Annotated in this window: 54 protein-coding genes, 1 tRNA gene, 2 pseudogenes and 2 CRISPR repeat arrays; of the genes and pseudogenes, 6 read left to right on the forward strand and 51 right to left on the reverse strand. The window is 37.4% G+C overall.

Annotated elements, in window-relative coordinates; genetic code table 11:
• The 10 genes and pseudogenes from HMPREF0819_RS09050 to lepA all read right to left on the reverse strand — a co-directional run.
• Positions 1 to 241 (reverse strand): annotated as a pseudogene (locus HMPREF0819_RS09050) (hypothetical protein); the annotation flags it as partial.
• A gap of 85 nt (positions 242 to 326) precedes the next feature.
• Positions 327 to 755, reverse strand: coding sequence for a hypothetical protein (locus HMPREF0819_RS03630; RefSeq protein ID WP_004232445.1), 429 nt, complete (start codon positions 753 to 755; stop codon positions 327 to 329).
• A 27-nt stretch (positions 756 to 782) separates the two neighbouring features.
• Positions 783 to 929, reverse strand: a complete 147-nt coding sequence (locus HMPREF0819_RS03635) for a hypothetical protein (protein WP_155106385.1) — start codon at positions 927 to 929, stop codon at positions 783 to 785.
• 87 nt (positions 930 to 1,016) lie between these two features.
• Positions 1,017 to 1,253 (reverse strand): hypothetical protein, encoded by a 237-nt coding sequence (locus tag HMPREF0819_RS03640; protein WP_004232449.1) that lies wholly within the window; start codon positions 1,251 to 1,253, stop codon positions 1,017 to 1,019.
• Positions 1,254 to 1,284: 31 nt separating this feature from the next.
• On the reverse strand, positions 1,285 to 2,652 hold the full coding sequence (gene rlmD, locus HMPREF0819_RS03645) for a 23S rRNA (uracil(1939)-C(5))-methyltransferase RlmD (protein WP_004232451.1): 1,368 nt from the start codon (positions 2,650 to 2,652) through the stop codon (positions 1,285 to 1,287).
• A 113-nt stretch (positions 2,653 to 2,765) separates the two neighbouring features.
• Positions 2,766 to 4,175, reverse strand: coding sequence for an LCP family protein (locus HMPREF0819_RS03650; protein ID WP_044023307.1), 1,410 nt, complete (start codon positions 4,173 to 4,175; stop codon positions 2,766 to 2,768).
• A 145-nt stretch (positions 4,176 to 4,320) separates the two neighbouring features.
• Entirely contained in the window at positions 4,321 to 5,145 is an 825-nt protein-coding gene (gene pheA / locus HMPREF0819_RS03655; protein WP_004232455.1) for a prephenate dehydratase, read from the reverse strand.
• Positions 5,142 to 5,618 (reverse strand): shikimate kinase, encoded by a 477-nt coding sequence (locus tag HMPREF0819_RS03660; RefSeq protein ID WP_004232457.1) that lies wholly within the window; start codon positions 5,616 to 5,618, stop codon positions 5,142 to 5,144. Before HMPREF0819_RS03660 ends, pheA begins: the two co-directional genes overlap by 4 nt.
• Positions 5,611 to 6,894, reverse strand: coding sequence for a 3-phosphoshikimate 1-carboxyvinyltransferase (gene aroA / locus HMPREF0819_RS03665; RefSeq protein WP_044023308.1), 1,284 nt, complete (start codon positions 6,892 to 6,894; stop codon positions 5,611 to 5,613). The genes HMPREF0819_RS03660 and aroA overlap by 8 nt, the downstream gene beginning before the upstream one ends.
• Before the next feature lie 133 nt (positions 6,895 to 7,027).
• Positions 7,028 to 8,863 carry a translation elongation factor 4 gene (gene lepA / locus HMPREF0819_RS03670; RefSeq protein ID WP_004232461.1) on the reverse strand — a complete coding sequence of 612 codons (1,836 nt, stop codon included), beginning with the start codon at positions 8,861 to 8,863 and terminating at the stop codon, positions 7,028 to 7,030.
• Positions 8,864 to 9,114: 251 nt separating this feature from the next.
• Here lepA and HMPREF0819_RS03675 point away from each other — a divergent pair, with 251 nt between their 5' ends.
• Positions 9,115 to 9,681, forward strand: coding sequence for an Ltp family lipoprotein (locus HMPREF0819_RS03675; RefSeq protein WP_004232462.1), 567 nt, complete (start codon positions 9,115 to 9,117; stop codon positions 9,679 to 9,681).
• A gap of 96 nt (positions 9,682 to 9,777) precedes the next feature.
• Positions 9,778 to 11,004: direct repeats of the CRISPR family, unit length 36 nt; unit sequence GTTTTGGAACCATTCGAAACAGCACAGCTCTAAAAC.
• A gap of 89 nt (positions 11,005 to 11,093) precedes the next feature.
• Here the strand turns inward: HMPREF0819_RS03675 and ndk are convergent.
• The 7 genes from ndk to cas9 form a co-directional block, all read right to left on the reverse strand.
• Complete coding sequence (gene ndk, locus HMPREF0819_RS03680) at positions 11,094 to 11,510, reverse strand: nucleoside-diphosphate kinase (RefSeq protein ID WP_004232469.1); 417 nt, start codon at positions 11,508 to 11,510, stop codon at positions 11,094 to 11,096.
• A gap of 167 nt (positions 11,511 to 11,677) precedes the next feature.
• A CRISPR array of direct repeats spans positions 11,678 to 12,776; the repeat unit is 36 nt; unit sequence GTTTTGGAACCATTCGAAACAGCACAGCTCTAAAAC.
• A 143-nt stretch (positions 12,777 to 12,919) separates the two neighbouring features.
• Complete coding sequence (locus HMPREF0819_RS03685) at positions 12,920 to 13,300, reverse strand: type II toxin-antitoxin system HicB family antitoxin (protein WP_004232472.1); 381 nt, start codon at positions 13,298 to 13,300, stop codon at positions 12,920 to 12,922.
• Positions 13,301 to 13,313: 13 nt separating this feature from the next.
• Positions 13,314 to 13,499: a type II toxin-antitoxin system HicA family toxin gene (locus tag HMPREF0819_RS03690; protein ID WP_044023309.1), complete on the reverse strand. Its 186-nt coding sequence runs from the start codon at positions 13,497 to 13,499 to the stop codon at positions 13,314 to 13,316.
• Positions 13,500 to 13,596: 97 nt separating this feature from the next.
• Complete coding sequence (csn2, locus tag HMPREF0819_RS03695; RefSeq protein WP_004232474.1) at positions 13,597 to 14,259, reverse strand: type II-A CRISPR-associated protein Csn2; 663 nt, start codon at positions 14,257 to 14,259, stop codon at positions 13,597 to 13,599.
• The gene (cas2, locus tag HMPREF0819_RS03700) at positions 14,249 to 14,593 is read right to left on the reverse strand and encodes a CRISPR-associated endonuclease Cas2 (protein WP_004232475.1); all 345 of its coding nucleotides are present in this window, start codon (positions 14,591 to 14,593) and stop codon (positions 14,249 to 14,251) included. Before cas2 ends, csn2 begins: the two co-directional genes overlap by 11 nt.
• Positions 14,590 to 15,456, reverse strand: coding sequence for a type II CRISPR-associated endonuclease Cas1 (gene cas1 / locus HMPREF0819_RS03705; RefSeq protein WP_004232479.1), 867 nt, complete (start codon positions 15,454 to 15,456; stop codon positions 14,590 to 14,592). Before cas1 ends, cas2 begins: the two co-directional genes overlap by 4 nt.
• The gene (gene cas9, locus HMPREF0819_RS03710) at positions 15,456 to 19,589 is read right to left on the reverse strand and encodes a type II CRISPR RNA-guided endonuclease Cas9 (RefSeq protein ID WP_004232481.1); all 4,134 of its coding nucleotides are present in this window, start codon (positions 19,587 to 19,589) and stop codon (positions 15,456 to 15,458) included. Before cas9 ends, cas1 begins: the two co-directional genes overlap by 1 nt.
• Positions 19,590 to 19,716: 127 nt before the next feature.
• Here cas9 and HMPREF0819_RS09115 point away from each other — a divergent pair, with 127 nt between their 5' ends.
• Positions 19,717 to 19,998, forward strand: a complete 282-nt coding sequence (locus HMPREF0819_RS09115; protein WP_004232484.1) for a hypothetical protein — start codon at positions 19,717 to 19,719, stop codon at positions 19,996 to 19,998.
• A 20-nt stretch (positions 19,999 to 20,018) separates the two neighbouring features.
• Here the strand turns inward: HMPREF0819_RS09115 and HMPREF0819_RS03715 are convergent, their stop codons facing one another.
• The 7 genes from HMPREF0819_RS03715 to cdaA form a co-directional block, all read right to left on the reverse strand.
• Complete coding sequence (locus tag HMPREF0819_RS03715) at positions 20,019 to 20,678, reverse strand: TIGR01906 family membrane protein (RefSeq protein ID WP_044023310.1); 660 nt, start codon at positions 20,676 to 20,678, stop codon at positions 20,019 to 20,021.
• On the reverse strand, positions 20,668 to 21,441 hold the full coding sequence (locus HMPREF0819_RS03720) for a TIGR01457 family HAD-type hydrolase (RefSeq protein ID WP_004232489.1): 774 nt from the start codon (positions 21,439 to 21,441) through the stop codon (positions 20,668 to 20,670). Before HMPREF0819_RS03720 ends, HMPREF0819_RS03715 begins: the two co-directional genes overlap by 11 nt.
• A 72-nt stretch (positions 21,442 to 21,513) precedes the next feature.
• Complete coding sequence (locus HMPREF0819_RS03725; protein ID WP_004232491.1) at positions 21,514 to 22,242, reverse strand: acyl-ACP thioesterase domain-containing protein; 729 nt, start codon at positions 22,240 to 22,242, stop codon at positions 21,514 to 21,516.
• A gap of 4 nt (positions 22,243 to 22,246) precedes the next feature.
• Positions 22,247 to 23,377 carry a radical SAM family heme chaperone HemW gene (gene hemW / locus HMPREF0819_RS03730; protein ID WP_004232493.1) on the reverse strand — a complete coding sequence of 377 codons (1,131 nt, stop codon included), beginning with the start codon at positions 23,375 to 23,377 and terminating at the stop codon, positions 22,247 to 22,249.
• Between the two features lie 93 nt (positions 23,378 to 23,470).
• Positions 23,471 to 24,823, reverse strand: coding sequence for a phosphoglucosamine mutase (glmM, locus tag HMPREF0819_RS03735; RefSeq protein WP_004232495.1), 1,353 nt, complete (start codon positions 24,821 to 24,823; stop codon positions 23,471 to 23,473).
• 114 nt (positions 24,824 to 24,937) lie between these two features.
• Positions 24,938 to 25,894 (reverse strand): CdaR family protein, encoded by a 957-nt coding sequence (locus HMPREF0819_RS03740; RefSeq protein ID WP_004232496.1) that lies wholly within the window; start codon positions 25,892 to 25,894, stop codon positions 24,938 to 24,940.
• Positions 25,891 to 26,739, reverse strand: a complete 849-nt coding sequence (cdaA, locus tag HMPREF0819_RS03745; protein ID WP_004232498.1) for a diadenylate cyclase CdaA — start codon at positions 26,737 to 26,739, stop codon at positions 25,891 to 25,893. Before cdaA ends, HMPREF0819_RS03740 begins: the two co-directional genes overlap by 4 nt.
• Positions 26,740 to 26,844: 105 nt before the next feature.
• Here cdaA and murT point away from each other — a divergent pair, with 105 nt between their 5' ends.
• From murT to HMPREF0819_RS03760, 3 genes are all read left to right on the forward strand, one after another.
• Positions 26,845 to 28,188, forward strand: coding sequence for a lipid II isoglutaminyl synthase subunit MurT (murT, locus tag HMPREF0819_RS03750; RefSeq protein WP_004232500.1), 1,344 nt, complete (start codon positions 26,845 to 26,847; stop codon positions 28,186 to 28,188).
• 1 nt (position 28,189) lies between these two features.
• Entirely contained in the window at positions 28,190 to 28,978 is a 789-nt protein-coding gene (gatD, locus tag HMPREF0819_RS03755) for a lipid II isoglutaminyl synthase subunit GatD (RefSeq protein ID WP_004232502.1), read from the forward strand.
• A gap of 135 nt (positions 28,979 to 29,113) precedes the next feature.
• A complete protein-coding gene (locus tag HMPREF0819_RS03760) occupies positions 29,114 to 29,383 on the forward strand; it encodes a DUF4177 domain-containing protein (protein WP_004232503.1) in 270 nt (89 codons plus the stop codon).
• A 63-nt stretch (positions 29,384 to 29,446) separates the two neighbouring features.
• On the opposite strand, the gene HMPREF0819_RS03765 is transcribed toward HMPREF0819_RS03760, so the two are convergent.
• Positions 29,447 to 29,887 (reverse strand): SP_0198 family lipoprotein, encoded by a 441-nt coding sequence (locus HMPREF0819_RS03765; protein ID WP_004232505.1) that lies wholly within the window; start codon positions 29,885 to 29,887, stop codon positions 29,447 to 29,449.
• Between the two features lie 269 nt (positions 29,888 to 30,156).
• Positions 30,157 to 31,455, reverse strand: coding sequence for a surface-displayed alpha-enolase (gene eno, locus HMPREF0819_RS03770; protein WP_004232506.1), 1,299 nt, complete (start codon positions 31,453 to 31,455; stop codon positions 30,157 to 30,159).
• 206 nt (positions 31,456 to 31,661) lie between these two features.
• Between eno and HMPREF0819_RS03775 the strand changes: the two genes are divergently transcribed.
• Complete coding sequence (locus HMPREF0819_RS03775; protein WP_004232507.1) at positions 31,662 to 32,114, forward strand: YueI family protein; 453 nt, start codon at positions 31,662 to 31,664, stop codon at positions 32,112 to 32,114.
• On the opposite strand, the gene HMPREF0819_RS03780 is transcribed toward HMPREF0819_RS03775, so the two are convergent.
• The 25 genes and pseudogenes from HMPREF0819_RS03780 to HMPREF0819_RS03905 form a co-directional block, all read right to left on the reverse strand.
• Entirely contained in the window at positions 32,111 to 33,226 is a 1,116-nt protein-coding gene (locus HMPREF0819_RS03780) for a glycerate kinase family protein (RefSeq protein ID WP_004232508.1), read from the reverse strand. The two genes, HMPREF0819_RS03775 and HMPREF0819_RS03780, sit on opposite strands and share 4 nt — an antisense overlap.
• A gap of 130 nt (positions 33,227 to 33,356) precedes the next feature.
• Positions 33,357 to 37,543: pseudogene (locus tag HMPREF0819_RS03790) on the reverse strand (pullulanase).
• A gap of 202 nt (positions 37,544 to 37,745) precedes the next feature.
• Entirely contained in the window at positions 37,746 to 38,060 is a 315-nt protein-coding gene (hisE, locus tag HMPREF0819_RS08920; protein ID WP_044023311.1) for a phosphoribosyl-ATP diphosphatase, read from the reverse strand.
• A gap of 12 nt (positions 38,061 to 38,072) precedes the next feature.
• Positions 38,073 to 38,393, reverse strand: coding sequence for a phosphoribosyl-AMP cyclohydrolase (gene hisI, locus HMPREF0819_RS08925; protein WP_004232518.1), 321 nt, complete (start codon positions 38,391 to 38,393; stop codon positions 38,073 to 38,075).
• Complete coding sequence (gene hisF, locus HMPREF0819_RS03805; protein ID WP_004232520.1) at positions 38,390 to 39,148, reverse strand: imidazole glycerol phosphate synthase subunit HisF; 759 nt, start codon at positions 39,146 to 39,148, stop codon at positions 38,390 to 38,392. Before hisF ends, hisI begins: the two co-directional genes overlap by 4 nt.
• Positions 39,149 to 39,151: 3 nt before the next feature.
• Complete coding sequence (hisA, locus tag HMPREF0819_RS03810) at positions 39,152 to 39,871, reverse strand: 1-(5-phosphoribosyl)-5-[(5-phosphoribosylamino)methylideneamino]imidazole-4-carboxamide isomerase (RefSeq protein WP_044023312.1); 720 nt, start codon at positions 39,869 to 39,871, stop codon at positions 39,152 to 39,154.
• A gap of 17 nt (positions 39,872 to 39,888) precedes the next feature.
• The gene (hisH, locus tag HMPREF0819_RS03815) at positions 39,889 to 40,503 is read right to left on the reverse strand and encodes an imidazole glycerol phosphate synthase subunit HisH (protein ID WP_004232530.1); all 615 of its coding nucleotides are present in this window, start codon (positions 40,501 to 40,503) and stop codon (positions 39,889 to 39,891) included.
• A 69-nt stretch (positions 40,504 to 40,572) separates the two neighbouring features.
• Complete coding sequence (hisB, locus tag HMPREF0819_RS08930) at positions 40,573 to 41,157, reverse strand: imidazoleglycerol-phosphate dehydratase HisB (RefSeq protein ID WP_004232533.1); 585 nt, start codon at positions 41,155 to 41,157, stop codon at positions 40,573 to 40,575.
• On the reverse strand, positions 41,158 to 41,814 hold the full coding sequence (gene serB, locus HMPREF0819_RS08935; RefSeq protein WP_044023313.1) for a phosphoserine phosphatase SerB: 657 nt from the start codon (positions 41,812 to 41,814) through the stop codon (positions 41,158 to 41,160).
• Positions 41,807 to 43,084: a histidinol dehydrogenase gene (gene hisD, locus HMPREF0819_RS03830; RefSeq protein ID WP_004232537.1), complete on the reverse strand. Its 1,278-nt coding sequence runs from the start codon at positions 43,082 to 43,084 to the stop codon at positions 41,807 to 41,809. Before hisD ends, serB begins: the two co-directional genes overlap by 8 nt.
• A complete protein-coding gene (gene hisG / locus HMPREF0819_RS03835) occupies positions 43,081 to 43,728 on the reverse strand; it encodes an ATP phosphoribosyltransferase (protein ID WP_004232541.1) in 648 nt (215 codons plus the stop codon). Before hisG ends, hisD begins: the two co-directional genes overlap by 4 nt.
• Positions 43,728 to 44,696 carry an ATP phosphoribosyltransferase regulatory subunit gene (locus HMPREF0819_RS03840; RefSeq protein WP_004232544.1) on the reverse strand — a complete coding sequence of 323 codons (969 nt, stop codon included), beginning with the start codon at positions 44,694 to 44,696 and terminating at the stop codon, positions 43,728 to 43,730. The genes hisG and HMPREF0819_RS03840 overlap by 1 nt, the downstream gene beginning before the upstream one ends.
• A gap of 12 nt (positions 44,697 to 44,708) precedes the next feature.
• Positions 44,709 to 45,767 (reverse strand): histidinol-phosphate transaminase, encoded by a 1,059-nt coding sequence (gene hisC, locus HMPREF0819_RS03845; RefSeq protein ID WP_004232546.1) that lies wholly within the window; start codon positions 45,765 to 45,767, stop codon positions 44,709 to 44,711.
• Between the two features lie 372 nt (positions 45,768 to 46,139).
• Complete coding sequence (locus HMPREF0819_RS03850) at positions 46,140 to 46,817, reverse strand: 5'-methylthioadenosine/S-adenosylhomocysteine nucleosidase (protein WP_044023417.1); 678 nt, start codon at positions 46,815 to 46,817, stop codon at positions 46,140 to 46,142.
• Positions 46,818 to 46,888: 71 nt separating this feature from the next.
• Entirely contained in the window at positions 46,889 to 48,613 is a 1,725-nt protein-coding gene (gene ezrA, locus HMPREF0819_RS03855; RefSeq protein WP_004232560.1) for a septation ring formation regulator EzrA, read from the reverse strand.
• A 115-nt stretch (positions 48,614 to 48,728) separates the two neighbouring features.
• A complete protein-coding gene (gene gyrB / locus HMPREF0819_RS03860) occupies positions 48,729 to 50,681 on the reverse strand; it encodes a DNA topoisomerase (ATP-hydrolyzing) subunit B (RefSeq protein WP_004232562.1) in 1,953 nt (650 codons plus the stop codon).
• Positions 50,682 to 51,242, reverse strand: coding sequence for an HAD-IA family hydrolase (locus HMPREF0819_RS03865; protein ID WP_004232563.1), 561 nt, complete (start codon positions 51,240 to 51,242; stop codon positions 50,682 to 50,684).
• A 115-nt stretch (positions 51,243 to 51,357) separates the two neighbouring features.
• Positions 51,358 to 52,569, reverse strand: coding sequence for an FtsW/RodA/SpoVE family cell cycle protein (locus tag HMPREF0819_RS03870; RefSeq protein WP_004232565.1), 1,212 nt, complete (start codon positions 52,567 to 52,569; stop codon positions 51,358 to 51,360).
• Positions 52,570 to 52,790: 221 nt separating this feature from the next.
• A tRNA-Arg gene (locus tag HMPREF0819_RS03875) sits at positions 52,791 to 52,862 on the reverse strand.
• 57 nt (positions 52,863 to 52,919) lie between these two features.
• Positions 52,920 to 53,267, reverse strand: a complete 348-nt coding sequence (gene rplS / locus HMPREF0819_RS03880; RefSeq protein ID WP_004232567.1) for a 50S ribosomal protein L19 — start codon at positions 53,265 to 53,267, stop codon at positions 52,920 to 52,922.
• A gap of 146 nt (positions 53,268 to 53,413) precedes the next feature.
• Positions 53,414 to 54,634 carry a chloride channel protein gene (locus tag HMPREF0819_RS03885; RefSeq protein ID WP_004232569.1) on the reverse strand — a complete coding sequence of 407 codons (1,221 nt, stop codon included), beginning with the start codon at positions 54,632 to 54,634 and terminating at the stop codon, positions 53,414 to 53,416.
• A gap of 13 nt (positions 54,635 to 54,647) precedes the next feature.
• On the reverse strand, positions 54,648 to 54,935 hold the full coding sequence (locus HMPREF0819_RS03890; RefSeq protein ID WP_004232571.1) for a chorismate mutase: 288 nt from the start codon (positions 54,933 to 54,935) through the stop codon (positions 54,648 to 54,650).
• Between the two features lie 30 nt (positions 54,936 to 54,965).
• The gene (locus HMPREF0819_RS03895) at positions 54,966 to 55,673 is read right to left on the reverse strand and encodes a VTT domain-containing protein (RefSeq protein WP_004232574.1); all 708 of its coding nucleotides are present in this window, start codon (positions 55,671 to 55,673) and stop codon (positions 54,966 to 54,968) included.
• A gap of 83 nt (positions 55,674 to 55,756) precedes the next feature.
• The gene (sufB, locus tag HMPREF0819_RS03900; protein WP_004232577.1) at positions 55,757 to 57,142 is read right to left on the reverse strand and encodes a Fe-S cluster assembly protein SufB; all 1,386 of its coding nucleotides are present in this window, start codon (positions 57,140 to 57,142) and stop codon (positions 55,757 to 55,759) included.
• 82 nt (positions 57,143 to 57,224) lie between these two features.
• Complete coding sequence (locus HMPREF0819_RS03905; protein ID WP_004232579.1) at positions 57,225 to 57,668, reverse strand: flavodoxin; 444 nt, start codon at positions 57,666 to 57,668, stop codon at positions 57,225 to 57,227.
• Between the last annotated feature and the right edge of the window lie 3 nt (positions 57,669 to 57,671).

The following is a 57,671-nucleotide window of genomic DNA, read 5'->3' on the forward strand; positions in this document are numbered from 1 at the left end:
TGATAAATGGTATGAAGAATAAATATCGTTTATAATCTTTCACCTTGACAAATCCATATTTTTCTCCAAGCTTATTCTTAAAAATAAAGCATGTAATAACGGTCGCAATAGCCAAGAGCCCAACAAATGATAAAACACTGTCATCGCCAAAATTATTTCTTAAATTTCCCATCACAACGACATATATGATTATCCACATTACAGCAAACCATATCTCACTTTTTTCATAAAATTTCTTCATATCCTTATTGCTCCTATGTCATTAAAATCGGAATTTAGCATAACGAATTCAAATTTGTCTATCTCTGCAAACTAGAATTTATCACTTAGACCATTGTTATCAGGTACCCGATAACAGGTCCAGCAAATATGGCAACGTAAATCAGCGTAATCCATGGCTGATAGTCAATATAGAACTCTTTAAAAGACAAACTCCATGGATGCTTTATAATAACCCATCCAAAAACGTCAAATACAATACAAATACAAGCCCATATCGCCCCTGTTATCAATGATTCAGCAAACGATGGTATAGAAAGATGTTTCATATATAACCATCCAAACAGTGAAAATAATACGATATTATACAGTGGATGCCATGGCTTTGTTTTTTCATATCCTTCACCCATACCGTTTTCATCCATGGGTTTCATTTTTAATACGTATATGTTGAAAACGGTATGTAAAATACCAATCACAGTAACAATAATATAACTAATCCAAAAATACAACATTGACAAACCAAAGTTTTGCATCTTTTTTCCTCCACAAATTCAAATTTCTTACTCATCCTTCTTGTTATTTTTCTTATCGATTGAATATCCAAGAAGGCAACCACAGCACGCAAATGCAACACCGAATGCAATACCGACACTGTAGCCAGTAGCTCCTAAACTGCTTGAAAATACGGTCCCCCACAAAACACTCATTAATACACCGAACAGTATTCCAAACAACACTGTATATTTGTACTTCATATTCGCAACCTCCGCATTAACTTAAAATTTATCTCACCATCAAATTATTCCAAAGTGCTTCAATGCATCCATAATTGCCATTTCTTTTTCCGGAGGACATACCGGAACTTTTGAATCCTCATTCTTTGACTTGTTGTAGCTTTCTCCAACTTCCAGACCACATTTACGTTTTATCTGTGAAATATAGAGCGTGGAAACCTTCATTCCGAAGCGTTCCTCAATATAACCTTTGATTTGATCATAGGTAGCCTTTCCGCGAAGAGAAGTGATATCCATATCCTCAAGAGGAAATTCTACTCTGATATTTCTACTCGGATATCTCTCCCTTGGAAAGAAGAACTACCGTCTCAACATGGTGCGTGTTCGGGAACAAATCTACTGGTTGTACTTTTTGGAGTTTGTAGCCAAGTTCTTGGTAAAGTTTGATGTCACGCGCCATAGTTGCTGGGTTACATGAGATGTAAGTGACTTTTTCTGGTTGCATGGCTACGCTTGCTTTGATAAAGTTTTCTGTCAAGCCTTTACGTGGTGGGTCAACCAAAATAACGCTTGGTTTGATACCATTCTTGCTCCATGTCGCCATGGCATGTTCTGCCGAATCAGCTACATAATGCGCATTAGTAATGCCATTAAGTGCAGCATTGCGTTTAGCATCTTCAACCGCTTCTTCAATCACTTCAACACCATAAACTGCTTTGACGTTTTTCGCAAATGAAAGCCCGATTGTTCCAATACCAGAATAGGCATCAATCACGATGTCATCAGCCGTCAAATCTGAAAAATCAATAGCAGTTTGGTAAAGTTTTTCAGCCATTTCAGTGTTCACTTGATAGAATGAACGCGCTGAGATTTCATATTGATTGCCAAGCATGCTATCAACAATCGTATCTTTTCCATAAAGTGTTCTAAAGTCATTACCAAAAATCGCATTGGTATTTTTATCGTTGATATTTTGGACGATTGATTTTACGGCTGGAAATTCAGCAACAATTTTTTCAATGATTTGTTCGATGCGGAAAATTTTCGGACGTGTTGTGACAAAAACAAGCATCATTTCACCAGAATAATATCCACGACGAACGACCAAGTTACGAATCAAACCAGTTTGCTCTTTTTCATCATAAGGTTTGAGGTCAAAACGACGAAGCAAATCACGTGTGAAATTAATCAAGCGGTCAATCTCTTTATTTTGAATGTAAAAATCAGAAATTGGCATCAAATCATGTGAATGTTTGCGGAAGAAACCAGTTTCCAGTTGTCCATTAACACGGCGAACTGGCACTTGCGCTTTGTTACGATAGGCGTATGGGTGCTCCATTCCAAGTGTCTCAGCCACTTCAACATCTGAAATACCAGCTATTTTGTAAAGATTATCTGCTACTTGTTTGCGTTTAAATTTGAGTTGCTCTGAATACGCAAGGTGACCAAAATCTGCGATTCCTGTACGCAAATAGTCAACATTCAAATCTTGATTGCGGTGTTCAGAAATTGTCAAGTATTCCTCAACCTTACCAAATCCAATATTTTTCTTCACTTTCAAGACGCGCATCTTTATTTTTTCACCTGGAAGAGCATTTTCAACAAAAAAGACAAAGCCATCAACCTTGGCTACTCCAGCTCCTTCATGTGATAAATCTGTGATTTCAACCTCAATAATGCTATTTTTTTCTAACATATTTTCCTTTCAACAAGCCTGTAAAGTTCAAGCTTCTAATAATCAATTCTCATTCGGTTACTTTTCTCAAAAAAAGAGAAGCATAACTGCCTCTCTATTATATCATATCTCATCTAGCGTAAGCCTAGTTCTTTCAACTCTTCTTGATATTTATTAAAATCAATCGAAATACCTAGACCGCCATACATGTCATAATCATCTGTCCAATCCCCTTCTTCAGGAATTGTCTTTTGCTCAATGCCTTTTTTGCCACTCGTCACTACACCCAAACCTTCTTTTACAAGAAATGGATAAGAAACGTTAGTTGAGGTAAGAGCATAAATTTTTCCGATTGCAGCTGAACCAGTAAAGAGTTTTGACGGTTCTTTAATCTGGCTGACGATTGCTGAAATAACTTGTTGCTGGCGCTGTGTACGTCCATAATCTCCGTTATCATCCTTACGGAAACGCGCATAATTTAGCAAAGTCCTGCCATCCATCTTTTGCTCTCCGACTTCAATGGTTTGGTTTGGAACGGTTCCATCAGCTCGCATATTAAGATCATCAGGCACTTCCACAGAGGACACTTCTTGACCATCAACCGTACCAAATTTGGCATCGATGTCAACACCATTAGGGAAAAGCGTGTTAATTGCTTCGGCAAAGGTTTCAAACTCGACCATGACATAGTACTTGATATTAATATCAAAATTATCCTTCAATGTTTGTCGCATCAACTCTGCACCTTGACCCTCATCTTGTTCGCCGATATTAAAAGCAACGTTTAATTTTTGGTCATTAGCATAGTCGTTATAGCTGACACCGTTAATATTGACAAGAGTATCGCGCATAAAGCTAACTAGCTTTACTTTTCCTTCTTTGTTGCCGATATTTAAAACCATAATGGTATCTGTTCTGGCATCTGATGACCCTTGAGAAATTCGCTTATCACTTCCAAGAATCAAAATATTAGTACCATCTTTGCTATCTTGTCCATTAAAAGGCTCAGTAACAGCTGCTGAATAATTCGTCTCACCACTTGAGACTTCTTTTACCCCATGAAAAAACATGTAAATCATTCCTACCATAACCAAAACGATTAGCATGGCAAAAAATTGTAAAAAATGTTTCAAACGTTTTTTGCATTTCTTCTTTTTAGACTTTTTTGGCTTTTTTTGATGTTTACGCTTAGGACGTGAAACTTTTTCAAACTTTGGATATTTAGGCAAACCTTGTGAAGTTACTTGATTATCATAGCTATCATAGCCAGAATAATCATCATAATCTACATAAGCAGCGCTATCTTCATAATCATCATAGTAATCATTATTATAATCATTGTAATAGCCATAATCGTCATACTGGTCATCATATGTTTCGTTATAGGCAGACGAAGAGTAATTTGATGGCTGTTGCATGCTCATCAATTTTTTCTGATAAAGATAATCAAACTCTTCTTTTTGTTGAGCATTCAGATATTCTAAATTGCCCAAAAGATATTGATACCTTAATTCTTCATGTCGACTTAATCTATTATTTGCCATATCCCACTCTTTCATTCTAGCTAACTAAAGTCAGTACAAGTTTAACGAAACGACTATATTCTTATTATACTAAAAAATGGCAGCGCTTGCTACTTTGGGCACAATACTATCAAAAAACACCTGATTTGCAGGTGTTTTTTTAATATTATAGTTTGTAAACATCATAATTGCCTAGAGTTTTGTAGTCAATGCCTAAAAGTTGCAGCTCCTCAAGAGCACATGCGACTAAAGCTTCGTTTGAATTGTCTACATCAACAATGAAAAAATATTCTCCAAGAGCTGTCTTCAAGGGACGACTTTCGATTTTTGTCAAATTAATCCCACGCCAAGCAAAGACTGACAGAGCTTTATAAAGCGCACCAGGCAAATTATCCTGCAAAGTGATAGCTAAAGACAGTTTTTGCTGAGACTTAGGCAAATCAAATACAGGATTTTGGCGTCCAAGTAGCCAAAAGCGCGTGTAATTTTCATCCATTTCTTGAATATCTTTTGCGATAATCACAAGACCATACTCTTTTGCCGCTGCTGCTGGAGCAATGGCTGCGTATGGCTCATCAGGATTTTCTGCAATATAACGCGCGGCATAAGCAGTACTTGCTGTCATTTCGATTTGAGTATTTGGATAATGTACTTTAATGTATTTCTTTCCCTGAGCAATAGCCTGAGGGTGTGAAAAAATCTTTTCGATTTTTTTATCCTGTGACGTTGCTAAAAGCTGTTGCTTAATCGGCTGAATCATCTCGGCAACTGCTTCAATATTGGCTTGGTGATAAAGATAATCAAGCGTTTCATGGACAGAGCCCTCAATTGAATTTTCAACTGGAATAATGGCATAATCCACGACACCTTCTTCATAAGACTTAATCACTTCTGTAATGTTGGCAAATGGCATGCGCTCGTCATCTGGAAAAGCCTTAACAGCAACATTATGCGTAAAAGAACCGCTCGGTCCTAGGTAGCCAACTTTCATCCGATTTCCTCAACAATTTCTTCTGGTGTTTTTCCAGCGACTTCGATAATGCGATTAGCTGCTGACTCATACATTTCTCTACGCCCATCAAAGATAGCTTTAAATGCTTCTTTGCTATTATTGATAAATAGCGGACGCATATTTTTCGTATCATTTTTGATACGGTCATAAAGCGTGTCAAAATCAGCTTTAAGATAAATCGTCTCACCATTTTTTGCCAAAATGTCACGGTTAATAGGACTAATCACAACACCGCCACCAGTGGAAATGACATGCTCAGAATTAACCAACTCTGCTAGCACTTGAGACTCAATCTCACGGAATTTTGCTTCGCCTTCTTTTTCAAAAAAGTCAGCAATCGACATGCCAATGCGCGCCGTAATCAAAGCATCCATATCGATATAATCTTTATCTAAAAGTGATGAAATCGTTGACTTACCTGAGCCCATAAATCCGATAATAATTCTAGCCACGTGACAACACCTCCAAATCATTAAAGAAGCTTGGGTAACTTGTATTGATTGCTTCTGCTCGTTCCAACTCAACATCACCATCTGACACTAAAAGCGCAGCAATTGCTGCCATCATGCCAATGCGGTGGTCACCAAAAGTATTGATTTTAGCACCATGAAGCGGTGTTTTTCCTTTGATAATCATGCCATCATCTGTTGGTGTGATGTTAGCGCCCATTGCATTAAGAGCATCCGCAACCACCTGAATACGATCAGTTTCTTTGACCTTCAATTCTTCTGCATCACGAATCGCAGTCGTGCCATTTGCTTGAGTCGCCAGAAGAGCAATAATCGGTAATTCGTCAATCAAACGTGGAATGATTTCACCACCGATTTCAGTACCACGAAGTTCAGAAGTTTCAACGGTAATTGTCGCAGATTTTGCGATGTCATCGACATCTGAAATCGTCATCTTGCCGCCCATCGCTTTAATAACATCAAGAATACCAGTTCGCGTTTCATTGATACCAACATTCTTCAATATCACTTTTGCATTTGGGACAATAAGCCCTGCAACGAGCCAGAAAGCTGCTGATGAGATGTCACCTGGCACAACCACATCTTGACCAGTGAATTCTTGACCACCTTTGATGCGAATTTCTTTGCCATTGACATCAATTTTCCCACCAAATTGAACAATCATATCTTCGGTGTGATTGCGAGTCTTCTCTTTTTCGATGATGACTGATTCGCCATCTGCCTGCAAAGCAGCAAAGATAAGTGCTGACTTGACCTGAGCAGATGCCACAGGAAGTTGGTAGTGAATTGGTTTTAAAGCTTTGCTACCATGCATAGTAAGTGGTGGTAAGTCACGCTCAGTCTGACCTGAAACCTCAACACCCATTTGGCGAAGCGGAATCGTCACACGGTCCATAGGGCGTTTTGACAAGCTATCATCTCCAAACATCTCAACAGTAAAATCTTGCCCAGCCAACACACCAGAAATCAAGCGAATTGATGTTCCAGAATTTCCCATATTCAATTTATTTTTTGGTGCTTTAAGTCCGTCAAAACCAACACCTGTAATGGTAACAAGCTCACCATCGTCTTGAATATCTACACCCAAATCACGAAAAACTTGCATCGTTGACAAAACATCTTCGCCACGCAAAATATCGCGAATAGTCGTTGTTCCCTCAGCAAGACTTCCAAACATGATTGAACGGTGGCTAATTGATTTATCGCCAGGAACACGTAAGGTTCCTTGTAATTGTGACACATTTGTCAATAATTTCATACAACTCTCCCACGATTTCATTTTTAATCTATTGTACCATAAAAATACTGAAAATTTGCACAACTCTCTAATTATTCTCTTTTTATGGCTGAAATAAGTAGAAAAACAGCTGAAAATTCAGCTGTTTAATGATTTATTTTTTACTGCTTTCATCATCCATTGAAAGTACTGACAAGAAGGCTTCTTGTGGCACTTCAACTGAACCGATAGCTTTCATACGTTTTTTACCTGCTTTTTGTTTTTCAAGCAATTTACGTTTACGAGAAACGTCACCACCATAACATTTTGCAAGCACGTTTTTACGAAGAGCTTTAATATCTGAACGAGCCACGATTTTTTGACCGATAGCTGCTTGAATTGGCACTTCAAACTGTTGACGTGGAATGATTTTCTTCAATTTTTCAACGATTAATTTACCACGTTCATAGGCAAATTCATTGTGAACGATGAAACTAAGCGCATCGACTTTATCTCCGTTAAGCAGAATATCCATTTTAACCAATTTAGATTTGCGGTATTCTGAAATTTCGTAATCAAAGCTTGCATAACCACGTGTTGATGATTTCAATTTATCAAAGAAATCAAAGACAATTTCAGCAAGTGGGATTTGGTAAATGACATTAACACGATTTTCATCAATGTAATCCATTGTCACAAAATCACCACGTTTACGTTGAGCAAGTTCCATAACAGCTCCGACAAATTCTTGTGGAACCATGATTTGTGCTTTAACGTATGGTTCTTCGATGCTTGCAACCTTAGTTGGGTCTGGGAATTCAGACGGGTTTGACACCTCAAGCATATCGCCATCAGTCGTATTAACATGGTAGACAACGGATGGTGCTGTCATAATCAGATCAATGTTAAATTCACGTTCCAAACGTTCTTGGATAACATCCATGTGAAGAAGTCCCAAGAAACCACAACGGAAACCAAAACCAAGCGCTTGTGACGTTTCTGGTTCGAATTGAAGACTAGCATCGTTCAATTGAAGTTTTTCAAGAGCTTCACGAAGGTCATTGTATTTATTTGATTCGATTGGGTAAAGACCAGCAAACACCATTGGGTTCATTTGTTTATAACCGTGAAGTGGTTCTGCTGCTGGGTTGTTAGCAAGCGTTACCGTATCACCGACACGAGTATCTGCTACAGTCTTAATGGATGCTGCGATATAACCAACATCACCAGTTGCTAGAAAATCACGACCCACTGCTTTTGGTGTGAAGATACCCACTTCAGTGACATCAAATGTTTTACCATTAGACATCAACTGGATAGTGTCACCAGGTTTTACCATACCATTAACGATACGAACTTGAAGAATAACCCCACGATAAGCATCGTAAACTGAGTCAAAGATAAGTGCTTGAAGTGGTGCTTCAACATCACCTGCTGGCGCTGGTACGTACTCAACGATTTGCTCAAGGATTTCTTCAATCCCGATACCAGCTTTTGCTGAAGCAAGTACTGCTTCTGACGCATCAAGTCCAATAACATCTTCGATTTCTTGACGAACACGTTCAGGGTCAGCAGCTGGCAAATCGATTTTATTGATAACTGGCAAGATTTCCAAGTCATTATCAAGTGCCAAATACACATTGGCAAGTGTTTGAGCTTCGATACCTTGTGCCGCATCAACAACCAAAATAGCACCTTCACAAGCTGCAAGTGAACGAGACACTTCATATGAAAAGTCAACGTGCCCTGGTGTGTCAATCAAGTGGAAAATGTAAGTTTCACCATCTTTAGCTGTGTAATTCAACTCAATCGCATTCAATTTGATTGTGATACCACGTTCACGTTCCAAATCCATGCTATCCAAGAGTTGAGCTTGCATTTCACGACTAGAGACAGTTTCCGTTTTTTCCAAAATACGGTCAGCCAAAGTTGACTTCCCGTGGTCAATATGCGCAATAATTGAGAAATTGCGAATCTTTTCTTGTCGTTTTTTTAATTCTTGAATATCCATCTATCTATAATCCTATACAATTATTCATTATTTCTATTATAACAAATAAACACCACTGGTGCTATAAAAAGTTTGTAACAAGCGATAAAAGCAAGGAAAATCACTTATTAAAAAGAACCGCAAATTTCTTTACATTTTATAAATAAAACGCTATCATTTAAGTGAAAATTAGACAAATAACTTACTTCCACACTTCATTTTAAACTGTATTATCCTATCTTACACACTTAACCGTTGATAAGGAGAACATCATGAAAAAGAGAACAATGATTATTGCCTGTGCTTTGGCACTATTAGGATTGTCTAGTTTTTTCATTACCAGTCCGCCACTTGTCTCGCACCCTCATGTCGTCTACGCTGCAGCGACTAGTAGCCAGAAAAAAGCTCTCAGCAAGGCTAAAAAGTACTACAAGCTCATGAACATGTCAAAATTAGACATTTACGACCAATTGACATCAGATGTTGAAAAATATTCTGCCGAAGATGCTCAGTATGCCATTGACCATTTGAAAGCTAATTACAAAAAGGCTGCGCTAAAAAGAGCAAAGAGCTATTATAAGATTATGCACATGTCAAAACAAGGCATCTACGACCAATTGTCTAACGAAAATGGCGATAAATTTACTGCTGAGCAAGCTCAGTACGCTATCGACCATGCCAAATTAGACTATAAAAAAGCTGCCTTGGAAAAAGCAAAAAGTTATAAAAAAACACTAGACTTGTCATCAGATGAAATCTACGAACAACTCACTTCTGAAGACGGCGCAAAATTCACCGCCGAAGAAGCTCAGTCTGCCATAGACCACTTGAACGACTAAGCCAATCTAACCTAGCAAACCTATGACCCATATAGATTACCCCACCCAGTGACGAACTAGGTGGGGTTTTGTTATATTCATATTTAGTAGCCACAAGTTTTGGAACCATTCGAAATAGCACAGCTCTAAAACAGCAGTTTTCTTGTTAAGTTCATTTGACATGTTTTGGAACCATTCGAAACAGCACAGCTCTAAAACTGAAGGCCTATGCACTACGCACGCTAAAACAGTTTTGGAACCATTCGAAACAGCACAGCTCTAAAACAACGTATGTATAGAGCTTCATCGTTTGCTCGTTTTGGAACCATTCGAAACAGCACAGCTCTAAAACTGAAACCTTAGCTTGCAAGCCTGTATTTAAGTTTTGGAACCATTCGAAACAGCACAGCTCTAAAACAGCAGTTGAGCTACGTTTGACTTGATTTCAGTTTTGGAACCATTCGAAACAGCACAGCTCTAAAACCTAACAAACGCATGCAAGGAATCATTGATAGTTTTGGAACCATTCGAAACAGCACAGCTCTAAAACTTCGCTCGAATCATACTATACAAATTTGCTTGTTTTGGAACCATTCGAAACAGCACAGCTCTAAAACATACCATCTGCATTCCCTTGAATGCCGTTAGTTTTGGAACCATTCGAAACAGCACAGCTCTAAAACGAATTAAATAAATGCACGGCATATGGTCTGGTTTTGGAACCATTCGAAACAGCACAGCTCTAAAACCCTACGCTGGTTTTAAGCCACCTAGCTACTGTTTTGGAACCATTCGAAACAGCACAGCTCTAAAACCCTACGCTGGTTTTAAGCCACCTAGCTACTGTTTTGGAACCATTCGAAACAGCACAGCTCTAAAACCTCGCCTGCAATTTCCATCAACTCTTGACGGTTTTGGAACCATTCGAAACAGCACAGCTCTAAAACGGAGCTAAGATAATGAAATACCTAATAACAGTTTTGGAACCATTCGAAACAGCACAGCTCTAAAACCCATAGGGATCGTCCCACGCAGGTGTAGTCGTTTTGGAACCATTCGAAACAGCACAGCTCTAAAACCTCGCCTGCAATTTCCATCAACTCTTGACGGTTTTGGAACCATTCGAAACAGCACAGCTCTAAAACTTTTAAACATAACACTTCATACATTGACGGGTTTTGGAACCATTCGAAACAGCACAGCTCTAAAACGATTTCCTGCAGTAATGTCAGTTTTAGGTGGTTTTGGAACCATTCGAAACAGCACAGCTCTAAAACATGAAGTGGAAAGTGTTGATGAAATTGAAAGTTTTGGAACCATTCGAAACAGCACAGCTCTAAAACCTCGTGGACCATTTTTCCTCACGAAATTTCGTAATCGCGCCATTTGTCTCAGCCTGACTTCAGCTCCGAATGATTCCTTATTTAATTATTTTATTCCCCAAACCAAAGGGCGATTTCGCGTTCTACTGATTCTGGTGAATCTGAACCGTGAACGATGTTAAATGTTGCAGCGCCTTCAGCTGGTGCTTGAGCAAAATCACCACGGATTGTTCCTGGAAGAGCTTCTTTCGGGTTTGTTGCACCCATCATTGTACGCCAAGAAGTAATCACTTCTTCTCCTGACATAACACCAGCAATCACTGGACCACTTGTCATAAAGTCAACGATTAGTGGGAAGAATGGACGGTCAACCAAGTCTTCATAGTGTTTTTCTAACAACTCAGGAGTTGCCATACGCATTTCTAATTTTTCAATTTTGAAACCACGACGTTCAATACGTTTAAGTACTTCACCAACAAGTCCGCGTTTCACGCCATCTGGTTTAATCATAAAGAAAGTTTTTTCCATGTAAACAATCCAACCTATCTAACTAAAATAAATTCACTTTCAATTTTACCATAAAAGAAAACTTTTGAAAAACATTGAAAGTGATTTTAACTAAAGTTTTAGTTAGAGAATTTTTCAAAACAGCACAGCTCTCAAACGAAAGGTTCTGGAGCTTGGACTTCAGGTGAGTTTTGGAACCATTCGAAACAGCACAGCTCTAAAACTATTGTAATGAATGTGCTGAAATTATCATAGTTTTGGAACCATTCGAAACAGCACAGCTCTAAAACATATAGTGGTCAATTTCATCGTTTGTCAATGTTTTGGAACCATTCGAAACAGCACAGCTCTAAAACTGCAAGTCTCAAAATAGATGAATTGTAATTCGTTTTGGAACCATTCGAAACAGCACAGCTCTAAAACGGTCATACCTAAAATTAAAACGTGTTTCAAGTTTTGGAACCATTCGAAACAGCACAGCTCTAAAACTTTGGACATGAAGCGCAGACTAGTGACAACGTTTTGGAACCATTCGAAACAGCACAGCTCTAAAACTTATATCCCTCCGATGATTCATAGGCCACCGTTTTGGAACCATTCGAAACAGCACAGCTCTAAAACATTTAAAAAAATGAACACGTCTATAGCTGTGTTTTGGAACCATTCGAAACAGCACAGCTCTAAAACTTCAGTGTTGTCACTTCGTTCAATTGATAGGTTTTGGAACCATTCGAAACAGCACAGCTCTAAAACTAAAGACATTTATGGCAAAGAGATTTATGAGGTTTTGGAACCATTCGAAACAGCACAGCTCTAAAACTTATTAGTCGTGAAATTAGTCGGGTCAATAGGTTTTGGAACCATTCGAAACAGCACAGCTCTAAAACAGAGTAGCCACAGTCGTTTTTAAATTTAATAAGTTTTGGAACCATTCGAAACAGCACAGCTCTAAAACTCTGTTCCACCAGATGATGAAGATGAACTGGTTTTGGAACCATTCGAAACAGCACAGCTCTAAAACTCAAACCATGAGTCGCGTGCGCTGTTTGAGGTTTTGGAACCATTCGAAACAGCACAGCTCTAAAACTTTTATTGATGTGTCATCTTACCAATCTGCTGTTTTGGAACCATTCGAAACAGCACAGCTCTAAAACAATGTGCGCTCAGCAGACACTCTAAACGCTGGTTTTGGAACCATTCGAAACAGCACAGCTCTAAAACTAATAGCGAAGCTAGCCAGAGACAGTAAGAGTTTTGGAACCATTCGAAACAGCACAGCTCTAAAACCCTCGTGGACCAATTTTTCTCACGAAATTTCGTAATCGCGCCATTTGTCTCAGCCAGACTTCAGCCTCGAATAGCTCCATAATATTAGCTTTATTATACCTTAAAAGCCTTGATTTTTCAACGTTCCTGAACAATCTTAAAACTTATAGTTGCAACTTTTTCTCCAAAGCTTTTGTTAAAACCTCAGAATAGTTTACCTGCTCACGGTCAGCTAATCTGACCAACCATTCTGGTACTGTAACATTTTTACGAATAGCTTTTGTCTTTTTTAAATACGGTGAAGGATCAGCTTGAATCAGAGTAATGAAGCCATCATCAACGGTTAGCTCACTCATATCAATAACTTTTGGAAGAGTAAGTCCTTCATCTAGATACGCAGCTAGCGAACTCTCAAGCATTTCACGAGCATTCTTCATAGCTTCCTCGATATCTTTACCTTCGGTTCCACCACCGAATCCTGGAAATTCTACCCAAAAACTTCCGCCTTCTTCTTTGTGAAAAATTGCAGGATATGTTTTTAACATCAGTTTACCTCCTCTAATCTAAATCTTTAAGAATTTTTCTCTCTAAGCCTGCTCCAACGACCTTATTACCATGAATTGGTATTGTAACAATATAAACTTTTCCATCTTTTTTGAATTGATGATGGCTTCCTTTTACACGAACTTCTTTCCATCCTTTCGAAATTGCTATTTTAGCTAGCTCTTTCCCAGTTTTTGGCACAACTACTCTCCCCCCTTTTATTTTATACGTATTATGCGCATATGTCAAAACATAAGAAAAAGTATCTACAAAAATGTAGATACTTTATTATTCGTTTTTAACTCATATTTTCTGCAATCAAAAAATAATCATTATCCAAAACATATTGTGGAAAATCATAAAGTTTTCGTGGCTCTAGAAAAAGAACTTTTTGATTTGAAAGTTTGACATATTCCATCAATCTCTCCATCTCATTTTGGGTCAAATAAGCTCCACTATTCACAAAAATAAGTAACTTCTTTTTACTAAGATAGTTATATATTTGAAGAATTTCAAAGCATTTTTCAAAAATCGTATCACTTTGTGTTTCAATCTTAACACCAAGAGCTTTTATCAACTCAAGAATTGTGATTTCATCATATTCAAGATCAAGTTCATTTTCTAAACACTCATAAGCAATTAATTCTGTAATAGTATCAGCCAGATTTTCAATCATCGATTTTACTTCTGGTTTCTCATTCAATTGACTTTCTAAATCAGCATAAATTAATTTGAGCATAGATGAAGAATTGACATCAAATCCTAAAATATCTGTCACTAAAAGTAACTCTGATTCTTTCAAGGATTTCAATTTTTTGTCAAACAATTTCAACTCACTTTCTTCTGTGTAAGAATACAATTGTCTAACAAGATTTGAAAAAACTGTTACATTTTCAACTGCTAGAATTGTGCCACCTGAAATTTCTAGTGGCTCATCAAGTATCGGAAAATTAATCTTCATCACTATAATCCTCTCCTAAAAACACAAGTCGCTTATCAGAATTGGCCACACTCATATCTCTTTCACCATTAAGATAAATCATACGAGCAAATTGCTTTTCAGTCACAGTCAAAAGAGTAATACTCCCTTTTTTAGGATTATTAGCCTGAAGTCTGTCAATCATCGCTTTATTAGCAGAATTATTTAGCAGCAATTTACTATAAACAGAAAATTGGTGCATGATAAAACCTTCACTTAGCAAAAACTTGCGAAATTTGCGGTAAGCCTTGCGCTCCTCGACAGTCTCTGTAGGCATATCAAACATTAAAATCATTCGCATATATCGATAACTCATATCCTAAATTCAGGAACTCCTTTCCCGTTATGATTAAGAGCTTTGACTACTTTTTTCGTATAATCACTAACAATGTTATTTAAATACATTTCCTTATTGTTGTAAGAATAAGTTTCATCAAACATCGTAAACAACTCGCGTTTAATTTTGACAAAGGAAGCATTACGATTTTCGTACACAATTCTATCAACGATTGGACGAAATGGTTCCATTATGTCACTTGCTAGATTGAATTGATTAAACTGATTAGAATGTTTCAAGCCGAACTGAGTCATACAGCCACAAACAACTAGTTCACGCGCAAACATGCTTAACAACAAAGTATAACCATAATCTAGTCCAGCATTAATGTCATTATCTTGTTCACGAGAAAAGTCGTTGCCAAACAAGGTATTAAAATAAATTCTAGCCGAGTGCCCTTCGCGATTACTAGGGTCAAATGGTTCTAAACCGTGATATAAATCCATAATCGATTGTGATTTTTCAAAGAAAGAACACTCACCAAGATACATACTCTGATTTAAAATTTTCTGTGCAATGATGTTAGTCCAGGCATCACATTTAACCTCATCAGCCCATGCGATTTGATTTGTCAGCTGTAAACTAGAATCATGGCGTCCATAGTAAGGCGTCAGCATTGCAGTTGGCAAACGTTTTTCATCACAAAAAATAATTAAAATATTTTTATCAACTAAACGCTCAATCAACATTGTCGTCAAAACAATATTTGTCGTTTCAAGCAAAAGAATATCAATTTCTTCTAAATGAATCATCTCAGTATGATAAGCATCCTTAAAAATCAAATGATTATTTTTATATGATAATTTCGAATGCTCGTTTACAATAACTGTACGCCATCCCATTACTCTTCTCCTAACTTACTCAAATCAATACGTGTTTCATAAAGACCAGTGACAGATTGGTGAATGAGGGTGGCGGATAAGGCTTCTGTCGTAGACTTATATCTCAAATTTGACTGTTTGACATCTAACTTAAGAAATTTAAATGCTCCTGGAGCTCCAAATGAAATGAATTTTAGTAAATTAATAAATGACTCAGATAAAGAACTGATATCTTCTTGACCATATTCTGTAAATTCATTTATTAAATTATCAACTACTTTTGGTTTTAAAATATTTATTCTGGCAATTGAAATAATCAAATTAAAGATATCTTTAAATTCATCTTTATGTTGTTTCACATAATTTAAATGCTCTGGTTTATGAGAATTATTAACATGCTGTGAATGATAAAGTAAGTTTACCATATATTGCGGTAAAACCACTTCATTTCCTTTTTGCAACTCAGTGGCACTAGCCAACAATCGTCTTCTTCCACCTTCGAACTCAAAAAGACTGTATTTAGGGAGTTTTATTAATTTGTCCTCTTGAACATTATGATATCCTTTCTTCTCTAAGAATGAGACAGGATTTTCTTCAAAGGAAGAGCGTTCCATAATAGAAATACCGACTAACTCTTTTACAGTTTTTAATTTCCTTGTTTTACCTTTTTCGACATCTGCTACAACTAATACAGAATATGCAACTGTTGGGCTATCAAAGCCACCATATTTCTGCGTTTCCCATTGAAGTTTCTTCGTTTTACGCGGAATTAATTTATCTGAATCTCCTTTAGGTAAGATAGATTCTTTTGAAAATCCTCCAGTTTGTACTTCAACTTTTTTCACAATATTAACTTGTGGATAAGAAAGAACTTTTCGAACAATGTTAAAATCTCTTTGCTTATTCCAGACAACTTCACCATCTGCATTTGTTTCAATATCTGGTCGTTCAAATACTCTACCATCCGCATATTTGACTTCAGTTTTAAAGAAGTTCATCAAGTTTGAATAAAAGAAGTATTTTGCAGTTGCTTTACCTAATTCAGAATGGTTATCAGAAGATTTGGCAACAAGTTTGCGGACATCATATTTTTTATACTCACCATAAACAAACTCTGGTGCTAATTTTGGATATTTTTTAAGCAAGGCTGTTCCAACTACTGCGTTGAGATAAGCATCGTGAGCGTGGTGATAATCATTAATTTCACGAACTTTATAGAACTTAAATTCTTTTCTAAATTGCGAAACTAAGCTTGATTTCAAAGTAATAACTTTTACATCACGAATCACCTTATCATTTTCATCACATTTTGTATTAAAGCGGGCATCTAAAATTTGTGCGACATGTTTTGTAATTTGACGTGTTTCAACTAATTGACGTTTAATAAATCCAGCTTTATCAGTTTCAGTTAATCCACCACGTTCTGCTTTAGTTAAATTATCAAATTTACGTTTAGAAATTAGCCCTGATTTATACAATTTATACCAGTACGATTTTCTATTACGAACAATTTCAATACTTGGCACATCATCTGACTTACCGCGGTTTTTAGCTGAACTTGTCAAGACTCGATTATCAATCGAATTATCTTTAATAAAAGCTTGAGGGATGATATGGTCAATATCATAATCACTTAAATGATCAATATCAAGTTCTTCTCCTGTATACATATCCTTACCATTTTGGATATAGTATAGGAACAAACGGTCATTTTGAAGATGAGAATTTTCAACTTTACTATCAACATAAGAAGGTTTCTTCTTACTAAGAATGTCGCTACCAAATTCTTTCAGAGAGTCTTGTAGTCGTTTCAAACGTTGATTTGATCTATTTCTTCCATAGCCAGTTATTTGATTTTCACGTGCCATCTCGATGACAATATTTTGAGGATTGTGTCCCATCACTTTGACTAATTCATCGACAATTTTAACACTTTGAAGAATTCCTTTCTTAATAGCAGGACTTCCAGGTAAATCATGAACAACTGCTTCAATATCGTCAACGTCACCTACAACTTGTGCTTCTTGAATAGTAGTTTTAAACGATAATGAATCATCGTTAATTAATTGCATAAAGTTACGATTAGCATCCCCATCATCAATCAAGAAATCAAGAATAGTTTTGTTGTTTTCTTTATTGCGAATTCCATTAATCAGTTTATAAGATAGACGTCCCCAACCAGTATAATGGCGACGTTCAAGTTTCTTCAACTGCTGTGAAGTAAAGATATCACTATATTTTTGAAGACGTTCATGAATCATATCTCTATCTTCAAATAAGGTCAAAGTCAACACAATATCTTCAATGATTTGTTCATTTGTCTTATCATCTAAGAAAGATTTATCTAAAATCTTTTTCAAATCGTGATAGGTTCCAAGGCTAGCATTAAATGATTTACTATCTTTATCAAGACCAATTAAATCATTGATTCGAAACTCTTCGAACTCATTATTAAGATAGCTTAAAAGTTTAGCCTTCGTAACTTTTCGATTTTCTTTAAATACGTGATCAAAGATTTCTTGCTTCATATTTGCATCAAAGAAAAATGACTTACCTTGCTCATTAACATACTTAATTTTAGTCAATTCGTTGTACACTGCAAAAGTTTCATATACATAACTGTGTTTTGGTAAAACTTTTTCTTCAGGAAGATACAAATCATTTAAAGTCATTCGTGTAATGAATTTTTCAGCTGATTTTTCTTTATCTACTACTTCATCAAAATTCCATGGCGTAATCGGCTCATCTGAATGGTATTTAGCCCAAGCAAAACGGCTATTTTTTCTTGCTAATGGACCTACGTAGTAAGGAATTCTAAAAGTTAATATTTTTTCGATTTTAGCTTGATTTTCTTTTAAGAATGGATAATACTCACCTTGACGTCGTAAAATAGTACGCATTTCTTGTAAATGAATTTGGTACGGAATCGAACCATTATCAAATGTTCTTTGTTTTCTTAAGAAATCTTCACGTTCAATTTTATCAAGGAAATATTGACCTCCGTTTTTCTCAGAAATAATGCTCTTAAGATGTTTATAAAAAATATCTTGCTTAACACCATTTTCAATATATCCAGCATAACCATTTTTACTTTTATCTTTAAAAATCTCATGATACTTATCAAAATTATTCACTTTAATAAAAGTTTTTAACTTTTCTAAATCTTCATGGTGCTCTTCATAGCGTTTAATCATCGAAGCAGATAAAGGTGCTTTAGTTGAATTATCATCTACTGTCAAGATACCTGAAAGTAAAATTGCATCATATAGATTTTTAGCTGCTGTAAAAAGATCAGCATAGTCATCACCGATTTTTCCCAACAATTCTTCCAAATCTTCATCATAAGTATCTTTAGAAAATTGTAATTTAGCATCTTCAGATAGTTTAAAGTTTGTTTTGAAGTTAGGTTGCAATCCTAAAGCTAATGCTACAAGATTTCCAAATAAAGTATTTTTCTTTTCTGTTGGATATTGTTTAATAAGATTTTCCAAACGACGTGATTTACTAATTTTTTCTGTCAAAATACTTGCAGCATCAACCGTAATTTCTGATAAGTGACTATCATCAAATGTTCTATCATACACCCCTACGAAATCAGCAAATATTTTTTGAACATCTGTATTTTCAGCGTTCAATTGCCCTTCAATCAAAAAATGTCCACGGAATTTAATCATGTGAGCTAAAGCAAGATAAACCAAACGCAAATCTACTTTTTCAGGTGAGTCCGCAAGATGTTTTCTCAAATGGTAGATTGTAGGAAACTCTTGATGATAAGTATCTTCTTCAGCTTTATTTCCAAAAATTGGATGAGAATCAAAGGTTTTATCATCATCTGTCAGAAAAGATTCTTCTAAACGTTGAAAGAAACTTTCATCAACTTTTGCCATTTCTTTAGCAAAAATTTCTTGTAGGTAACGCAAACGATTTTTACGACGCGTATAACGACGTCGAGCTGCACGTTTCAAACGAGTCGCTTCAGCTGTTTCGCCACTGTCAAATAACAATGCACCTAGTAAGTTTTTCTTGATATATTTTTTATCAGTATTTCCTAAAACTTTCATCTTTTTAGCTGGAACTTTGTAATCATCAGTAATCACAGCCCAACCTACACTATTAGTACCTATGTCAAGTCCGATTGAATATGTTTTTTCCATTTATATCTCCTTTTTTGCAATAAACACTTGCAAATTAATAAATAAAATACTACAATAATTTTGTTGGAACTATTCGAAACAACACAGCGAGTTAAAATAAGGCTTTGTCCGTACACAACTTGTAAAAGTGGCACCCGATTCGGGTGCATTTTTTATTTGTGATTCAAATAGATATAACAAAACTAAACAAGTTTATTTTACTCCTCAAATTATTAAAAAACAAGCGTTTCCACGCTTGTTTTATTTTTATTTTTATTGCTGCTTAACTCACCAACCAGCCCCAGAAGAAGGGGAGGAGAAAGGCGATGATGCCGCAGATGACATAGGTGATGCGCAGCCATTTTTGCGAAATGTTAGAGGACTTTATCCAAAATGTGATGGCAAATATCCACGCTACTGCAAACAGTAGCCAAAAGTACCATGCAATTGTCATTTCTCATCCTTTCTCTCGTTATTTTTTAGGCGATGATTTAATTGCTTACGAGCTGTTGCGACTAAACTTAGCATCATCACTTCATAAGCTACAAAGAAAATGATAAAGCAATGCATGAAGTATTCTTCTGGTAAAACCCAGATAACTGGGTCAGTCGCTGGGTTAAAAAGCCAACTGCTATCACCAGGAAATAAGGCTTCATGAAAGAGAGTAAAGAATTGATCAAAACCAATCAAAAGACCTGCTACTGCAATGATAATCGGTAAAATTGCAGCTAAGGTAAAAGCTCTCTGATGAAGAAAAAGTGACTTTTTAGCTCTGCTATTTTTCAAAAAACGCCAAGAAGGATATAGCAAAATCACAAAGACTGCTTGTGCTAAATGAAATAGATGCTTCACGTCGCCAAAATGCTTAAGCCCACTAGCTGATGAAGGAAAATCAGGCATAGCTAGAGTGTGTGATAATGGATTCGTCAGATATGTCATCAAGACATTGAAGTTTTTTAAGAGGTCGTCTTTTGTAATGGTCACTTGGAGAGTTAACTTGAGCCAATCAATCTCAAGAGGATAGATTAACCACGCGCCATAAATGGCTACAAGAACTGCGAGCGACAGTAGCCACAACCAAGCGCTAAATGTCCAAATTTTAGTTTTCATCAAAATTCCATTCATCAAGACTAGCAAGAACGTGATTAGGTTTTACCGGGAGAGTTGGGACTTCTTCAGGCTTAGTAAATCCAGTTGTGACAAGAAGAGTTGCAATATCATTTTGAATTCCCGCCATAATATCTGTCAGGTAGTTATCACCGACCATGATTGCTTCTTCTCGTTTAACGCCAAGAACGTCCAAAGCTTTGTTCATGATAATGGCATTCGGTTTTCCGATGTAGACTGGTTTCACACGTGTAGCCACTTCCAAAAGATTGTTGATGGCACCAGCTCCTGGCATCAAGCCACGTTCAGTTGGGATGTTCAAATCTGGATTTGTTCCAATAAAGACAGCACCTTTTTGGATAGCTAATGTCGCTACCGCTAATTTTTCATAAGTCAAATCATTATCAAGACCAACAACAACATAAGCTGGATTTTCAGTATCTTCTACGTAACCTGCCTCAGCAATCGCTGTTTTCAAACCAGTTTCCCCAATCACATAAACTGTCTTACCACGATTCAAGTCATTCATGTAATCAATCGTAGCCATTGTTGCTGTGTAGATTGTTTCAAGTGGGGTGTGAACGTTGAACTGAGTTGACAACATTTCTTGTACTTTTTCAGGTGTACGAGTTGAATTATTCGTTACTAAAACGTAAGGAATATTTCTTTCTTGAAGTCGTTGAATAAAACGTTCCCCTGCTGGAATACGGTTTTTCCCTTTGTAAATAGTTCCATCCAAGTCGATTAAATAGCCTTTATAAGTCATTTTTCCTCCAATATAAAATAGTAAATGACCTTTCTTTTAAACTTAAAAAGGTCATTAAGCATTACTTCCTAATTATTTCTCCATCCATTCAATGAGTGCTTGCGCTCTCACTGCACCTTGTGTGACAATTTCGTGTTTTGTTGTCAATCCAACTCTCTCTACACGAGACTTGATGTCATGTCCATAGTGAACTTCTTTCACATATTTCAAATTAATGCGATGAGGAATATATTCTTCTAAGAACTTCACATCAAGCACATCATACATCCACTCAAGGTATTTACTATTATTAACATGTCCGTTCAAATCAAGATCAAAAAACCTAACATGATAAAGTGTTTCTTCTGGATTTTCGAGACCTTCGTAACGTGGTCCACGTAAGAATTTCTTCACTTTTTCAACTTGATAAACTTCTACAATCTCATCTAAAACAGGATGTACTTTACGAGTATCATAATCCATCAAAACAAACGTTGAATGAATCGTCAAAAGCTTTTCACCAGATTCACTGTAGACATTAAAATCGCGATAACAAAAGAGCTTATTGTAAGCAGTCGGTACTGTTTCAATCACGATATTTTCAGTGTATTTTGGCAAGCGCTCAATTTCGATGGCGTATTCTGTAATAATCCAAACAAGATTGTAAGTTTTATAAATATGTTCGTCACTCATTCCTAAGCTCAGCGATTGTTTTCCAGAAACCTGCAAAACTAGCGATAAAAGCTGTGGCAATTTCATATTTTGATTAATATCACTTTCATAAAAAGGCACTTGATATTTTTCTCTATAACTTAATCCCATCTTGTTACTCCAATATAAATCTCTCCGCGACAGTGTCTCCCAAGAATAATCCTTTTTTGGTCATACGAACAACTTTGTCATCTGGCACTAAAAGCCCTTGGTTGCAAAGTTCCCTTACAATTTGTCCATAACGTTCTTCGAAAGACACACCGAATTTTTCTTCAAATCTAGCAATTGAAACACCAGATTTTTTGCGTAATCCTAAGAACAATTCCTCTTCCATCATCTCTTCTTTTGTCAAGGTTTCTTCTGACAATCGAGCATTGCCTTCTGAAATAGCCTTTAGATAATGCTGAATTGGTCCACGATTGCGATAACGCACACCATTCAAATAACCAGAAGCACCTGCTCCAACGCCATAATACTCCGCATTATCCCAGTACATTAAATTATGGCGGCTTTCAAAGCCAGGTTTTGTAAAGTTTGAAATCTCATAATGCTCAAAGCCGTTTTTCTCCAACTCTGAGATAATGTATTCAAACATCTCCGCTTCCAAATCTTCTTGCGGCAACTGCAATTTACCGCGACGCATCTTATTCATAAAAACTGTGTGATGCTCTAAAATCAGACTATACAAACTCAAATGTGGAATATCAAGAGCAATTGCTTTAGCGACATTTTCTTTGACATCTTCCATCGTTTGCCCAGGAAGAGCATAAATCAAATCAATCGAAATATTATGGAATCCAGCTTTTTTAAGATTCTCAATCGTTGAATAAATCTGAGCTTCATTGTGGCTACGACCGATTTGTTTTAAATGTTTGTCGTTAAAAGTCTGAACGCCGAGTGAAACACGGTTAACAGCTGAATTTTTCAGCACTTCAATCTTATCTTCAGTCAAATCACCTGGATTTGCTTCGATAGTGAATTCTTCCAAAACACTTAAATCCAAATGCTTTGTTAAATTCGTCAATAAATACTCCAATTGCTCTGCAGTAATTGAGGTTGGAGTGCCACCTCCGATATATAAAGTTCGCAATTTTTTGATATCATATGATTCAAATTCACGAATAAGAGCCTGCAAATAAGCATCAACAGGCTGATTTTTGATGAATACTTTTGAGAAATCACAGTAATAGCAAATTTGCGTACAAAATGGTATATGTACATAAGCTGATGTTGGTTTTGTTAGCATGACGTTATTATAACATTTTTAAGAAAGATAACCAATGAAATAAACACAAAAAGGTCTGAGCCTAACACCCAAACCTTTTCTTTTTTATTGAATTTAGTCGATACCGATTTCGTTACGAACAACGTCAGCAATAGTATTTACATAGTAGTCAACTTCTTCATCAGTTGGCGCTTCAGCCATAACGCGAAGAAGTGGTTCAGTACCACTTGGGCGAACCAAAATACGACCGTTTCCATTCATTTCTTCTTCCATCTTGCTGATGATTTCAGCGATTGCTGGCACTTCCATCGCTTTGCTCTTCATGCTATTTTCAACACGAATGTTAACTAATTTTTGTGGGTAAATAGTCACTTCAGCAGCTAATTCAGAAAGTGGTTTACCAGTTTCTTTCATAACTTTAACCAACTGAATACCAGTCAATTGACCGTCACCTGTTGTGTTGTAGTCCATGATAATAACGTGACCTGATTGTTCACCACCAAGATTGTAACCAGATTTACGCATTTCTTCAACAACATAGCGGTCACCAACAGCTGTGATAGCTTTGTTGATACCTTCACGGTCAAGTGCTTTGTGGAAACCAAGGTTAGACATAACAGTTGTAACGATTGTGTTGTGAGCCAATTGACCACGTTCAGAAAGGTATTTACCGATGATGTACATTACTTTGTCACCATCAACAATTTCACCATTTTCATCAACAGCAATCAAACGGTCACTGTCACCATCAAATGCCAAACCAACAGCTGCACCAGATTCTTTAACAAGTGTTTGCAATTGTTCTGGGTGAGTTGAACCAACACCAGCGTTGATGTTAAGTCCATCTGGATTTTCACCGATAACTGTAATATCAGCATCTAAATCTAAGAAAATATCACGTGCAGATACAGATGCTGAACCATTTGCAGTATCAAGAGCGACTTTCATTCCTTCAAGGCTAACACCTGTTGAAACAAGGAATTTTTCATATTTACGAAGTCCTTCTGGATAATCAACAAGTGTTCCAAGACCTTCAGCTGAAGGACGTGGAAGAGTATCTTCTGGAGCATCAAGAAGAGCTTCGATTTCTAATTCTTGGTCATCAGCCAATTTGAAGCCATCACCACCGAAGAATTTAATACCATTATCTTGTGCAGGGTTGTGACTTGCTGAAATCATAACACCAGCGCTAGCTTTTTCAGTACGAACTAGATAAGACACACCTGGAGTTGCTAAAACACCAAGTTTGTAAACTTCAATACCAACTGAAAGAAGTCCAGCTACCAAAGCTGATTCAAGCATTTCACCTGAAATTCGAGTATCGCGTGCTACAAATACTTTTGGACGTCCTGTTTCATGCTGACTAAGAACATAGCCACCAAAGCGTCCTAATTTGAAAGCTAACTCAGGGGTCAACTCAACATTTGCTTCTCCACGAACACCATCTGTTCCAAAATATTTTCCCATTATTCATTTAGCGAAAATTTCGCTTCCTCCATTACTAAATTCATTTTTACCAAAGAGTTGAGTTTTAACAACAACTCTCATTATTCACTAATAGACTATCTTTGTTATTATCTACTATTTTTTTGTTGCTGTCAACTGTACAGTCACGACAGATGGCTCAACTGACACATTATCTGCGGCAAGATTAACATTTAAGCTTGTATCCTTCGTAATATTTGACACATTGACAGTTGCAACAACTTCGTTAACGGCATCAAGTGCTGCCTGACTTCCAGAAATTGTTACTTGATCTTGATTCAGATTATAAGAAATATCCGAAACTTTATCATTCATCTTTCCAGTTAACTTAACCCTTACAGGAACAGTCTTGGTTAATTTCTTAACACTGACTTCAAGACGTGCCTTTGATGGGTTAATAGCGCTAGCTAGAATTGTTCCATCAGCAGAAACAGCTTGAAGGGCAACACGTCCGCTATAGTTGCCATTAAGAACTTCGTTTTCCGGAAGATTTGCAACAACGTGATCAATCTGATCAATGATTGATTCATCACTTGTCACTTCAACTTCTGAAACATCTGTTGAAACTTTTTTCAACTCAAAACCTGGCGCCAATTGACTGACGTCAACTTTGCCTCGAACATTGAATGTTTTTGTCTTTTTCTTACCGATTGTTACAGAAATATTGTTAGGTGAGGCTGTAGCGGTAACACCAGATGGCAAATTCATAACCTTTAGCGGAACTGTTTGAGTGCCTTCTCCTAGCCCCGTCAAATCAGCGACAACTTTAAAACTTCTTGTGTCGTTATTGATTTCTGAATCAAGTTTCACACGATTGATTGAGGTCAAATAAACTTCAGTCTCATAAGAATAACCACTAATAAAGTATTTATCACTATCATATTTGATATCAATAGGCACATTAGTCAAAGTATGGGTATAAGTCTCAGTTGCACCTGAAACTTGTGAACCAACGTGCGTATAATTACTTGTTGTAGCAGCCAAAAATAGGAGAAGAGAAAGGAAAATTGACACAATAACCAACCAGAATTGACTATTGAAAAACTTTTTCATTTTTTCTTCCTCCAAAATTTTTGATACCAGTGTTCCTCTTCCTCAACTTCAGGAATCAAATGTGCACGAAGAATGGCTTCAAAGTTTTCTTTTGACAAATCATGTAAGAATTCACCCTTTGAAGTGATGGAAATACCACCAGTTTCTTCTGAAACGACAATAGTCAAGGCATCTGAGTTTTCAGATAAACCAATGGCAGCACGGTGACGTGTCCCGAATTCTTTTGAAATCGCCATTGAATCAGACAAAGGAAGATATGAACATGCCGTTGCAACTTTATTTCCTCTGATAATGACGGCACCATCATGCAAAGGCGTATTTGGAATAAAAATATTAATCAAGAGTTGACTTGAAATATCAGCATTCAAAGGAATCCCTGTTGAAATATATTCTTGTAAGGTCTGAGTTCGTTCGATTGAAATCAACGCCCCAATCTTACGTGGACTCATGTAAGCAACTGATTTAACCAGTGCTTCAACGAGTTTTTCTTCGTCACTAACTTGTTGTGTTTGTGAAAAAACTTGTGTTGAACGACCAAATTTTTCAAGTCCTGTTCGAATTTCAGGAGCAAATATAACAACACAGGCAATAACACCGTATGTGATAACTTGATTCATCAAATAAGAAATTGTCGTAAATCCAATCCACTCAGCGATGAATTTTAATAGAATAAAGAAGACAACCCCTTGAATCAAGGACATAATTTTCGTACCTGCTAAGGCTTTTATTAATCTATAAATAAAATAGGCTACAATTAAAATATCTAGCAAATGAACAACAATAGTCCATGGATTTTCAACTAAAGTTGCCCAGAATTTGGCATCAATAGCCGCTAAATTTCTCATACATACATCTCTTTTCTCTAACTAATTAAAACTACCTTTCTATTATACCACTTTTAAAGCAGATTTTCTTTATTAGAAAAGCCCTTTTTGTGGTACAATATTCCTATGAAAGCAAACACATTAATGGGAATAACAGCTGGTAAAGCAGCTCACGCCATTCTTTCAAAAATGGGACGTGGTTCAACTTTGCCTGGAAAAATCGCCCTCAAATTCGACAAAGACATTTTAGATACGATTGCCAAGGACTATGAAATTGTAGTCGTTACTGGAACAAACGGTAAGACACTTACAACTGCTCTCACTGTTGGTATTTTACGCGAAGCATTTGGTGAAATCGTGACAAATCCAAGCGGTGCTAACATGATTACTGGGATTACATCAACTTTCTTAACCGCTAAAAGAGCAAAATCCGGTAAGAAAATTGCTGTGCTCGAAATCGACGAAGCGAGCCTTCCCAAAATTACTGAGTACATCACACCAAGCCTTTTTGTCTTCACAAATATCTTCCGTGACCAAATGGACCGTTATGGTGAAATTTACACAACTTACCAAATGATTTTAGATGGTGCTGCTAAAGCTCCTAAAGCTACAATCCTAGCTAATGGTGACAGCCCACTCTTTAATTCAACAAAAGTTGTGAATCCAGTAAAATACTATGGTTTTGACACTGAAAAACATGACCCAGAGTTAGCTCACTACAATACTGAGGGAATTTTGTGCCCTGAATGTCAAAATATCCTGAAATACAAACTAAACACTTACGCTAACCTAGGTGATTATGTTTGTGAAAATTGCGGTTTCCACCGTCCAAAACTCGATTACGCTTTGACTGATTTGACAAAAATCACAAATACAACATCAGAATTTGTCATTGATGGTCAAGATTATAAGATCAACGTTGGTGGTTTGTACAATATCTACAACGCACTTGCTGCTGTTTCTGTTGCGGAATTTTTCGGTGTCGAGCCTGAAAAAATCAAAGCAGGATTCGACAAGAGCCGTGCTGTCTTTGGTCGCCAAGAAACCTTCAAAATTGGTGACAAATCATGTACCTTAGTTCTTATTAAAAACCCAGTTGGTGCCAGCCAAGCACTTGATATGATTAAGTTGGCTCCTTATCCGTTTACACTGTCTGTTTTGCTTAACGCAAACTATGCTGACGGTATTGATACAAGCTGGATTTGGGATGCGAATTTCGAATCTATCCTTGAGATGGATATTCCAGAAATCTTCGCTGGTGGTGTTCGCCATTCTGAAATTGCACGCCGCCTACGTGTCACTGGCTACAACGAAAACAAAATCACAGAAGCTGAAAGTCTCGAAGATATCATGGCATTAATCGAAGCGCAGCCAACTGACCATGCCTACATTTTGGCTACTTACACAGCTATGCTACAATTCCGAGAAATCTTGGCTAACCGTCATGCTGTTGGAAAGGAGATGAACTAAGATGACTTACACTTCACTACAATCTCCTGCAAACAAGGATTATCAATTTGAGCTTAACGTTGCTCATCTTTACGGAAATCTTATGAATACCTATGGTGACAACGGTAATATCTTGATGATGAAATACGTCGGTGAAAAATTAGGTGCTAAAATGACCTTCGACATTGTCTCACTCGGAGATGATTTCGACGCTGATTATTATGACATGGTCTTCTTTGGCGGGGGACAAGATTACGAACAATCAATCGTCGCAAAAGACCTTCCAGGTAAAAAAGAAGCTATCGCTGATTTCATCAATAAAGATAAAGTCATCCTTGCTATCTGTGGTGGCTTCCAATTGCTTGGTCAGTACTACGTTCAAGCAAACGGTGAAAAAATTGATGGACTTGGTGTCATGGGACATTACACTCTTAGTCAAAATAACAACCGCTTCATCGGAGATATCAAAATTCACAACGACGAATTTAATGAAACATACTATGGCTTTGAAAACCACCAAGGTCGTACCTTCTTGTCTGAAGATGAGAAACCTCTAGGTATGTGTGTCTACGGAAATGGTAATAACAAAGAAGACGGCACTGAAGGTGTTCATTACAAAAATGTCTACGGTAGTTACTTCCATGGACCAATTCTCTCACGTAATGCAAACCTTGCTTACCGTCTTGTAACAACTGCTTTGAAAAACAAATACGGCTCTAGTATTTCACTACCAAGCTACAATGATATCCTTTCAAAAGAAGTCGCCGAAGAGTATGCTGATACTAAAAGCAAGGCTGAATTTGGAAAATAAAAACAAAAACGTCTGATAATTTCAGACGTTTTTTTGTAAATACATCCAGTAAATCTTTGACCTAATCCACCTAATGTCATAAAATTAAGTTGTAGAGAAAACGTTAGCGTTACACGATTAAGATTGGAGGAAAAGATGGGATTATTCAATAATGTAAAAGGCGAAAGCACATTTTCAACTGCATCTGGTTCTGATGGGCTAAAATATGTCGTCCTTCAAGTTACCCTAAAAGAAAAATTCATCGGGACTGGTTCAGGAAACCTAACAGAGTTAGAAAAAGTTATCAACGAACAAGCTAATAAAGGCTACCGTTTACACACAATCACAACTACAAATGGAGGCAGCAAAGGACTAAGCGGTGCTGACCGAATCCAAGCTACTATGGTATTTGAGAGAATCGACTAATATCATCTCACCTAACAATCAAGCGTACAAAAACAGAACCCAGCCAAGCTGAGCTCTGTTTTTTTATTGTTTAGTGTAAATATCTTGATCACCATCAGCTTCAGTCAAGATGAGCTGATTACCATCCAAGCGATAGTCTTTTAGATCATCACCAACCAAAATAGTCTGCTTACTAGCATCAACCTTAACCTGTTCAACATCAACTTCACCATCATTTTCCTTGCTTTCAAGACTACCAGCACCGTCTTTGATGGTCAATGTCTTAACTTCATCAGCTTCTTCCAAAACATAAGTCCCATCTAATTCTGTCGACTGTGTTTCTACTGCAGATGCTTCTGAACTTGATGGAGTCGTTTCAGATGAGGCTGATGTTGTTGAACTTGACGCCTGTTGGCTTTGGCTACTACTTGCTTGACTTGAAGAATCAGTAGCTTGATTTGCCTGACAAGCACCTAAGAAAATGCTCAGCAACGCTACTCCTGTTAACTTAACAATTTTATTCATAACGAAACCTCCGATATCGTTTTTGTAGAAGAGATTTATCAAAGGCTAATGATAACGTAAGAAACGTTTAAACGATTCTAACAACTATTATAGATTTATTTTTTCATCGTCATTATAACACTATCTTGTAATCGTTGTCAAAGAATTATGCTGAGTTTTTTATTAAAGTTATGTCAATCAAAATAATAGAATAACAATAAATTAACACTTTTACACAAAAAAGACTCCGTCTTAATAGACAGAGTCTTCAAACTTGATATAATCAGAGATTATTTTTTCAAGTTGTAGAATGATTTCAATCCACGGTACTCAGCTACTTCACCAAGTTGGTCTTCGATACGAAGCAATTGGTTGTATTTAGCGATACGGTCAGTACGTGAAAGTGAACCAGTTTTAATTTGACCAGCGTTAGTTGCAACTGCGATGTCAGCGATTGTTGAATCTTCAGTTTCACCTGAACGGTGTGATACAACTGCAGTGTAACCAGCTTCTTTAGCCATTTCGATAGCTTCGAATGTTTCAGTCAAAGTACCGATTTGGTTAACTTTGATAAGGATTGAGTTAGCAGCTTCTTCTTTGATACCACGTGCAAGGTATGAAGTGTTTGTTACGAAGAAGTCATCACCGACCAATTGAACACGTTTACCAAGACGTTTAGTAAGTTCTTTCCATCCGTCCCAGTCGTTTTCGTCCATTGCATCTTCGATTGTGATGATTGGGTATTTGTTAACCAATTCTTCGATGTAGTCGATTTGTTCTGCAGCAGTACGTTTAGCAGCACCTTCACCTTCGAATTTAGTGTAGTCATAGATTCCGTTATCGTAGAATTCTGATGAAGCACAGTCAAATCCAAGGAATACATCTTCACCTGGTTTGTAACCAGCAGTTTCGATAGCTTTGATGATTGTTTCTACAGCGTCTTCAGTTCCTTCAAATTTAGGAGCGAAACCACCTTCGTCACCAACAGCTGTTTCAAGACCACGTTCTTTAAGGATTTTCTTAAGAGTGTGGAAGATTTCAGCACCCCAACGAAGAGCTTCTTTGAATGTAGGTGCACCGGCAGGTACGATCATGAATTCTTGGAAAGCGATTGGAGCGTCTGAGTGAGAACCACCGTTGATGATGTTCATCATTGGAGTTGGAAGAACTTTAGTGTTGAAACCACCAAGGTAGCTGTAAAGTGGAACTTCAAGGTAGTCAGCAGCTGCGCGAGCTACGGCAATAGAAACACCAAGGATAGCATTTGCACCGAGTTTACCTTTGTTTGGAGTACCGTCAAGAGCGATCATAGCACGGTCGATAGCTTGTTGATCACGAACATCGAAACCGATGATTGCTTCAGCGATGATGTTGTTAACGTTGTCAACAGCTTTTTGAGTACCAAGACCGTTGTAACGAGATTTGTCTCCGTCACGAAGTTCTACTGCTTCGTGTTCACCAGTAGAAGCTCCTGAAGGAACCATACCGCGACCGAATGCGCCTGATTCTGTGTAAACTTCTACTTCAAGTGTTGGGTTACCGCGTGAGTCAAGGACTTCGCGAGCGTAAACATCAGTAATAATTGACATTATGTTACTCTCCTTATGAGTTTTTAATATTTTTACACTAAAATGATACCATAATATCGGCGCTTAAGCAAATAAAAACGAGAATTTTTAAAAATCGCTACCAACTTTCATGACTTTTTCCATAAATTGGGATTAAAACAGTCCAAATCTGACAGTTTAGTAAATTTAACTTATAATAGTTGTAAATAAACCATGGAGGTTATGATATGGCTGATTTAGAAAGTAAAGTACTGCAGGCTGCAACAGGTGAAAAACGCCTTAATCCCGATGAACAACGTCTTTATTTTGGAACGTTTGCAGAGCGTGTGGTACTATCTATTCCGCTTGAAGATAGTCGTTTAGAAGATGTTCAAAAACGTTTCAGTGACATTTTAAAAGAGTTAAACGGCAAATATGATACTTTGTCAGTTAAAATTTCACCAAAATTGTCCGTTTCAAATCAAGTCTTTTACATGAAAATTGCTCAAGAGCTAGGAAATCAAGCAACTATCGTCGATGAAAAAAATGCTCAATCACCATATGGTATCATTGTGCACTCTAATCAGGCTGAAAATGTCGATAACCCTCTCCTGTCTGAACAATTTCCGACACAGCAAAAAGAAACAAAAGAAGCCCCTGCTAAGAAAGGCTTCTTATCAAAATTATTCAAAAAGAATTAATGAATTTTTACCGCTAATAGGTTACCAATATTTTGAGCGGTACGTTCTAGATTTTCTCTAGCTTTTGCTAAGGTTTTTTCCAAAGTTTCAACGTTTGAGATAATCGGGAATGCCGCCTGAATATTTGAATTTGGAAATGATGGTAAGTCATTTTTTAGGCTACCGCAAATGGCAATAACAAGTTTACCTCGTGGAGTTCGCTGTGCAACGCCAACTGGTGCCTTGCCTGAAAGGCTTTGTTTGTCCATGCGACCTTCACCAACAATGATAATATCAGCATTTTTTACACGTCGGTCAAAGTCAAGGATGTCAAGGACCGCGTCTATGCCAGAAATGATTTCACCGCCTGTAAAGGCTGATAGACCTGCTGCCATACCGCCGCCCGCTCCTGCTCCAGCTATCTCAAGAACAGCTGGGAAGAAAGTTTGATAGAATTTTTCCATATCCTTATCAACGCTTGCGAAGTCATCTTCTGCAAGCCCTTTTTGACCACCAAAGATATAAGTTGCACCGTTGGGTCCGCATAATGGATTCGTAACATCAGTAATAACTGTAATTCTTACATTCGATAAATCCCAGTAGCAATCTTCATACGACACCATTGCTATTTCTCCGAGGTTCTTCCCAATCGCAGCCACTTCGTGACCTGATTTATCAAAAAAGCGATACCCTAGACCTGCTGCCATCCCAAGACCACCGTCATTGGTTGAGCTGCCGCCAACGCCAATCATGATTTCCTGCACACCATTTTCGACCAAATGACCAATCATTTCACCGACACCTCGAGTTGTTAAGGTCAATGGATTACGCTGCTTGAGCGGAACTTTTTCTAAGCCACAAATATCAGCCATTTCAAAAATAGCTAGTCGACCATTTGTTGCATAATGCGCTTCGACAGTGTCACCAAGTGCACCAGTTACAGTACAAGTTTCACGTTTTAAATGTAAACCGTCTGTTAATGCTTCAAGTGTTCCTTCACCACCATCACCTACTGGCATCAAATCAAATGTCGCATTTGGCAAAGCTTTGCGAAATCCATTTTGAATTGATTTTGCAACTTCAAGTGCTGATAAGCTTTCCTTAAATGAATCAGGTGCAATCAAAATATGCATGGTACCAACTCCCTTATAATTTCTTAATACTATTATATAATTTTTTATACGAAAGAGGTTGCAAAAACACGAAAGCATGACAAAAATCCCCTTCTAAATTAGAAGGAGATTTTTATATACCAATCAAATGTTATTGATTTTTCTTACGTCTTTTAACTTCTAATACTGCTAAACTTGCTAAGCTTAAAATACCAGTAAAGGTTAAAACTTTACTATCTTTTTGACCTGTTTTTGGCAGAGCAAGAGTACTATTTTCCACGACAGCAACCTTTTGAAGATTTTCAAAAGATTCAGAAGTATCTTCACCTCGGACAGCAGCATGATTTTGTACTGTCGCTGCAATTTGTGATACGTAACTAAATTCCACTAGGGTTTTATTTTCTGCAGCTTGAGTTTTATAAATAATACCATATTGACTAAAATGCTCAACGTCAAAGATAACAAATGTGACGACTTGCCCCTCAACAATTTTAGTAATTTCTCTAAAGTTCAAAGCTTGTGGCTGTGCATTTTCTAGAAGGAAGAAAACTTTGGCAACCGTCTTACCAACATCAATCGGTAAAATGATTTGAACTTGCTGATTTGGACTAACAGCATGCCCATAAGCATCTTCAGGCTCAATATCATACAAGTCATAATCTTTTCCTTGTAGAGCCTCAGGTGTTTGACTATCATTTGTTTCTTTATGATGAACAGCAATTTGTGTAATATCTTCTCGTTCACCTGGTGCTAGAATGACACTTATACCACTTACTTGGTCATAAGTGTACGTTCAGTTTCTGTACCAACTTTTTGCAAACGTAAAATTGTAGCTGTAAGTGGATCAAGTTTAACGCTATTTTCTGTAAAAGCCACACCTGTCGGATTTGAAATTGCAGTTGTTCCTGCTTGTTCACTATCTGCAAGAACTTCCCCATTAAGGAGAGCTTTATAGGCATCTGACACGACAATCTCACGCGCTTTGCTATCAGCATTGATAAAGACGGCATAAACATCGCCATTGCTTGCTTGTGTTTGATAAGCGATTACCAAATCTTCTTGAGCAACCCCATTTTCATTTGGAACAGTAATCAGTTTAACTTTACTATCAACATCTGCTTTTGTTTTAAGCGTAAAGGCATCTGTTGAGCGACGAAGTGCAATAAGACCTTTTGTGTAATCCTTTGTTTTAACATTTCCTGAATAAAGGCTACTATCAGTTGCTTTTGCCCAATCAAAATGATTAATCGCATCTGTTGAATCATAAGAATCACTGATAAAGTAAGGATAAACAAACGGTGTGCCATCTGCGTTTGTTAGCAAATCAGATTTTGCTGGAACCTGATCAGCTGGAACTGGTGTCTTATAGGCTTCATCACGGAATTGCTTAGTACGACCGTATTCCTGACCTGAATGAATAAAGGCTGTTCCCTGAGACGTTAAGATGATAAGATTTCCCAAACGTTGACGACGTAAAATTTCAGCTTCATTTTCAGTCACTGATGGATCTTTGTGGATTGACTTGGCAATAATATCGTGAAGAGTTAGGTTATCATGAGCTGCATTGTATTGAATCACATCACCTGGATCATCTGCTGTGAAATTATTTGGTTGAGCTTTGATGGTATTAAAGAGCTCTTGCAAATCTTTTGCCCCACCTGTGATAAAGCTTGGTGAACCTTCACTAGGATAACCTGATTTAAGGAGATTACGAATATCATCAGAGAACGAAGCAACACTATCTGTCTGTGACATCCAAGTTTGGTCAGCAGGTTGGCTGGAATCATTGGCATCCCCAACATAAGTAATCCAACCCTCACCAAGCATAATAACATTTGGATTTAAAGCTTTTGCCTTGTCGTAAGCCATTTGAACTGTCTTGGCATCCAAATCACCCATCATATCAAAACGAAAACCATCTACTTTAAATTCATTTGTCCAATAAGCAATTGAATCAAGTACCATACGTCGTGTCATGTAGTGAGTTGTTCCTGGGCGACCACCACCAAAGCTTGTCTTAGCTGTGCCATCTGCTTCCATAAAGTGATAATAGCCAGGTTCCAAATCTTCAAGAATGGCAAGATCAGCAGTGTGATTGTAGACCACATCAAGAATAACCCCCATGCCATGTTTATGAATTTCAGCAATTAAATTCTTGAATTCTTCAATTCGTTTTGCTGGGTCAGCTGGATTTTCAGAGTACATTCCTGTTAAAGCAAAGTAACTTTGCGGATCATATCCCCAGTTGTAGTTTGTATTGCTTGAAGAAAAATAATCTAAACGTTGTCCATTAGTCTCTTCGTTCGCAAAATAATAACTCATCACAGGAAGTAATTGAATATGAGTGACACCAAGAATTTGGAGATAGTCTAATTTCTCTGCAAAGGCTGCAAATGTTCCAAATTGGTGCTTTAGGTCATCAGAAATTGCCTTATCAGAAGTAAAATCACGCACATGCGCTTCATAAATAATGGCATCTTCACGAGCCGTGTAACCTTTGATGTCTGCGTAAGTCAAGTTTTGATTTCCAATAGCACTAGTATCGACAATAGCTGCTTTTGCCACCTTAGATGACGGATTTGTTCCGATTAAATCGCTATTCCACTCTGCAAGAGAGTTTGCGTATGGGTCAAGCGCAAGAACTGTATCATCCCCACGCGTGATTTCATAATGGTAATAATAACCTCGATAATCACTAACTCCCCAACCGAGACTTGGTGTTAAACTAGCTGACCATTGACCTTTATCACCTTTTGTCATAGCTACTTTGCCAAGAACTTTAGTCTGGTCTTCTTTATCATAAAGAACAACTGCTACTTGGTCTGCACTTGGTGACCAGACGGTCAACTCAACACGCGCCCCGTTATCAAAAACACGTGATCCTAAATCACCGTCATAGGCATACTTAGAATCTGTATATTGCCAACTTTTCTTAGCTTGATATTGGTCTCCATTATAGCTTACTGTGTAAAGACCTTCACTTAAAAAATCACCTGTAATACTAACTTTATTACCTGCTTTATCTAGACTGATAGCTGTAATGGTAACTCCATTACCATCTTTGTCTATCACTTTAAGGTTTTCTAAAAGCTCATCTTTATCAGCATCCGCTAAGTTACTGATAATCGCTACAAGCTCTGAACTACTGATTTGTTGTGCAGATGTTAAGCAAATTGTGCTTACAAAATATGGATTCATATAAATGGTCTTATCCTCATCTTTCAAAAAAATTTGTGTTTGATTTATTAAATCTTTAAAAATATAATTATCTGGTTGAATTTTAGCCGCATCGCCTTCTTTAGACTCATCAAGAAGTAAGAAACCAAGCTCATTAAAATCAGCTAACGGCACATCGATATAAGCACCGTATTTGCCAAAGTTTTCAAAATCAACACCATCTGGCCAAGATTCCGACGGGTATTCAACATCCTCCCAAGTCCAGAGACCCCAACTGTCATAATTACCATCATCGCGCTTATAATTGATACGAATAACTCGATCATCAGCTAATGGTTTATAGCTGTAAGTGGTAAAATCTGACGTAACCCAAACTTCACTGGCATCTTTTGATAAAGGTTAGATGCTTTGATCAGAGTCGCTAGTTTTCTCACCATTTTTAAGAAGGAGGCAACCAATATCACCGTGACTGGCTGCTTGTCTTACGTTAATATAATAACCAAAATCATCTTTTTGATTAGCTGAAAATGGCGTTGCAGCCGATGGCCAATTATTTCCATCAGACGGTTCTGCTACGGCTCCCCAAGTCCGCAAGCCATACTGAATGTAATTATCATCATTAACTGCTTGAAAATGTACACGAATCGTATCTTCAGCAATTGGAGGATTTGAGACTTGATTATCAGGTTGAGAAGATTTTAGGAGATTAATCTGATTACTATTTTCAGTACTTGTCACTGTTTTGACTTCATCAATTCTAACAGATTCTGCTGTCTCTCGGACATCTTGTAGATTTGAATTAGATTCCGCACTCTGTGACTCTGGTACAGTTTCTTCTACTGCTGGACTCTCAAGATCATTTAATTGACCTTTGTTATCAGCATTTAAATTAGACGAATTGTTTTCTTCAAGATTTTGACTAACATCATCCGTCTTCTCTAACTCAAGAAACGACTGGTTATCATCTTCTGGAAGCGATGTTTCATTTACCACTTCCGAAGTAGGTGTTTGAGAAGAAATTTGATCTGCTGAAACATTTGTTAATCCAGCGCCCCAAAAAAGAGTTGTCGCAATCGCAACCGAAGCAACGCCAACTTTTAGCTTACGTATCCCAAAGTACTCTCGTTTTTCTGGGAAGGAAAGCCGACTTATCTTTTTCATGGAAGACCTCCGTCTTAAATTAGTAGTATTTTATGCTTTCAGTATACAAAATACTTTATATTTACGCAATCGTTTTCGTGAATCATTTTTTATTTTTAGCAAGCAAAATATGATATATACAAGTAGCACCTTCTTATGTGTATCGTAACCGATTGCTTTTGAGGGATTGAAAAAGTAGGAATTAATTTCCTACCTTTTTAGCTTAATAATTTGTAATTTCTGGTCTATCGTGAACGTTACTCTTTTTTCCTTGGCGAACTTTTAGGACTGCCTCAATATCGTCTGGTGTCAAACCTGTTTCGACCAACATGACCGCCAAATGATACAGCACATCTGCAGTTTCATTAGCGATTTCGACTTTATCCGCGTTTTTGGCTGCGATAACAACCTCTGTTGCTTCTTCACCGACTTTTTTCAAAATCTTATCTAAACCTTTGTCAAAAAGGTAATTGGTATATGAACCTTCTTTAGGGTTTTCCTTACGGTCTAAAGCTTCATTATAAAGTGTTTCTAACATCATTTTTCCTTTCTATAAAATCTCATTGAAAAAACAGCTGTATGCTCCTGTGTGACAAGCTGAACCTTCTTGCTTGACAGTAACCAATAAAGTATCACAGTCACAATCTGTTTTTATAGATTTAACATACTGATAATGCTCACTGGTTGCACCTTTATGCCAAAGTTCATTGCGCGAACGGCTCCAATAGTGCATTTGCTTTGTCTCAAGAGTCAAACGATAAGCTTCTTCATTCATGTAAGCAAGCATTAACACTTGCCCAGTCTGATAATCAGTCACAATAACAGGAAGAAGACCTCCTTGCTTAGCAAAATCTAGCGTTATCTCACTCATCGTCTCACCTCAATTCCTGCTTCTACCATAGCAGATTTGGTATCAGCAATTAAAACCTCACCAAAGTGGAAAATTGAAGCAGCAAGTGCACCTGTTGCACTTGTTTTTTCAAAAACTTCAACCATATGCTCAATATTTCCTGCTCCACCTGAAGCAATGATAGGAACATCAACCACATCAGCAACCGCATTTAGCATGTCTAAGTCAAATCCTGACTTCGTGCCGTCTTTGTCCATGCTGGTTAGCAAAATCTCACCTGCGCCGAGGCTAACCACTTTTTTTGCCCAGTCAATCAAGTCAATTCCAGTATCCTTGCGACCACCTGCGACATAAACATGCCAAGTCCCGTCACTTTCTTTTCTAGCATCAATAGCAGCAACCACACACTGATTTCCAAATTTTTCTGAGCAATCTTTGATAAGTTGTGGGTTGGCTACAGCAGATGAATTTACAGCAACCTTGTCTGCACCGGCTTTGAGCATTTTATTCATATCTTCAACTGAACGAATGCCACCACCAACTGTAAAGGGAATAAAAACTTGGTCAGCAACACGTTTAACCATTTCAACTGTCGTGTCACGTTTTTCATGAGTCGCTGTGATATCAAGAAAAACCAATTCATCACAGCCCGCCTCATAGTAAGCACGAGCTGCATCTACTGGATCACCAACGTCTGTCAAATTAACAAAGTTAACTCCCTTAACCACTCGACCATCCTTGACATCAAGGCAAGGAATAATACGTTTTTTCAACATAGGCTATCCTCCAAAAGCTTTTAACTCTTCAAGGCTGATATTACCATTGTAATAAGCTTTTCCAACGATTGTTCCTGCTACGCCAATCTTTTCTAGTTTGACTAAATCTGCCTGCTCTGCTATACCACCAGATGCAATGACCTGAGCTGTCATTAGTTCAGCTACCAAGCGTTTATATTGCTCAAAATTAGGTCCTGTTAGTGTCCCGTCTCGGTCTACATCCGTATAAACAAAGAGAGTCACCCCAATTTTTTCCATAGCCTTTGCTAAGCTGATATAATCGACATCACTTGTCTCAAGCCACCCTTCGGTTGCCACCATGCCAGCTTTAGCATCAATTCCAACCACAATTTTGTCACTGCCAAATTTTTCCAAAGCAGCTCTCACAAAATCTGGATTTTTGACTGCCATTGACCCGATAATCACACGATCAATACCAACCGCTAAATAATCTTCAATCTGCTCAAGTGTACGAATGCCACCGCCAACTTCGATAGAAAGACCAGATTCTTTTTTTAGCTTGGCAATCAAATCACGATTCGTAGCACGACCATCAAGGGCACCATCAAGATCCACAACATGAATAAATTGGATTCCTGCCTTAGCAAAAATCTTGCCTTGTTCAAGTACGTCAGGATTAACCACCGTTTTTTGATTAAAATCACCTTTGAAGAGACGAACAGCCTGCCCATCTTTAATATCAATTGCTGGAAGAATTTGCATACAAAACTCCTTTTTTATCACGTGTTAGCTTTACAAGTATCGACAAATTTTTCAAGAATGCCTAGGCCAAGGTCACCTGATTTTTCAGGGTGGAACTGGGCACCGTAGACATTTCCCTTATGAATCAAAGCTGGTACTTCAATGCCATAATCCGCTGTAACATCAATGTACTCTTCAGGGACATCTGTAAAATAGCTATGCACAAAATAAACCGACTGTCCATCCAAGCCATCTGTCAACGGGCTATCCTGTTTTATCGTTAAATCATTCCATCCCATATGAGGAACTGGCAAATTTTTACTAGCCTTTATTTCTCGGCAAACACCTGGAATAAAACCAAGTCCTTGAGTCTCCCGATGTTCAAGACCAGTTTCAGTCAGCACTTGCATACCTAGACAAATACCAAGTAACGGAATACCTTTAGCAACAGCTTCTTTGATTGCTGTTACTAAATGTCGTTTTGTCAGTTCAGCCATGGCAGTTGGATAAGCACCGACTCCAGGTAAAATGAGCCCATCCGCAGCCAAAATTTTCGTAGGATCACTAGACAATTCAGCCGGAACACCAATTTTCTTCAAGGCTCTCAAGACATTCGCTGTATTTCCAGCATCATAATCAATCACAATAATCATTAGCTAAGTTATCAAACCTTGAAAACACCAATAATTTTCAGTGTTTGGGCTGATTTTCCTTTCTATATATTAAAGCAAACCTTTTGTTGAATTAACCCCGTGAATTTCAGGGTTAATAGTAATTGCTTCGCGAAGAGCACGTCCTGTCGCCTTAAAAAGACTTTCTGATTTATGGTGGTTATTTTTACCATGCAAAATCTTCAGGTGTAAATTCATTTGAACATTGAAAGCAAATGCTTGGAAGAATTCTTCAACCAACTCAGTATCAAAATTTCCAAGTTTTGGATTATCAAACTCACAATCAAAAACAAGGTAGCTGCGTCCTGACAAATCAAGACTAGCCATCCCGAGTGTTTCATCCATCGGAACAAAAGCTGTTCCGTAGCGATTGATTCCTGCTTTATCGCCAAGCGCCTCTTTCAAAGCTTGCCCAAGAACAATTCCAACATCTTCTACAGTGTGGTGGCTATCAACATGCAAATCACCATCTGCCTTAACCACAAGTGACATGCGACTATGTCTTGCAAAAAGAGTCAACATGTGGTCAAAAAATCCGACACCTGTGTCAATAGAAACAGGCTCTTGAGCATCCAAATTAAGGTTCAATTTGATTTTTGTCTCAAAGGTATTACGTTCAATTTCTGCTTGTCTCATTTATTGTTCTTCCTTTTCTTGACTATCTATAATTTCAATCACCTTGTACAAATCCGCTTCGTTAATCTGATACGGTGCTTCTTTTCGAACGATTGGCTTCGCACAAAAAGCAATGCCAATTCCTGCCGTTTTAATCATAGGAAGGTCATTTGCACCATCTCCCATAGCGATTGTCTGACTAAGTTCCAAATCATTTTCTGCTGCCCACTGCATTAAACTTGCTTTCTTGACATCTTTTGTGACAACTTCACCAAGGACCTTTCCGGTTAGCACACCATCTTTGACTTCCAAGCGATTAGCTCTCACATAATCAAGTCCGATGCGATTTGCCAAAACGTCAACCGTTTCGTGAAAACCGCCAGACACAACAGCAACTTTATAGCCACGACGATGAAGCTCAGCCACCAACTTCTCAGCACCATTTGTAAAATGCATACGCGCAAGCACCTTATCAAAAATACTTTCTGGCAAGCCCTTTAATAAACCAACACGCTCGTCCAAAGCTTGTTTAAAATCAAGTTCACCATTCATGGCACGCGCTGTAATATCAGCGATTTTTTCACCAACACTGGCTTCTTCACCTAATAAATCAATTCCTTCTTCTTGGATGAGAGTTGAGTCCACATCCATTACCAATAAACCTTTTACCTTAGTCATGACGCACCTCGATTGCTTTAGCGTGTGCTTGCAGACCTTCAGCGTAAGCAAGCGTTGTAATATCGTGACTAGCAGCACTAACCGCTGACTTAGAATATTGCATGTACTGAATACGTTTCACAAAATCATGTACGCCAAGTGCAGAAGAAAATCGACTTGTACTTGTTGTTGGCAAGACGTGGTTGGCACCAGCATAATAATCTCCAATCGGCTCACTTGCAAAGTGTCCGAGAAAGACTGAACCAGCGTTTTCAACTTTATCAAGATAATCATAAGCATTATCCATCGCTAACTCCAAATGCTCTGGTGCTACTTGGTTCATCAATTCAAACATGGCATCCACTGAATCTGCAATGATAATACGTCCATTATTTTCAATCGAAGCTCGAGCAATTTTTTCACGTGGCAATGCTTTTAGCTGAACTTCTATTTCTGCTTCAACTGTATCAGCTATTTCAGCAGAGTTTGTAACCAAAATCGCACGAGCACGTTTGTCATGTTCTGCTTGAGAAAGCAAATCTGCTGCCACATATTTTGGTGTTGCAGTGCTATCAGCAATCACACCGATTTCAGACGGACCAGCAATCATATCAATGCCAACAAGACCATAAACCATTTTCTTAGCTGTTGCTACAAAAATATTTCCAGGTCCAGTGATTGTATCAACACGAGGAATACTTTCAGTACCATAAGCAAGGGCTGCAATACCTTGTGCACCACCAACTTGATAAATTTTATCAACACCAGCAAGTGACGCAGCAACCAAAATAGCTGGTTCAAAATGCTTTTGTGGTGGGGTAATCATGATAATTTCCTTAACACCTGCAATTTTTGCTGGAATCACATTCATCAAAACTGATGACGGGTAGGCAGCTGTTCCTCCTGGAACATAAACACCCGCACGTTCAATCGGACGAATCAATTGACCACGAATGACACCATCTACTGGAGCATCTTCGAAGCCTGATTCAAGCTGTTGCTTGTGATAGCTTTCGATGTTAGCTTTAGCGTTCTTAAGAGCTTGTAAAACTTCTGGATTAATTTCTTCAAAAGCTTTATCAATAAGGTCTTGACCAATTTCAAAATCATCCAAAGCAAGCTTGTCAAATTTTTCAGAATAAGCCTTAAGAGCTTTATCGCCATTTAATTTGACATCTTCTAAAATCTTACGAACTGCATCGTCAACATCAAGATTTTCTTTACTCAATTCCAGCTGTTCTTGATAAAGAACTTCTGAAATCTCTTCAGTCGTTCCAGTTAATCGTTTCATTTAAAAGCTACCTCCTCATTTCCGACAATTTCTTCTATTTTCTGGATAAATGGCATAATATCAGGATTATTCTTTAAAGCCGCTTTGTTGACAATCAATCTAGCTGAAATACGGCAAATATCTTCGTAGACTTCAAGACCATTTGCAACCAAAGTATTTCCAGTCTCAACAATATCAACAATAGCATCCGCAAGTCCAATAACTGGGGCAATTTCAACACTTCCTTGAATGGAAATAATCTCAACATCCTCCCCCTTTTTATTGAAATAATCTGTTGCTATGGTTGGGTATTTTGTGGCAATTCGCTTGCGCTTATGGTCATGTGGCTTATAATCATCCGTTGACGCTACTGAAAATTTACATAAACCAAAATTTAAATCTAACATTTCAAGATACCCTGTCGGATGTTCAATCAACAAATCCTTTCCGACCACACCAAGGTCTGCCACACCATGTCTCACATAAGTTGTCACATCAGGTGCCTTTACTAACAAAAAGCGAAACTTTTTATCTGGACTTTCAAAAATCAAGTTGCGCCCTTTATTTGCCATAAACGACATGTCAAAACCAGCTTTTTCCAAAAGTTTCACCGTATCTTTTTCAATACGCCCCTTCGTCAATGCAATCGTAATTTGATTTTCCATTAGGCACCTCCTTCTAAGCTGTCGTGGACAGCTTGGTAAATGGCATCAATATCAACTGCCCAACCAACTGCTGTCAATTTCTTTGCACCAAAGCGTTCAAATAATTTGTCGTAGCGTCCGCCAGATGCAAAAGCATCAGGAACCTTGTCACCAAAAACTTTGAACATCACACCAGTATAATATGGCATTGATGGAATTTGTGCTAAATCAATATTGCTTTCAGGCAAAATATCAGAAACTTGTTCCAGTAGATTTTCCAAATCACTCAAAGCAGCTAAAACCGACTCATTTGTAACAAGCTTCCGAGCTGCTTGCAAGACTTTATGACTTTCTCCAAATAAAAACGGCAATTGCTTCAAAAATTCATCGAACTCGCTTGGGTACTTTTTAGTCAGTTCATTCAATTGTGTAATATTTTTATCTTTGATTGCCACATCGAATTCTCTGCTAGCTGTTTCTGGTAAATTAAGCTTTTCAAAAATCGTTTGTAAAATACCGGCATGAGAAAATTCAAATTGGTAAGATGGAATATCGGCTTTATCAAGAGAAGCTTTTGCTGACACAATCGCCTCATAAACCGCTTCGTTTGCAGGAAATCCGACAATTTCAACACCAGCTTGCGTGTGTTCATTCATCAAGCCACGCATCTCTTCATTGTACTTAAAAACTTTTCCAGAATAAGAAAATTTAATCGGTGTTTCAACCTGAGTCGAGGCAATCACACGACCAATCTGACTTGTAATATCTGGACGAAGAGTTAACAACTCACCACTTTTATCAAAAAAATTATAATTATTTTTAGTAATCGAATCACTAAAAACCTCAAAGTGCTCAAGTGTCGGAGTTTCAATGCGATTAAAACCTTGACTCATCAAAAAATCACTAATGTCACGCTCGATTTTATAGGTTACTCGAGCACGTTTAAACAATTTATCATGCATACCGACAGGTAATGTCGTTTTTTTCATTCAATCGCCTCCTTACTTCATATAATATTTCTTAATCACTCTGATTACTTCTTCCATTTCGTCTTGACGACCGATGGAAATTCGCAAATGATTCTTAATACGCTCAACTTTTGGGAAATATCTGACATAAATGTTATTAGACTGCAAATACTCAAATAGCGATTTCGCAGAGTGATGTGGACATTCTGCCAATACAAAATTTGTCTTTGACGCTAAGACAGTGAAATCAAGAAATGTCAATTCATCAAAAAACCAATCTCTCGTTGCCATAATTTTTTGGCATGTGCCTTTATAGTAATCCCAAGATTCAACCGCTGCGAGTGCAAGTTTTTCAGCAATCAAATCAACGTTATAAGGATTCACTGAGTTCTTTACTGCATTAATAACCGGCATCAATTTTTTACTTCCCATGCCATATCCGACACGAAGCCCAGCAAGTGAAGCATCTTTTGAAAATGTCCGTGTGATAAACACATTGTCATATTTTTCAAGCAAGGGAATAGCTGTTTGACCACCGAAATTAATATAAGCTTCATCAATAATGACAACCACATCTTGATTAGCTCGAATAATACGCTCAATCTCATCAAGCGACTTATAAATCCCTGTCGGTGCATTTGGATTAGTAATGACAATGCCACCATTATCAGCGATATAATCAGTCGCATCGATTTCAAAATTATCATCTAAAGGAATCTCATGATAATTGATATGGTACAAATCAGCCCAGACTTTATAAAAACCATATGTCAAATCAGGAAATAAAATAGGATCATCGCTATTAAAGAATGCCAAGAATGCCATAGACAGAATATCATCAGATCCATTACCAACAATAATCTGATCTGGATCAAGACCATGTTGTTTAGCGAGAGCTCTACGAAGGGATTTTTGGTCTAAAGTAGAATATTTTCGCAATTGATGGACATCAAAGTGTGAAAAGGTATCTGCTACTTTAGGACTTGGTCCGTAAGCATTTTCGTTTGTGTTTAATTTTATTAAATTTTCGCCACTCGGTTGACTTCCGGCAACATAAGGGTCAATTTTTCTCAATCCTTTGATAGTTGTCATAACAAAATCCTTTCTATTTTCTGATATAAAAAAGCCCTCGCAAAAAAATTTGCAAGGACGCTTAAAACGTGGTTCCACCTCTGATTCAGCAGAAAGTCGCCTTTACTGCTCTCATGAAGTACGTGACTTCTAGTCTGTAACGTAGACCACGCGTCGTGTACTACTGTCATAAGAGTTCGCACACGCACTCAAGAATGTGTCGCCCAAGGATTGCACGCTTTTCTCACCATCAAGCACTCTCTGTTTGTTGTCTCAGGCTCTTTCTATCACTGCTTTTTTATATTAAGGATATTCTACAAGAAAATTCTGAAAATTGCAAGTTAAATTTTTAGAAATTTTTACACAAACAAAAAATCAGTCGAAATGACTGATTTAAAACTCTTTAAGAATATTATCTAAGATTTCTAGGCAAATATCTGCTGCGTTTTCGATAGAAGAGCGAAATTCTTCGGCTCCTCCGGTTATACTATCAGAAACGGTTTTAAGAATTAGATTTGGAACTTTATTCTGATCACAAATCAAAACTATTGCTGCACTCTCCATATCACAAATATCAGCATTAAAATCCTGATTTAAGGCACGTTTCTTTGTTTCATCAGCGATAAATTTATCACCAGAAGCACAGATAACTGGGTGAATAAAAGGGTGCTGTTTTTTTATCAACTGCACATACGCCTTCGTTGTTGGCAAATAGATATCCCGATATTCCAAATAACGCCCAACTTCGCAATGGTCAGCAGCTGAGGTATCCATATCATAATGGACAACCTTCTCAACCAAACAAATATTGGTGACTTTTAATTCCTCTGTAAGAGCACCGACCACACCATAATTCACGATTAAATCGACATCAAAAAGGCTAATTAATAATTGAGTACAGGCAGCAGCTCTGATTTCTCCTGCACCTGACTGCATAATATATAAAATTTTATCATCAAATGTTACTGAATAAACTGTGAATCCCCTGACATCCTCCTTCTTGAGTTTGTCAGCATATTTTCTCATAACTGACTGTATTTCAACAGCCACAACCATACCAATCTTTTTCATAATCATTACCCATTTTTCTTATCAAAAAAGGTTTAGAAAAATTTTCCAAACCTTTTTAGTATATCTTCGTCTTAGAAACGAATTTGTTCACGTGTTTTTTCGTATGATGTTACAAAACGGTCAGTTACACCTGGTTCAACAGTTTCAAGAGCATATGAAATTTCATCAAACGATGCTTGATAATCATTATCCACTTCAAAGAGATGCAAAGCATGTTCGAAACTACTTTGAACACTTGGTTCAAAACTACGATAACGATTTGAGTATTGTAACAATTGTTCAGTCAATGTAGCATTTTGAACGACTTGATATGCAGAATCTTCAAGATTAGCAATTGCTGCAGTCGCAACATCTGTCAATCGTGAAACAGCTTCAATATCAATACGACCACGGCTAAGTTCATCAGTCAAAACTTCTAATTGTTTGCTTGTTGTGAAAAATGCACTCAAGAAACCTTGAGGGATACCAGGCAAATTACGTTTTTCGATGAAACGTTTAATCATGTGCAAACGATTAATGTATTGATCCAAGCTTTGGCGAGCAACACTTTCAATTTGTTCAATGTTTTTAACGTGTTCAAAGACTTGCATTTGTCCTTCTTCAACAGCATCAAGAGTTTTCAGTGTACGATCAAAAATCAATTGAAGTTCAGAGAACGGTTTGTCTTGGTTATCAAACACTTCAACAATTGGTAATGTTTCTTGTTCGATTTCTTCCAAATTTTTAGTGAATGAACGAAGATTAAGTTTTTCATTGTCATTCAAAATATACTTGTGAGACAAACGTTTAATTTCATGCTCTAATTTTTCGTTATTAGCTTTAGCATGAGCTAAATAATCCGGAATAATCTTACTGTCTTTAAGAGCTGACTTGTGAGCTTTGATTTCACGTTCAAATAATTCGTACAATGACTCAATATTTTCTTGAATGTGCTCATTTTCATCACGTGCACGATCCAAATCAAGTGTCACAAGTTCAGAAGAGTTAGCACGAATTGAATCACGCACTTCTTGGAAACGAGCTTCAATGTCTTTTTCAGCGAAGTGGTAATTTTGTTCAAGCAAACGACGATAACCTTGTTCCAAATCATCAAGTTGATCTGGAAAATCATCTTCTAATTTAGCAACAATTGCTGGAATTTGTTCAGAAATTTGTCCAAGCGCAATTGTGTGTTCTTCAGCACGGTCAAGTACTTCTGAGGCTTCAACGGGGTCACCTGTTGAGTTAAGAGTTACAAATTGAGAAAATTCAGTTTCAATGTTCTTCAATTGTTTTTCAATTTCAGGCATTGTTGATCCAAAGTTATCTTCTTTTTCTGAGATTGAAGCTTGAAGAGTTTCGTACAAATCCAAAGCATGTTTAACACGAGCACTATTCTTTTCTTCTTGTTCTTCCAATACTGAAAGTGCTTCTCGAATAGCATTAATATCTTCTTCAACCAGATTCAATTGACTTTCAACATTGTCAATCTCGTGTTTTGCGCTGATGAATTTGAAACTATCATTAAGATCTTCTGCTTCAAAAATATGATTTTCAATATCTGAAAATGAATTTAATGAAAGGTCAACCCATTTTTGATTCCATTCACGGAATGTTGTTTGACTTTGTCCGATAAGATGAAGATTTTTAACAGCTTCGACTTCTTCATTGACTGGTAATCCAAATAATGATTGTTTTCGTTCTTCTAAGCTTGCAATCAATGAATCATTTCGTTTGCGTACAACAACGCCAACTAGATAAGCAATAATGACTAAAACAACTATTGCTACAAGCAGTAAAATAATTCCGCTCGACATTTAAAACTCCTTATAAATTGTCTTTTTATCGTAAAAAATAGCTATAACGTTACAATTATACCATACTTAGAGATTGCATGCAGTATTTTTCTGTTAATATTCTGTTAATATTCTGTTAAATATCAAGTGTACTGTAAACCGCATTTTCTTCGATGAACTCACGACGTGGTTCAACCTTGTCACCCATAAGCATATCAAAAATCTTATCAGCTTCAGCCGCATCATCAACTGAGACACGCGCCATCAAACGATTCTCTGGGTCCATTGTTGTTGCCCAAAGTTGGTGGTCATCCATTTCACCAAGACCTTTGTATCGTTGAACAGATGGTTTAGAACGACCATTGCTGTAACGTTCGATAGCTGCTTGAAGTTCACTTTCTTGATTTGCTCCTGGCTGGATATACTCTTTAATCTCACTACCAACTTTGACACCGTAAATCGGTGGTTGTGCGATATAAACATAACCTGCTTCTAGAACAGGACGCATAAAGCGATAAATCAAAGTCAATAACAATGTACGAATGTGTGCACCATCGACATCGGCATCGGTCATGATGACCAATTTGTGATAACGTGCTTTTGTAACATCAAAGTCAGCACCAAATCCTGTTCCCATAGCTGTAAATAAACTTCGGATTTCTTCATTAGCAAGGATTTTATCCATACTTGCTTTTTCAACGTTCAAGATTTTACCACGAATTGGCAAAATAGCTTGATGCTCACGGTCACGACCTGATTTTGCTGAACCTCCGGCAGAGTCCCCTTCGACGATGAACAATTCGTTCATTGTTACGTCATTTGAAGAACAATCAGCCAATTTACCAGGAAGATTTGAGATTTCAAGACCTGATTTCTTACGAGTAACCTCACGAGCTCGTTTGGCAGCAATACGAGCTTTAGAAGCTAAAATACCTTTTTCAACGATTTTCTTCGCAATTTGAGGATTTTCTAACAAGAAACGGCTAAAGGCATCACTAAACAAGCGGTTAGTAATTTTAACAACTTCTGAGTTTCCAAGTTTTGTTTTTGTTTGCCCCTCAAATTGTGGGTTAGGGTGTTTAACAGAGATAACAGCCGTCAAACCTTCACGAACATCGTCACCAGTCAAATTGTCATCTTTTTCTTTAAGGATTTTATTTTGACGAGCGTAGTCATTAATCACACGTGTCAAAGCTGTACGGAAACCTTGTTCATGTGTACCACCTTCATGTGTGTGAATATTATTTGCAAAACTCATAACTGTTTCGTGGTAACCTGTTGTGTACTGCATTGCCACTTCAACAGAAATGCCATCCATCTCACCATCAGTGTAGATAGGAGTATCAAAGATAACATCTTTGTTTTCGTTAATGAATTGAACATAACTTGAGATACCACCTTCGTAGTGATAATGTTGTTCTTGTTCAATACCTTCACGTTTGTCAGTGATCGAAATACGCAAACCGCGGTTCAAGAAAGCAAGTTCCTGAATACGTTTAGCTAATTTATCAAAATCAAATACTATTGTTTCTGTAAAGATTTCACCATCTGGAGTGAAGTGAACAGTTGTACCGTGACGGTCTGTGTCACCAATAACTTTCAAATCGTCAACAACATGACCACGGCGATATTCTTGATAATGGATTTTTCCATCACGATAAACAGACACATCCAATTGTGTTGATAGAGCGTTAACAACAGATGAACCTACCCCGTGGAGACCACCTGATACTTTATAACCGCCACCGCCGAATTTACCTCCGGCGTGCAATACTGTAAAGACCGTTTCAACGGCTGGACGACCTGTTTTTTCTTGAATATCGACAGGAATACCACGCCCATCATCGACAACTGTAATTGAGTTATCTTTTTCGATAAAGACTTCAATATGTGTCGCAAAGCCTGCTAAAGCTTCATCGATAGAGTTATCAACGATTTCCCAGACTAAGTGGTGCAAACCTTCTTTTGAAGTTGAACCAATGTACATCCCTGGGCGCATACGTACAGCTTCAAGACCTTCTAAGACCTGAATCTGACTCGCGTCGTATTCTTTGGCTAATTCTGCTAAATTTTTATTTTCTTCCGTCATTTACTTCACTATCTCCAATAAGGATTTTTTTCCATCAACTAATAAAATATCAAAGCCTGCTGCTTGACCGGCTTCTTTATCAATTTCACGATCTCCAATCACCAGAGCTTGCTCAATATTATATTTTTCTTTGAGGTACAACATCGATTCTGGATTTGGTTTGCGGGCAAAGCCGCTTTCAGATGTAACAACTTCCGTGAAATATGGAAGTACCTTAGTTTTTTCTAAAATATCAAGGACTTGCTTATTACGATGAGAAACCAAAAAGTTTCTTCCTCCGCTTGCCACAATTGCCTGCAAAACATCGCTCGCACCCGCAAAAAGAACCGGTGTTTTCAAATAATCGGCTTCTAAGGTCTTATAATCTTTTAAAAATTGTGGTTGGTTTGGGATAAATTGTGCAACAGCGGCATCTGTGGATTCCTTTAGCTTTTCATAGACCTCATCATGTGATGCTTGTTGGCCAAAATCTGCTAACGTTTTCACAAAAGCCTGAGTAGACATCTCATAATTATCAAGTAAAGTGCCACCCAAATCCCAGATATAATCATGGTAATTCATAACCAATATTATATCACAAATTTACATTTTTTTACAGTCTCTGACCAATCATTTTCATCTCCCAAACGGCTTCATTTTGACAAGAAAAAGGCTTGGAATTTCTTCCAAACCTCTTTTAATAACGTTCACTTCTTCTGAAATGTTCTTCGATTTCTTGCTCATGATGCAAATTATTTTGATAACTCATTGATAAAATCAAACCAACACAAATCAGATTAGAAATCAATGATGAACCACCTTGTGAAATAAATGGCAAAGGGATACCAGTCAGAGGTAGAATTCCGATTGCCGCACCAATATTTTCAAAAATATGGAATAAAATCATCATGATAAATCCTGTTGAAATATAAGTGTAGAATCGATTGTTAGATTCAAATGTCACACGGAGCATTTGATAAATCAAAACAAGGTACAAGCCCATGACAACAGCGCAGCCAAGAAAACCAAAATCTTCAGCAATAACAGTGAAAATCATATCACTTTCACGAACTGGAACTGAAAGATCGACCACATTGAACCCTTTACCGCTGAAACCACCACTACCAATCGAAATCATTCCTTGAGTTTGTTGGTAGGCAATTGATTTTGCATATGAAAATGGATCTAACCAAGCTGAAATACGGTTAATTTGATAAGTATCCATCCCCAAACTATAGAAAATATCTTTACCATGAGGAGATAGAAAAAGCGCCAAGAAGCCTGCAATAACAACTGTAACAACAATAACTACAGGTAAGATAATCCACCAAGAAATTCCTGACAACAAAATTAAGCCTGCTAAAATCGCTGCGAAAACCATTGCTGTACCAAGGTCTTTTTGCAAGCCTAAAAGAATCATCACTGGCAAGGTAATCAAGGCAAAAACTCCAAGAAGTTTCCAATCATTTTTCAAATTATCTTCTGAAAATTTTTGGCGGAACCAAATGGATGCCCTAGCAAGCATTAAAATATACGAGACCTTCATAAACTCCGAAGGTTGAAATAAGGTCACAGAACCAATTGTCACCCAGTTTTTAGCACCTGTAGACTCTACCAATTCGGGACTGTAAAAAATCAAAGGTAAAACCATCAAGGCTAGTCCTAATCCATATAGATACGGGGTGACTTTCCATAAAAATTCTGTGCTAAAGAGCATGACAACAAAGGCAACTGCACAACCTAAAAAAATCCAAATGCCTTGTTGCGTCATCACTTTTGCAATGGTTCCAGGATAATCATTTGCTGCTGCAATATAAACAGCAACTAAACCAATAAGCAAAAGAAAAAAGACAGGTAGAATCACAGAATAGTCGATGCGACTATCGATAGAATATTTTTTTCTTGCCATTATACTTCCTTCGTTTCTAATCAAAAATATTATATCATTTTTTATCTAGAATAGAGGAAAAAACCTGGCGAAAATAAAAGATTTTTTCAGAAAAAATAACACAATATTTCTTGAACTTTTCACTAAAAAAGAGGAAGAATTTTTGAGGCAACATTTTGGACAAAATCCATTTCAAACATAAGAAAAACCCTTGAAATCAAGGGTTTTTAAGCTAGGTTCAATCTCCCCTGCCGGAATCGAACCAGCAACTACTCCTTAGGAGGGAGTTGTTATATCCATTGAACTAAGGGGAGCTATGAAAAAATCTGTCACAAGGACAGATTTTTTCAATCGAAAAGTTATCGCCAAAATTAACGACGGATTTCTTTAATACGAGCAGCTTTACCTTGCAATGCACGCAAGTAGTAAAGTTTAGCACGACGTACTTTACCGTGACGAACAACTTCGATTTTTTCTACACGTGGAGTGTGAACTGGGAATGTACGTTCAACACCGATACCACTTGAAATTTTACGAACTGTGTACATTTCTGAGATCCCTTGACCTTTACGTGAAATTACCACACCTTCGAAAACTTGGATACGTTCGCGGCTTCCTTCGACAACTTTTGCGTGAACACGAACAGTATCACCAGGTTGGAATGCAGGGATGTCAGTACGTAGTTGACCTTCAGTCAAACTTTGAATTAATGGATTCATTTATTTATTCTCCTATCTTACTAATCATTAGGTGCTTGTCCCAGCGGATTAGCCGTATTTTAGTGCGTCCATTACACACTTTTCTTATTTTACCAAAAATCACCATAGCTGTAAAGCAAAATAGCTGACTTTTTTGAGTGTTTTTTCTAGAATGTCAAAACCTCTTGTCCTGTGTAAATAGAGTGTTTTCGATTAAGGCTGTAAGCAAAAATCATAATTAAAGCAAAATATGGCAAATTAGCAAAACCAAAGACTTCTCCTCCGATAAAAATCGGAGCTAAAAGTGTATTTGTGGCACTACCAAAGACGCTGATGTAACCTGCCGCTGCAACAAATTCAACTGGCAAACCAAAAACATTTGCTAAAACAACACCGAGTGATGCACCGATAGCAAAGAGCGGTGTGACCTCACCACCTTGAAAACCGATTGCTAAAGTTGCCACAGTCAAGACTAGTTTCAATAACCAATCATAAAAGTAAATGTCTTTCCCAGAAAAACTAGCATCAATCAGATTAGTTCCAAGACCTGAATAACGTCCACGATACAACATCAAGAAAAGAAGACTAAGCACAATCCCACCAAATAAAATACGATAGTAGGGATTATCCATGACCTCTTTGGCTTTTTGTTTAGCATAGGCAAGTAAAGCAGCAAAGGCATTGCCGACTAGTCCAAAAATAAGTCCTAGCAAAGCAAGTTTGCAAAACAACAAAGCATTAAAAGTTAGTGAAACATTGACAAAGTGAGCAAATTTCTCTAATCCTAAAACATGTGATGTTGCACTCGCCACAAATGAAGCAATTGTCATTGGTAAAAGAGCTGGTAATTGTAATTTGCCAAGAACCAATATCTCAAGTCCAAAAAAAACAGCCGCCAATGGCGTTTGAAACAAACCGGCAAACCCAGCTGCCATACCCGTTACAAGAAACAAGCGAGAGCTATTTTCAAAAGAGAAAAACTTGCTAAAAGCATGTGAGATCGTCGCCCCAAGCTGGACAGCAACACCTTCACGACCAGCACTTCCTCCAAAAAGATGAGTTAGCCAAGTTGTTACAGTTACCAAAGGTAACATGACCAACGGAATTTCTTTTTCGGCTTCTTGACTAACCGCAAAAAGTAGCCCCATTCCTTTGCTAGCTCGAGCATCCGCTTTTTGATAAAGAAAAACAATAACCATCCCAATCAACCCCAAAAAAGGGATCACATAATTGAAATGACTAGTTCGAAAGTCACTAAGCATGAGTAAGACGCGACCAAATACAGTATCAACACAACCTATCAGAAATCCAATAAGAAGACTTGCGCCGATTACTTTTACAAGAACATTGTAAGAATAATCTTGATTATCTTTTAAGTTTTTAATCATGAGAGCTACCTTCTTAATCTAAATCAGCCTTTAACTGTTTAGCTTGATAATCGCGAGAATTTTTCATGATATCTGCAAAAGTATTAACCAGCGTCGTTTCAAAATCCTTATTTTGAACGCGACTAGCAACTTTATTTAAGACTACTTTTTCACGACTAGTATCTAAAATAGCTTTTCCAGTAGCTCTCTTATAAGCTACTACTTGAGTCACTAGAGCCATACGTTTTTCCAGAAGGGCTACTAACTCTTGGTCTACTTGATCGATTTCTTGACGGATAATATTCAAATCTTTTACTGACATTTTTCCATATCCTTATCTTTTTTATTTCTACTATAAAGATGACTTATTCTTTTTTCGTTTAAAATAAGTTCCTATTAAACTGATGGCAATAAAAATAATAAGCAGTACAATAATCAGTCTTAAATTTCCCGCAACAACCGCATCTCCACCTAAAGCATACAATAAACTACTCGGTGCTACTCCGATTGTAACGTAGAGAAACCACCTGCGCCAAGGCAATTTGATTTTTGCCACGTGATAATTGATGAGTAGGGTTGGAATCACAGGAATCATGTAACCTAGCATAATACCTAGTTCTTGATTTTCAACAGCATCGATGACATTTTTGAATCCTGCAAAATATTTTTTCAACTTGATATCATTGTCCTTTAAATCAATCATTTTCAGAATTCTAACAAAGATAAAATTGCCAAGGATATTTGCTGAGAGATTCATCAAAAAGCCAATAGCAGGGCCATAAATCAAGCCATTAAAGATAGCAAAAATCGCATTCGACATAAAAGGAATGGCTGCTGTTAAAGCTGTCAAAAATAGCAAAATAGTGATATTCATCAGATTTTTTGTTCGCAACTGTATCAAAAACTGTGTTAGAGTTGTTTTCGAACTAGATTGCCAAAAAGCGGCAATCAGTTGCCAGTGCCTGATGACATAAATCATAAAATAGCCACAAATACTAAGTAAACCAAGAATCACTAATAACTTGCGTAGCTGACCATATTTGTACTCATGTTTTTTCATATTACTTCCATTATAAAGAAAAGTTTATCTCTTGACAAGAAGACTCAAGAGATAAAAAGATTATTTTTAGAATTTTCAAATATTTACCCGATAGAATCTTCCATACTCATAGTAATCAAACTATTCATTTCAACAGCGTATTCCATAGGAAGTTCTTTTGTGATTGGTTCCATAAAACCATTAACAATCATCGCTGTCGCTTCTTCTTCTGAAATGCCTCGACTCATCATGTAGTAAAGTTGTTCTTCTGAGACTTTTGAGACTTTTGCTTCGTGTTCTAAGGAGACATTTGAATTGTGAATCTCATTGAAAGGAATGGTATCAGAACTTGATAAATCATCCATTAAAATGGTGTCACATTCAATATGAGATTTTGAGCCGTCACTATGCTTACCAAAGTAAACTGACCCACGATAATCTGTTTTTCCGCCATCTTTAGCTACAGATTTTGAAATCAAAGTTGAAGACGTATGAGGAGCATTATGATAAACCTTACAACCCGCATCTAGATGTTGTCCATAATTGGCAAATGCCATGGAAAGCACAGATGTTTTAGCATGTGGTCCTGCTAAAATTGAGCAAGGATATTTCATGTTAACCTTACTTCCAAGATTACCATCAATCCACTCCAACATACCATTTTCTTCAACTCGACCACGTTCTGTTACAAGATTGTAGACATTATCTGACCAGTTCTGCATGGTTGTATAACGAAAACTTGCATCACGTTTAACAACAATTTCAACAGTGGCAGCATGCAAACTATTTGTCGAATAATTTGGTGCTGTACAACCTTCGATGTATTGAATTGAAGCACCTTCATCAACAATAATCAAACTGCGTTCAAACTGTCCAGCATTTTCACCGTTAATTCGGAAATATGTCTGAACGGGAATATCACATTGCACGCCCTTTGGCACGTAAATAAAACTTCCACCTGACCAAACCGCACCATTTAGCGCAGCAAACTTGTGCTCGCTATTTGAAACAATTTTTCCAAAATACTTCTTAAATAGTTCAGGATATTCTTGAAGAGCTGTATCGGTATCTGTGAAAATAATGCCTTGCTTTTGAAATTCTTCTTTCATATTATGGTAAACAACTTCAGATTCGTATTGTGCCACGGCACCTGATAGATAGTCTCGCTCTGCTTGCGGGATACCAAGTCTCTCAAATGTTTCCTTGATTTTATCAGGAACATCATCCCAGTCATTAACCTTCTTATCCGCTAGCTTTTGGAAATAAATGACATCATCAAAGTCAATTCCAGACAAATCAGGTCCAAAATCAGGCATGGGAAGTTTATAAAACAATTCCAAACTTTTTAGCCGATACTCAAGCATCCATTCTGGCTCATGCTTGTAAGCAGATATGTTTCGAACGATTTCTTCCGTCAATCCTTTTCCGGTTGAATAAGTTGGCGTCACATCATCGTGAAAGCCATAATCGTATTCTCTATTTTTTGCCATACGGCACCTCACTTATATTTAATTCTTTATGAAGGAGAAGAGAAAAAAAGAGATTGGAGCGCACTCCAACCTCAGGTTACTATTAGTTTACTTTTTCAGAAATAGTTTCTGCGAAAGCTTCTAGATTTGCAATGTCTTCTTCTTCAGCTGACAAATCAACTTTGACTGAATCAGCACCTTTTGTAGCGCCTGTCAATGCAAATTGAGCTTCAAATTCATCAACTGCTTTACAGAAGTAATCATAGAAAGTGTCACCAGAACCGACAACACCAAAAATTTTATCTGACAAATCAACATCTGCCAAATCTTCGTAGAAATCAACGATTTCGTCTGGTAATTCACCGTCTCCGTAAGTGTATGATGCAACGATTGCAACATCAGCATCTTCAAAATCAGCTGCGTCAACAGTTGTACATTCATCTACTTCAACAGTGTGTCCGAGTTCTTCAAATTTATTTCCGACGATGTCAGCAATTTCTTCAGTATTTCCTGTCATGCTGGCATAGACAATTTTAACTAAAGCCATAGT

Source organism: Streptococcus equinus ATCC 9812 (assembly GCF_000187265.1).
GTDB classification, from domain to species: domain Bacteria; phylum Bacillota; class Bacilli; order Lactobacillales; family Streptococcaceae; genus Streptococcus; species Streptococcus equinus.

Bases quoted from the DNA above. Each gene is read 5' to 3' on its own strand.
- HMPREF0819_RS03630 (WP_004232445.1), bottom strand. From the start codon at position 755: ATGCAAAACTTTGGTTTGTCAATGTTGTATTTTTGGATTAGTTATATT.
- HMPREF0819_RS03635 (WP_155106385.1), bottom strand. From the start codon at position 929: ATGAGTGTTTTGTGGGGGACCGTATTTTCAAGCAGTTTAGGAGCTACT.
- HMPREF0819_RS03640 (WP_004232449.1), bottom strand. From the start codon at position 1,253: ATGGATATCACTTCTCTTCGCGGAAAGGCTACCTATGATCAAATCAAA.
- rlmD (WP_004232451.1), bottom strand. From the start codon at position 2,652: ATGTTAGAAAAAAATAGCATTATTGAGGTTGAAATCACAGATTTATCA.
- HMPREF0819_RS03650 (WP_044023307.1), bottom strand. From the start codon at position 4,175: ATGGCAAATAATAGATTAAGTCGACATGAAGAATTAAGGTATCAATAT.
- pheA (WP_004232455.1), bottom strand. From the start codon at position 5,145: ATGAAAGTTGGCTACCTAGGACCGAGCGGTTCTTTTACGCATAATGTT.
- aroA (WP_044023308.1), bottom strand. From the start codon at position 6,894: ATGAAATTATTGACAAATGTGTCACAATTACAAGGAACCTTACGTGTT.
- lepA (WP_004232461.1), bottom strand. From the start codon at position 8,863: ATGGATATTCAAGAATTAAAAAAACGACAAGAAAAGATTCGCAATTTC.
- HMPREF0819_RS03675 (WP_004232462.1), top strand. From the start codon at position 9,115: ATGAAAAAGAGAACAATGATTATTGCCTGTGCTTTGGCACTATTAGGA.
- ndk (WP_004232469.1), bottom strand. From the start codon at position 11,510: ATGGAAAAAACTTTCTTTATGATTAAACCAGATGGCGTGAAACGCGGA.
- HMPREF0819_RS03685 (WP_004232472.1), bottom strand. From the start codon at position 13,300: ATGTTAAAAACATATCCTGCAATTTTTCACAAAGAAGAAGGCGGAAGT.
- csn2 (WP_004232474.1), bottom strand. From the start codon at position 14,259: ATGAAGATTAATTTTCCGATACTTGATGAGCCACTAGAAATTTCAGGT.
- cas2 (WP_004232475.1), bottom strand. From the start codon at position 14,593: ATGAGTTATCGATATATGCGAATGATTTTAATGTTTGATATGCCTACA.
- cas1 (WP_004232479.1), bottom strand. From the start codon at position 15,456: ATGGGATGGCGTACAGTTATTGTAAACGAGCATTCGAAATTATCATAT.
- cas9 (WP_004232481.1), bottom strand. From the start codon at position 19,589: ATGGAAAAAACATATTCAATCGGACTTGACATAGGTACTAATAGTGTA.
- HMPREF0819_RS03715 (WP_044023310.1), bottom strand. From the start codon at position 20,678: ATGAAAACTAAAATTTGGACATTTAGCGCTTGGTTGTGGCTACTGTCG.
- HMPREF0819_RS03720 (WP_004232489.1), bottom strand. From the start codon at position 21,441: ATGACTTATAAAGGCTATTTAATCGACTTGGATGGAACTATTTACAAA.
- HMPREF0819_RS03725 (WP_004232491.1), bottom strand. From the start codon at position 22,242: ATGGGATTAAGTTATAGAGAAAAATATCAAGTGCCTTTTTATGAAAGT.
- hemW (WP_004232493.1), bottom strand. From the start codon at position 23,377: ATGCTAACAAAACCAACATCAGCTTATGTACATATACCATTTTGTACG.
- glmM (WP_004232495.1), bottom strand. From the start codon at position 24,823: ATGGGAAAATATTTTGGAACAGATGGTGTTCGTGGAGAAGCAAATGTT.
- HMPREF0819_RS03740 (WP_004232496.1), bottom strand. From the start codon at position 25,894: ATGAAAAAGTTTTTCAATAGTCAATTCTGGTTGGTTATTGTGTCAATT.
- cdaA (WP_004232498.1), bottom strand. From the start codon at position 26,739: ATGAGAAATTTAGCGGCTATTGATGCCAAATTCTGGGCAACTTTAGTT.
- murT (WP_004232500.1), top strand. From the start codon at position 26,845: ATGAAAGCAAACACATTAATGGGAATAACAGCTGGTAAAGCAGCTCAC.
- gatD (WP_004232502.1), top strand. From the start codon at position 28,190: ATGACTTACACTTCACTACAATCTCCTGCAAACAAGGATTATCAATTT.
- HMPREF0819_RS03760 (WP_004232503.1), top strand. From the start codon at position 29,114: ATGGGATTATTCAATAATGTAAAAGGCGAAAGCACATTTTCAACTGCA.
- HMPREF0819_RS03765 (WP_004232505.1), bottom strand. From the start codon at position 29,887: ATGAATAAAATTGTTAAGTTAACAGGAGTAGCGTTGCTGAGCATTTTC.
- eno (WP_004232506.1), bottom strand. From the start codon at position 31,455: ATGTCAATTATTACTGATGTTTACGCTCGCGAAGTCCTTGACTCACGC.
- HMPREF0819_RS03775 (WP_004232507.1), top strand. From the start codon at position 31,662: ATGGCTGATTTAGAAAGTAAAGTACTGCAGGCTGCAACAGGTGAAAAA.
- HMPREF0819_RS03780 (WP_004232508.1), bottom strand. From the start codon at position 33,226: ATGCATATTTTGATTGCACCTGATTCATTTAAGGAAAGCTTATCAGCA.
- hisE (WP_044023311.1), bottom strand. From the start codon at position 38,060: ATGTTAGAAACACTTTATAATGAAGCTTTAGACCGTAAGGAAAACCCT.
- hisI (WP_004232518.1), bottom strand. From the start codon at position 38,393: ATGAGTGAGATAACGCTAGATTTTGCTAAGCAAGGAGGTCTTCTTCCT.
- hisF (WP_004232520.1), bottom strand. From the start codon at position 39,148: ATGTTGAAAAAACGTATTATTCCTTGCCTTGATGTCAAGGATGGTCGA.
- hisA (WP_044023312.1), bottom strand. From the start codon at position 39,871: ATGCAAATTCTTCCAGCAATTGATATTAAAGATGGGCAGGCTGTTCGT.
- hisH (WP_004232530.1), bottom strand. From the start codon at position 40,503: ATGATTATTGTGATTGATTATGATGCTGGAAATACAGCGAATGTCTTG.
- hisB (WP_004232533.1), bottom strand. From the start codon at position 41,157: ATGAGACAAGCAGAAATTGAACGTAATACCTTTGAGACAAAAATCAAA.
- serB (WP_044023313.1), bottom strand. From the start codon at position 41,814: ATGACTAAGGTAAAAGGTTTATTGGTAATGGATGTGGACTCAACTCTC.
- hisD (WP_004232537.1), bottom strand. From the start codon at position 43,084: ATGAAACGATTAACTGGAACGACTGAAGAGATTTCAGAAGTTCTTTAT.
- hisG (WP_004232541.1), bottom strand. From the start codon at position 43,728: ATGGAAAATCAAATTACGATTGCATTGACGAAGGGGCGTATTGAAAAA.
- HMPREF0819_RS03840 (WP_004232544.1), bottom strand. From the start codon at position 44,696: ATGAAAAAAACGACATTACCTGTCGGTATGCATGATAAATTGTTTAAA.
- hisC (WP_004232546.1), bottom strand. From the start codon at position 45,767: ATGACAACTATCAAAGGATTGAGAAAAATTGACCCTTATGTTGCCGGA.
- HMPREF0819_RS03850 (WP_044023417.1), bottom strand. From the start codon at position 46,817: ATGAAAAAGATTGGTATGGTTGTGGCTGTTGAAATACAGTCAGTTATG.
- ezrA (WP_004232560.1), bottom strand. From the start codon at position 48,613: ATGTCGAGCGGAATTATTTTACTGCTTGTAGCAATAGTTGTTTTAGTC.
- gyrB (WP_004232562.1), bottom strand. From the start codon at position 50,681: ATGACGGAAGAAAATAAAAATTTAGCAGAATTAGCCAAAGAATACGAC.
- HMPREF0819_RS03865 (WP_004232563.1), bottom strand. From the start codon at position 51,242: ATGAATTACCATGATTATATCTGGGATTTGGGTGGCACTTTACTTGAT.
- HMPREF0819_RS03870 (WP_004232565.1), bottom strand. From the start codon at position 52,569: ATGGCAAGAAAAAAATATTCTATCGATAGTCGCATCGACTATTCTGTG.
- rplS (WP_004232567.1), bottom strand. From the start codon at position 53,267: ATGAATCCATTAATTCAAAGTTTGACTGAAGGTCAACTACGTACTGAC.
- HMPREF0819_RS03885 (WP_004232569.1), bottom strand. From the start codon at position 54,634: ATGATTAAAAACTTAAAAGATAATCAAGATTATTCTTACAATGTTCTT.
- HMPREF0819_RS03890 (WP_004232571.1), bottom strand. From the start codon at position 54,935: ATGTCAGTAAAAGATTTGAATATTATCCGTCAAGAAATCGATCAAGTA.
- HMPREF0819_RS03895 (WP_004232574.1), bottom strand. From the start codon at position 55,673: ATGAAAAAACATGAGTACAAATATGGTCAGCTACGCAAGTTATTAGTG.
- sufB (WP_004232577.1), bottom strand. From the start codon at position 57,142: ATGGCAAAAAATAGAGAATACGATTATGGCTTTCACGATGATGTGACG.
- HMPREF0819_RS03905 (WP_004232579.1), bottom strand. From the start codon at position 57,668: ATGGCTTTAGTTAAAATTGTCTATGCCAGCATGACAGGAAATACTGAA.